Raw genomic sequence first — 57,671 nt, forward strand, 5'->3', positions numbered from 1 at the left:
ATTCCCTCTAAGCTTATCAACAAACAAATAGTGAAGCTCCGGGGCTGTGGCGGTTCCTGTAAACGCAAACTTACCTTCCGCCACGGTAGCGGTATCTACTTCAACAAGGGTATTTTTGCCATCGGTGGTTTTAAGAAAAACCAGGGTCCCATCTTCAAGGTCACCGCTTAGCGTGCCTGCTATGCTAAAACCTTCGGGGGTACTATTACAAGAGGTCAGTGCTATAATTGCCACTAAGACCAACAATATTCTTTTCATTATCATTTAATTTAGAAAACCAAAGGTACTTATATATAAATACAAAAAAAAGCCCTTAACAAATGTTAGTCAGGGGCTTTTAAATTTTATGGTAAATGCGCTTAGAACTGATAACGAATACCCAAGGCAATGTCAAAATCAAAGTTATCCGAAAAATCGTCATAACCCACTAAACCTATTTCCGGTCTAAAATCCAAAGAAAGTAATAATGGAAAATCAAAATTGTATTCTACACCAATGTTTCCGGCTGCAAAGACAAAAAGTCCCCCATCCGGATCATCTCCATTGGGGATTGGTTCAAAGTCTACATTTCCCAGTCCGCCCCCTAGGCCGTAGTACCAGTTAAAATCGCCATCAATAGTATGTACCCATTGGTACAAACCACTCAGTTTAAAGGCGTCAAAATTTCTGTTATCCCTCCAACCAAGGTTCACTTCCAAACGGTTGTATCGAGCAATGGATTTTTGATAGGAGATTTCGGCACCAAAGCCATCGCTATCCCCTAAGCGCAAACCCAGCGCATGGTCCGATATTTCTTGGGCCCCAACTGATACGGTCGCAAAAACCAGGAATGTTGTCAATACTTTTAAAATCTTCATAAGGTTCTGTTTTTTGTATTAAAATTGATTTGATGATAGTAATGTTCAGTTAATAAAAACTTATTTTAGCGGTCAAAATTGTTCAAAGTTGGATAAAATTTTACTAAAAGACCTACAGAATAGCCTTGATGGTACCCTACACTTCGACAAATTAACTACAACATTATACGCTACGGACGCCTCGGTGTACAGAAAAATACCTTTAGGGGTATGCTACCCGAAAACTACGGCGGACATAAAGAAACTTGTGCATTTTGCCGTAGAAAACAAAATTGGCCTTATTCCTAGAACCGCCGGAACTTCACTGGCCGGACAATGCGTGGGTGAGGGAATTGTTGTGGACGTTTCCAAGCATTTCACCAAAATTCTGCATTTGGATGAATCCAAAAAGCAAATTACCGTACAACCTGGGGTGGTAAGAGACGAGCTGAATCAGTATTTGGCACCTTACGGCCTTTTTTTTGGTCCCAATACCTCAACGGCCAACAGGTGTATGATAGGGGGTATGGTGGGTAACAATTCTTCTGGGACCACATCAATACAATACGGAGTTACCCGCGATAAAGTGGTGGCTATGAAGACCATACTTTCAGATGGCAGTGAAGTGCTGTTCAATGCGCTTTCCGATACGGCTTTTCATCAAAAAATAGCTTTGGAAAGTTTTGAAGGAAAACTATATAAAAATATACATAAAGAGCTATCATCCAATGATGTAAAGGAAGAAATAATAAAAGAATTTCCAAGACCGGAGATCCATAGGCGAAATACCGGATATGCCGTAGATGAATTACTTAAGAATTCGGTTTTTGGGTCTTCAAATGAAGAAATAAATTTATGTAAACTACTCAGCGGAAGTGAAGGTACCCTGGCATTTACTACCGAAATAACCCTACAATTAAATACCACACCCCCAAAGTTTTCTGCCATGGTAGCCACGCACTATAAAACCTTGGAGGATTGTTTAAGTGATGTGTATCCGGTTATGCAACATAGTTTACATCTCTGTGAGATGATGGACAAGGTGATCTTGGATTGTACCAAGAATAATCGCACCCAACTTGCCAATAGGTTTTTTGTTGAAGGAGACCCTGCAGCCATTCTTATGTTGGAAGTAAAGGCTGATGATGAAAACTCCTTGGATCAACAAATCGAAAAATTGTTGGATACCATTAAGAATTCCGGAAACAGCTATGCCAGTCCGGTTTTAAAGGGTGACGATATCAATAAGGCCATAGAACTTCGCAAAGCGGGGCTGGGACTTTTGGGAAATATGGTCGGGGACCGTAAAGCAGTGGCCTGTATAGAGGACACCGCAGTAGCGCTTAAAGATTTGAAAGATTTTATTGGGGAATTCTCCCAAATAATGAAGAACTACGGACAACAGGCGGTTTATTACGCGCATGCCGGTGCAGGAGAACTGCATTTACGTCCCATCTTAAACCTAAAGAAGTCCGAAGACGTAAGTCTTTTTAGAAATATTACAACCGATGTGGCCAAGCTTACCAAAAAATACAAAGGCTCCTTTAGCGGTGAACATGGAGATGGTATTGTTAGGGCCGAGTTTATCCCCTTAATGATTGGAAATACCAACTACGAATTACTTAGGCGTATAAAATCTTATTTTGACCCAAATGGTATTTTTAATCCAGGGAAGATTGTAGATGCATATCCTATGGACGAATCTTTGCGCTATGAAATAGACCGTGAAGAGCCAGTGATAAGCACATTGATGGATTTTGATGATAGTGAGGGCATACTTAAAGCGGCGGAAAAGTGCAACGGTAGTGGCGACTGTAGAAAAACGCACCATATGTCCGGGGGGATGTGTCCAAGTTACCATGCCACCAAAAACGAAAGAGACACTACCAGGGGCAGGGCCAATGCGCTTCGGGAGTTTTTAACACATGCGGATACTGCCAATGCCTTTGACCAAAAGGAATTGAAAGAAGTCTTCGATCTATGCCTTAGTTGCAAAGCTTGTGCCAGCGAATGCCCAAGTAATGTGGATATTGCCGCCCTAAAAGCCGAATTCTTATATCAATATCAAGAAACCAACGGATACAGTTTTAGGAGCAAACTCTTTGCGCATAGTACACGGATGAATAAATTGGCAAGCAAAGTATCGGGCATTACCAATGCCGTTTATAAATCCAAAATACTGGGTAATTTGGTTAAAAAAACTTCGGGTGTTGCAGTAGAACGCCAGCTTCCCTTAGTTTCAAGTTTTAATTTTGATGAACACTTACAAAACTTTAAAAATAAACATAATACAACTAATAAAAAGGTTGTATTGTATATTGATGAATTCACCAATTACCTCGATATAGATTTAGGCAAGGATGCCATTGAGCTTTTGGTGCGTTTGGGTTACGATGTACAGCTGTATTATGCCGAAAGCGGACGTACTTTTATTTCCAAAGGGTTTTTAAAAGAGGCAAAAAAAATTGCAACGGATAACATGAAGGCCCTAAAAGAGTATGCCGACTTAGGGCTGCCTGTAGTGGGTCTGGAACCTTCTGCCGTACTTACCTTTAGGGACGAGTACAAGCGTTTTACCAATGATAAGGAAATGGCACATGCCATTGCACAAAATGCTTTTCTTATCGAGGAATTTTTGGTCCATGCCATAGAAACAGGCGAAATAGAAGCAACAAGTTTTACCACTGTCGCCAAAACGGTCAAAATACATAATCACTGCCATCAAAAAGCCTTATCCAATCAGAAGGTAACTTTTGATATACTAAATCTGCCCAAAAATTACCAAGTCTCCATTATTAGTTCTGGATGCTGTGGTATGGCCGGATCCTTCGGTTACGAAAAGGAACATTACGAACTTAGTATGCAGGTGGGTGAGCTAAAACTGTTTCCGGCAGTTCGTAAGGCCGCTGCAGATGTTATTATTGCGGCCAATGGCACAAGTTGTAGGCATCAGATCCATGATGGTACGGGTAGAAAGGCAATGGCGCCAATATCCATTCTAAAACAGGCGCTAATCGATTGATTCTTTGTCTTTGGATGCCTTCATAGCTGTAATGGAGGCAATAAGATCGTTCATATCCATCTGCTTTAAATCCTCATCGGCAAAGAAGGGAGAAAGTTTGTCGTGGTTATAACGATAAATTTTCCAGCGTTTAAACGAGTACTCCAAGGCGGTAAGATTCTCTACCCAATCACCAGAATTTAAATAGGTGCATTTGCCATTTTTATTGGAATAGACCTCTTTTTTTGGTTGATGGATATGTCCGCAGATCACATAGTCGTAACCATTCTCTATGGCAAGGTCCGCAGCGGTCTTTTCAAAGTTATTGATGAATTTTACGGCCCTTTTAACACTGTCCTTTATTTTTTTGGAAAGGGAATAACGTTCCCGGCCCAGTTTGGAAAGTACCCAATTTACCAGCCTGTTTATAAGGATCAGCATATTATACCCATAGCCGCCTAATCTGGCCAACCATTTGGCATTTTGTATGGAGACATCAAAAACATCACCATGAAAAAACCAGGCTTTTCTACCATCCAGGTCTAAGGTTAACTTATCTTCAATGTTAAAATTACCCATGGAGGTATTACTGAATTTGCGTAACATCTCATCGTGGTTTCCGGTAATATAATGCACCTCTGTACCATTGGAGGCCATTCCTATGACCTTCTTTAGCACCTTTAAATGCGATGCAGGAAAGTAACGCTTGCTAAACTGCCAAATATCAATGATATCGCCATTGAGTATCAGTTTTTTTGGTTGTATGCTGTTTAGATATGCAATGAGCTCTTCGGCATGGCAGCCATAGGTTCCCAAATGAACATCCGAAATAACGACTAAGTCAATTTTACGTTTTTTCAATGCAGTACGTTTAGGATACAAAATAAACCCATGGGTATAAATTGATGGTAAAATTGAAATCAAGATTTAATGAGTATAAGGTTAAGATTGCATTAAGGCCGTAGAGCATTTGTTAAGCCACCATTATGGCTTAGGTAATTTTGGTTTTAGCTGATTTAACATTTACCTTTGGACGAAATTTAACGCTATGGCCGGCAACACATTCGGAAACCTTTTTAAACTAACTACTTTTGGAGAATCTCATGGGGTTGCCATCGGCGGTGTTTTAGACGGTTGTCCTTCTGGGATTATCATTGACGAAGAAGCGGTTCAAAAAGAATTGGATCGTAGAAAACCCGGACAATCTGCTATAGTTACCCAGCGTAAAGAACCCGATACCGTGGAATTCTATTCCGGAATTTTTGAAGGAAAGACTACAGGGACGCCCATTGGTTTTGCCATCCATAACACCAACCAAAAATCCAAGGACTATTCACATATCAAGGATTCTTATAGACCATCACATGCCGATTACGTATACGATCAGAAATACGGTTTTCGCGATTACCGTGGTGGTGGCCGCAGTTCTGCAAGGGAGACTGCCAGTAGGGTGGTGGCCGGGGCCATTGCAAAACAGTTTTTAAAAGATGTTCGTATCAATGCCTATGTTTCCCAAGTGGGCACACTAAAATTGCAAAAAAGCTATAAAGACTTGGATCTCTCTTTGGTAGAATCTAACCCCGTTCGTTGCCCAGACCCGGAAATGGCAGCTAAAATGGAGGCTTATATAAAAGATATTCGAAAAGAAGGGGATACGGTTGGGGGTATTATCACATGCGTGGTTCAACATGTACCCGTAGGTTTGGGTGAACCGGTTTTTGATAAGCTGCATGCAGAACTGGGGAAGGCCATGCTATCTATAAACGCCGTAAAGGGTTTTGAATACGGTAGCGGTTTTGACGGCGTTAAAATGAAAGGCAGTGCCCACAACGATAGCTATAATCCGGATGGCAGTACCAAGACAAATAATAGCGGCGGCGTACAGGGCGGTATTAGCAACGGTATGGATATTTACTTCAATGTAGCTTTTAAGCCCGTGGCTACCATAATACAGCCATACGAAACCATAGACCGTGATGGCAATAAGGTAGTTACAATAGGCAAGGGCCGTCACGACCCCTGCGTTGTGCCCAGGGCCGTACCCATCGTAGAGGCCATGACTGCCTTGGTCTTGGCGGATTATAGTCTGCTCAATCGCTCCATCAAATTATAAAATTCCCTTTTTTAGTGGTTTTCCGCGCAAAATAGTATCTTTCTATCCTAAAATAAATTTTATGAGGAAGTTAGAACTGCACTGGCAGATTCTTATAGGAATGGTAGTAGGATTGCTGTTTGGTTATGGCATGCTACAAATTGGTTGGGGCAAGGAATTTGTCATGGATTGGATAAAACCTTTCGGTACCATTTTCGTTAAACTTTTAAAACTGATCGCCATACCCTTAATCCTAGCGTCTTTGATTAAAGGTATATCGGACCTTAAAGACATATCAAAATTCAGGAATATTGGACTGCGAACTATAGGCATATACATCGGCACCACCGTTGTGGCGATTACAATAGGCTTGGTACTTGTGAACATTATGAAACCAGGGGATGGCATCTCCGAAAATACCATAGACAAACTAACGGCAACCTATGCCAATGATAGCGGGGTAACCTCCAAGTTAGAACAGGCTTCCAAACAAATGGATAGCGGCCCATTACAGTTTTTGGAAGATATGGTCCCTGATAACGCCTTTGGCGCACTAAGTGATAACAGTCTTATGCTCCAAGTAATATTCTTTACTATAATCTTCGGCATTTCCATGCTCTTGATTGGAGAGGAGAAAGCCAAGCCCATGAAGAAATTTTTTGATGCACTAAATGATGTAGTGCTGAAAATGGTGGATCTTATTATGCTTACCGCACCGGTAGCCGTATTTGCGCTACTGGCCAATGTGGTGGTTTCCTCTAGCGACCCCGATTTGCTCTTGGCCCTATTAAAATATACAGGGGTAGTGGTGCTGGGATTGTTTTTAATGATCTTCTTTTATACGATGGTGGTATCACTATATACCAAGAAAAACCCTTTTTGGTTCTTAAAAGAAATTAGTCCGGCCCAACTGCTGGCCTTTTCCACCAGCTCCAGTGCAGCAACCCTACCCGTAACCATGGAAAGGGTAGAGGAGCACATAGGGGTAGACAAGGAAGTTACCAGTTTTGTATTACCTGTGGGAGCTACCATAAATATGGATGGCACCAGCCTTTATCAAGGGGTAGCGGCAGTTTTTATCTCTCAGGCCTTGGGATTCGATCTTTCATTTGCGGATCAGCTTACCATTGTGCTAACGGCCTTGTTGGCATCTATAGGCTCAGCGGCGGTACCAGGAGCGGGTATGGTAATGTTGGTCATTGTATTGGAGGCTATCGGTTTTCCGGCAGATAAATTGGCTATTGGCCTTGCGTTGATTTTTGCGGTAGACAGACCATTGGATATGTGCCGTACCGTAGTAAATATTACCGGTGATGCCACGGTGTCCATGGTAGTTGCAAAATCGGTAGGGAAATTGGGGGAACCCAATGTAAAGGAGTGGGACGACCATTTAGACGAAGTAAGATAGAATTAAAAGTCTTTAAAAATGAATATATGTTTTTTAATGTATCCCTGGGAGGAGATAGATCCTGAAAACGATACTAGTTTGGCCTTGATTCACGAATGTGTAAAACGAAATCATGGGGTAGCCCTATGCAGTCCGGCGAACCTTACCATCAGAAATAGCGTTACCAATGCCTTCTGTACGGTAATTGGCAGAATGGAGAAAGTGTCCGGAAATTTAAAAACCTTTTACAAACAGGCCACCCTTAGGGAAGAGATGCTTCCGCTAGCGGGTTTTGATGTAATATTTATGCGGGCCAACCCGCCTTTAGACCCTATAATGTTAAATTTTCTGGACTCTGTTAAGGACGATGTGTTCATTGTAAATTCGATTCAAGGTTTACGAGAGGCCAACAATAAATTGTATACGGCTGCTTTTGGGGATTCGCACAGCAATATTATTCCGGCGACCCATGTATCCAAAAACAAGAATTACCTGGTAAGGCAGATCAAGGAATCTACCGCGGATAAGATGATTTTGAAACCGCTCAATGGTTTTGGGGGCTCTGGTGTGATATTAATTGAAAGGTCTGCGATGTCTAACATAAAATCGTTATTAGATTTTTATGTAACTAATTCAGATGGAAGTTCTAATTACGTTATACTTCAAGAATACATTGAAGGAGCGGATCAGGGAGATGTTCGTATTTTATTGTTGAACGGCGAGGCCATTGGTGCCATGAAAAGGGTACCCGGGTCGGACGATCATAGGTCTAACGTATCTGCAGGTGGTTCCGTAGCCAAACATCAATTGACCAAACAGGAAAAAGCACTTTGCAAGCAAATAGGTCCAAAGTTGGTAAAGGACGGTTTGTTCTTTGTGGGCATAGATGTAATTGGGGGTAAATTGGTTGAGGTAAATGTAATGTCTCCTGGTGGCGTTACTTACATGAATAAAGTTTACAAGACCAAAATACAGTCCAAGGTCATCGATTTTGTTGAAAGTAAGGTGCTAGATCAACTAAAGGCTTTCGATAGACGGTCTAGATTACGTAGCGAGGTAGACAATGCTTAGGCTTTCCATTTCAGATATAATTTCGCGTATACAATCGGAAACATGCTTCGAAGCCGTTTCCCAAGATTACGCGTTTACCATCAAGATAGCAGATTATGCCCCCTATATCTGCGGGGCCGTACACGATGGACATCAATTTAGAAAATCGTTATGGGAAAATTGCTTGCACAGCGAGTACGATCGCTGGTACGAGGAAGACCCTTGTACCAAAGAAATGGTGCAATCACACCCCATAGTAATAGCCGGTTGTGATAGTAGGTTCGAATACGACCTTAACAGGGCTCCGGAAACGGCCATTTATACCGATGCCTGGGGCAAACAACTTTGGAAGACCCCTTTAAAGGAAGAAGAGCGTACCCTAAGCTTAGAAAAGCACAAGGCTTTTTATACCGTGGTACATGCACTGGTATCTCAGATCGAAAACAAATATGGGAAGGCCCTGGTTTTTGATATGCATAGTTATAACTGGAAACGATGGAACAGGGAAGTGCCAACTTGGAATTTGGGTACAGCCAATCTAGACAACCAGCGTTTTGGGGGTTTGGCGCAGGCGTGGAGCAATAAGTTGGGTAGCATGCAGTTGCCAGGGGATGTAAAATCGAGCTCAAAAATCAACGACACCTTTATGGGCAATGGTTACTTTTTGAAGTATATTACAAAGCACTTCGATAATACCTTGGTATTGGCCACGGAGATTGCAAAAGTCTATTGCAATGAAGAGACTGGCATACTATACCCGGAAGTGGTACGTGCCGTAGAAGAACAATTAAAAGACTTAATACCACTACAGGTAAACGAATTTAGATAATGGGTTATGGTTGAGGAAGAGAACACCCTGAGCATTGAGGAGACGTATAAGGATTTGTTTGAAATAGATGCAAACTTAGATCGTTTGGTAAAACGAATAGAGTTGTTGAGCTATGTTAACCCTTTGAACATTGAAAAGGAGAAACATCGGTTTTTTGCCTCTAAATACAGGGAAGCTCCCATATTTAAGTATCCCAAACTAAAATTTGACCCCTATAAACTTCATAGGCTGTTCTTCTCGCAACGGTTGGAACGTATTAAGGACGACCAGATCCGAGCGCTTTATCAGGATATTATTTATTACTATGCCAATATGATACAGTGCATAGAAACCATAGGTGAGGAGAAGAAATTCTACTACAATTCCCTTAGGATCTACGGAACCCCTACCGAAAAGGACGTACATAACGCCAAGTTTATATTGCACTATGAGGATGAACCTGCCACCGGGGATATGGAAAAGATATATACGCCCGATGAGGCAAAAGCGTATTTTGAAGACTTTGCCAAACAATATGATTTTCCCTTGCACATACGTTTTTCTACCAATATTGCTGCCGATGCCATGGTAAGCAATATTTCGCGTACCATGCTAATTAAAAAGAATGTTAAGTTCAGTAAAAACCAACTACTTACTCTGGCGCATCATGAAATTGGCGTCCATTTGGTGACTACCTATAACGGTTTGCAACAACCACTTAAGATATTTTCCAACGGTTTTCCTACCAATGTAGAGACCCAAGAAGGGTTGGCCGTCTTTAGCGAATATATGGGATCGGCTTTAACATTAAAACGACTTAAAGAATTGTCTTATAGGGTTTTAGCCTCAGATAGTTTAATCAAAGGTTATAGCTTTTCCGACACCTTCGATTTAATACATAACCAATACAAATTAAATAGGGAAGAAGCATTCAGTATTACGCTAAGGGCACATAGAGGTGGTGGTTTCACCAAGGACAGATTATATCTCAGTGGACTCCGAAAAATATTTAAACGTTATAAACAAGGTCAAGACATGGATACGATGCTCATGGGTAAAGTTACTTTGGAGTATGAGGATATTATAAAAAAACTCGTTGCCCTTGGATTGGCAAACGATATTACCCATAAAAACTTAAGTTATTCTCAAAACTTGAACCAAAACAGTACTTTGGATTTTATTTTGAACAATTTAAAATAGTTTATTCCCTTCTACCTGAATTGCAGAATAAACCCGTCCGCACCGCTACCGTTAGAGGTTTGGTTTTGGTCTATGGTAAGTGAATTGGTGGTAGATGCTATACCTCCAAATTCTTGATTGTCGATAATCATAAAAAGTTCCCCATCCACATCTAGAATGGAATATTCATAAGTCCCTGAAGGCAGGCCGTCATAAATAGTGTCGGTATTGTTATTGTTTTCCACTTCAAGCGTACCACTATCTGGGGTAAAAGACCAAATAATAGTGCCTTGGACATAATCGTCATTTATTCCGGCAAGCCCACCACTAATATTGCTCACATGCCATTCGGCAGTGAACACTTCTAAGGGTAGATTAATACTATCGTCGCTGTTACACCCAAAGAGGAAGCCTATACAACAGAGTACAAAAGCCAAGAGTTTACTTTTCATAGCACAAAGATTACAGTAAAAGGATGATAAACTTATGTAGAGGTTGCTTCTATGTGGTCTACTTTCGTAATTATCCCAAAAACTTGGCCTTTAGCTCTGGCGTTGGAATCATACAGGCATCTTTTTTACCAAACCAGGCATAGCGGTTTTTTGCAATGATGTCATAAAACCAATCCCTTATAGTATGGGGGATACCCTCAAAAATGCCCAACAACTTCCAGCCTCCGCCAAATTCCTTTCCTATTTTTAAAGCTGCGTCGGATTTGGTGTAGTAGGCCACACCCGGGGCTATTAGGATAATGGAATCTACCTTGGAGGTATCTATTTTGCGATCGTTAACTAATTGTTGGCCAATTTCGCTTTGCAGGGCCGCATACCGAAAGGTATCATGTTTATCTCGCTTAATGATAAACTGTATTGCACCATTGCACAGATTACAGACCCCATCAAAGAGTATTATTTTTTTATCGATTTCCGATTCCATCACTTCTTTTCCGCTACAAGTTCTGCATAGCGTCTACAAAAATACAGCTAGTTTCTTAGATAAACCAGCTTCTAGATACAGCATTTCCATATGAAATTATTTACATAAATTATAAAATAATACTACTAAAACTTAATATTATAAGTATAATAATTATATTTGATGACCCACTTATGCTAACTCAAATCTTAATTTTTACATGAAAAAATCCACATTTAAGGCAGCGTTCCTCGCTTTTCAATTCCTTTTTTTAGCCTGTACGCATGAAGATAATTTGCAATTGGAATCCGTTCCCGAAACCGATGGCATAAATGTGAGGGTAGAGCCAGTGACCTTAAACACCATACCGGAGATAACTACTGCCATTACTATAGCTAGCGGAAAAAAAGCACTGGCATGGTCTAGGGAGGAAAAAGGCGATTCCAAATTCTGGATAAATCCGGAAGATATCCTAAAGGCATTGGATAGTGCAGGGAACGCCAGTTACGCTTTGCAGATTAATGTGGACGACCCTTTGCCCAATGTTTTTTACAACCTTGTGGTAACGCAGCGCGAAGACGGCCAACCCATTGCGCCCTTTGTGGTAGAATACGTTTTTGAAACTGGGGATGTATTTACCTATGCCTTGGATGATGAAAAGGAGTTCGACGGACTTATATCTATTTATTCCTTAAGCGATTTTGCACCTATAGGCGGGTTAAATGCTAGGGCAGGGGATGCCCCACCTTGTTTTAAGGATATAAGTCCAAAGCGCTATACACGTTCCAATAACAGAAATACGGGCGGTAGTCGCGGTGGTAATGGTGGTGGATCCAGTTCTGTAGGCGCCCCTTCCAAGGGGCCTTCCATTAGTTATGGGCGTACCCATATTTCCATAAGTTATAGCCCTAGAAGCAAGGGTAGTGTAAGTGTGGGTGTTGGTCGTTTCCATATGCCCAAGAGAAAACCCACAAAATCTCACCAAAAAAATGGTAATTTAGAGGGGAGGGGAGAACCTAGCAATTGTCCGGAAGGGACGGTGGTTCTTCCGGTGAATCCTAAAAGAGAGATTCCTCCAAGTTGTAAGAGTTTTAATTATAGCCAAGGTATTAATAACACTCAAACAGCGGCAGTCAAAAACATTTCGTTTAAGGTGGCATATTATAACCAAACCACAGGTGATTATCGAACCTCAGAAGTTCTTTTTACCCAACCGATTTATTTTACAATACCCAGATATCATGCAACTGCAGGAAATTTGACCGGAGGTAGAGGTGCTGAATTAAGTGCCAAAGCACTTTTAAGTGCGCATAGTAGGGCAACCGCATATTTTCTAGCTACTCATGGTTCAAGTTCTCAAGTTCGATCTAAACTATGGGAGTATATCAGGGACGAGTTTAGAAATGGTTCTTACATCAACGGAGGAAGTGCCAGTTTTACCCCACCTGTAAGTACGTTTAACGGATCAGTAACCAATTATGTTACAACCACTTTTTTTACGGACAGATGTAATTAAAACTATTTAAATGAAAATATTTAAAAATATTCTTAATTCAGTCGCGTATTATTATTACCCGAAATTTTTGCATGAATCAGATGATTCCTATCAAAAGACGAGGGAATATGGAAATTATATATTGCTACACAATAATTGGAAGAATTTTAAGGGTGAGCTAAAACCTCTTATTGATGAGATAAAGAACGGTAGTATCGGACATTTAAGTTTGATATTTAATGGAACGCCTAACAACACTCCCTGTTATGAAATAGAACTATTATTGCAGTCTAATGCAGAATCAAAAAAGGTAATTGTTCTTTATCTAAGTATGTTTGTTCCATTCTACCATCTAGTTTTGTTGGAAAGGGAGGATTCAACAAATCAAATAGTTAGCTCTACGGATATTCCGAAAGACTTAGAAAAAAAAGTAGCTGAGGCTGTCAAAAAGACTCTTTGTTTCCAAAAATTCCCAGAGGATATATTACATTGCTCAATTCCTGATTTGGAAGTTTCCTCAGAATTTAACTATTTGACCGCATTTTTTACAGATTGGTACCGAATTGCCCATATATAGGTTGATTAATATGAAAACATATATTTTTATAATTGCGCTATTTGGAATATACACTATGAGATGTCAGGATATAAGCGGGAAATGGCTCCAAATAAAGAATGGAGACACACATTCAATACCAAATGTAGTTATTTTGGAATTTCAGGATGATACTATGGTACAATACGATTTTGATAAACCTATGTTCAGCCACCAATTTAGATTAGTGGACGGGGAACTCTTTGTAAATAATCATATTTGGGGTAAAGTTTCATTTATAAATAATCTAAGGTTCAGCTTATCGGCTAAAGCAAATAAAAAAATAAAAGAAACAGTTTTCAATATGGATTATGTGAGATTAATGCCCACCGATTTGCAGTTTAATAAAGATGAAATCGAAAAGCACTCTTATAATTTTAAATGGAATAATGAAGAAAAAATAATTTCTTTTAATAAAGACAAACCAATATATGATATGAACGAACATAGTATTCTGGAATCAGTTGGCTTCACTTTCTTCATTTCCATTTATAGAAATGGGATAAGAGAAATTGTTATTCCAATTAAAACCGCTACTTCCGCTGGTATGGAACTCTATGGGATGCCAGGTAAACCGTATTCTGTGATTGCTCCAATCAACAAATAGGACATTGAAGAAGCCGCTTCTAAAACTCCTCCTTTAGGTTGGAATGGGGAGGTTCAGGATTACGAAAGCAATGTAGGCTTGAGTACGCCAGATTGCTGATTATATTTAAACGTTAATTACGAATGAATAAAATTTATATATCATTTCTTTCAATTATCTTCCATTTCATGAGTTATGCACAAATAGACGAAAAGGTTTTGTTTTCAGATTTTGAAACAATAAGAAATGTTGATTTCAATAAGGTTACAGATTCGGATTACGACAATTGGGATATCGAATATAAAAGTGATTATTATTACCGCCCCAATGTGGCATCTCCGATTACTTTTTTAGATTATCCTGTTTTAGAGGCTTCTTTTTATTTAACAGAGAATAGGAAAGTAAGAAAAGTAAGTTTGTCAGTTTTTCTAAAAGATGCTGATATTTTTTATGGGGAGATGGTCAAAAACTACGGCTTGTATTCAACAGCCAGTATCTCAGAATTTTATATGAACCAATATGGTTTCAGGAAGCCAGGTGCATATAAGGAATTTGATGAGAACATATATAGTTCTATGCCAAATCCTTCACCTCTGGATTATAAGAACGTGAAAAGTATTACATGGAACAATGTTGGACAGGATAGTAACGGGAATGTAATCGTTATACAAATTTATAATTACCCTGAAGATGGTTATGACTTTTTCCACTCAAGTCGAAAATTACGAATCATAATATCAAGCGAAAATAACATAAGAGAGTAAGCTTAAAGTTAATCAAGTATAGATCAAAATATGATTTGAACCTTTATAACTGTACAAATTTTGCAAGAAATTTGGGGAATGTTGCTGGCATGAATATTCCAAGTGCTTGGGCGTCTATCCTGGTGGGGCAATTCCTGGAGGGCAAAACCCCGGAAAATTGGGAGAGGTACTGAGGGATATGACACCTAGAAATGGAATCGTAATTAACAAAAACGGTGGAAATGTGCCGCCGAAATCAAACAGATGTAACTAAGGTTAAAGTATCATGAAAAACATTTTGTTCTTATTGTTTCAAACTAGTTTTCTTTTTGTAAACACAAGTCTTTGGGCTCAAGAAAGCAAACCTTTGTGTCTGAGCCAAAACGAAAAGATCTATTACCAAAATATCAAGGCATTGGCCATGTATGCAGTTGAAACTGAAAAATCAGGAATAAGTAGGGATACCCTTTTTGAAAAATACATAGAATTTGACTATGTTCTTAACGATACGTTGATGACACGGAAACAGCAAAGACTGGCCTATTTTGATAATTTATTCGATATTTTCAGAAGAAAAATAGATTCCATGGGCATCGAAAATCTAGATGCAAAACCCCTTAGATTTTATCAAAATCATGATATATATAAACCTTTTAAAAAAGGATTATCTAAAAGCGAACCGCAAGTGCTTGTTTATTTCAAAAAGGAAAACCCTAAGAATCCTTTAGGGACACTTCTTTTTGATTTAAACATGAAGAAATTATTAGCCTGGATTTTTTTAAGACAAGGTGAAAATGAAGGATTCTATTTAACCTTTGACTTGTTGGGTAATGTTATACAGGAGAATTAGTGAATCATAATTTATCACATATCGTTTCTAGAAACTTTAGAGTACTCTATCTATTTTAGTGCTTTTTGAAGGCACTAAAAGACAGAACTTACATTTCTTAATACGTATTTGAACAAATTCTATGGTTCTTCAATGAGGTAGCTGATTTTAAAATAAATATTAATTATGGTTAACCCTAAAACCGAGTTTGTAAACTTAACCTATGCAACTTAAGAATACCATTGTTTTTGTAATTATGTGCCTAACCTTTACAGCAAACATCCGGGCGCAGCAAACCACCACCATAACAGGTAGGGTAACCGATGGGCAAGAACCCTTGCAAGGAGTAGGCATTTTGATACAAGGTACCTCCATTGGTACTGAGACAGACCATATGGGAAAATATACGATCTCTGCCCACCCCGGTGATGTTTTGGAATACAGACATGTAGGCATGCGATCGGTAGAGATTGTAGTGGAAGATGTTACCCGCATGCTCAATATCACTATGTATCCCCAGCTGCAGGAATTGGATGAAGTTGTGGTGCAACGACGAAAAAGACGTACTCCCGATGAATTGCGAAAAGATTACAACACCAACAAGAAAATAATTAAGACTTCTTTTGGTATTTTAGATAGTGAACGTGCCGGTTATGCCATACGGGTAGTTGATGGGGCCGAACTCAATGGGGCTGCGGTGGATCTTTTGACCGCAATACAAAACAAGTTTTCAGGACTGCAGATCAGAACATGGACCAACCCGCAAACAGGGATTGCGGAACGCACTATATTTACCGCTAGAACGGTATCGTTTAGAAATGCCAGACCTGCACTATTTGAGGTAGATGGTTCTATTTTTACTTCCGCACCTACTTTTTTGACCTTGGACAATATTGACCGTATTGCCGTAATTTCTGGGCTAGCCGGTACAAATAGATATGGTAGTCTGGGAGCGGGCGGCGTTGTAATCATCAATACCAATTTGGGCAATGTGGTTAGGGAACCGGGTACCGATAAACCCTACGACCAGGCAAAATTAAGAAATAACACTTTTAGGGACGGGGATGCCCAAACTTTTAGCCAAAGCGGAGCGCCCAATTATATGGTGACCCTTAAAAATGCAAAATCGGAAAAAGAGGCTTTAGCTGTTTATGAAAAACAACAACCGTTGCGTAGCGATGATCCCTATTACTTATTGGAAACATCCAAATACTTTTTAAAAACTTGGGGCAATAAAAGAAAATCCCACGCCATTGATAGTCTCATCAAAACCAAATTTGCCAAAAATGCGGTTATATTAAAGGCATTGGCGTATAAACAAGAAGAGTCGGGTAACTTAAAAGAGGCGATATCCATCTATAAAAATGTACTTAAACTAAGACCTCGGTATCCGCAGTCTTATAGAGATCTGGGGAATATACTGGTTGCCCATGGCAACTATGCCAAAGCACTTACCTTGTACAATAGATATATTAACTACCGCCAGTTAGATACTGTTTTGACGCTTGAAGTTGGAATAGATTCTATAATCAAAACAGAATTTGATAATCTAATTAATACAAAATCGGAAGCATTGGGTATTAAGAAAGTTGCTAAATCCAATACCGCCAAAAACCTGGGTACTCGTTTGGTATTTGAGTGGAACAACAGCGAAACCGAATTTGCATTGCAGTTTGTTAATCCGACCAATAATTATTTTAATTGGAACCATATGCTTGAGGAAAACAGGGAGCTGATTATGAAGGAAAAGAAGCAGGGATATTCCAGTGCCCAGTTTTGGATCGATGGAAATTTGAAAGGCAAATGGATGGTAAACCTTAACTATTTAGGTAACAAATCATATGACCCTTCTTATCTGAAGGTAACCGTCTACCATAACTACGGAACAAGCAATCAGACCCAAAAGAAGTATTTTTTTAGACTATCTCTCACCCACACAAATTTAAAGCTGTTCGAAATCGTAAATAATTCCGCGGTGGTATCAAATTAAATGGGTCAACTTCACTTCTTGGCCTCTACCAGTTCCAACTGCTCTAGCCCCACATTGGTGGTAAAGATGCCATAGTTTACAATGGCTTTATTTTTTTCCAAGCTGTCAATGCTACCCACGGCCTTACCATCTAGCATGCGCACGCGATCGCCAATTTTAAAAACGGGCCTTGGTTTATTTACAGCAGTTGTTTCGGCCCTTTTTTTAACCGTTTTTTTCTTTTGGCGAATTACTTTCACCTCCTTTAGCACCTCTTGTTCTACCTGGGCCTTTTTTTGCCGTTGTACTTTTACCTCTTTGGCGGTTTTCTTTTTTCGCTTACTGTTCTCGGTCTCCACAATCCGAAGCAGCACCGAGACCAAAGGCCGTTTTTTGTTATCCTGGAAGTATCTTTCCGCGGCGGTATTTACCTTGTTGCCCAAGTAGATCATTCGTTGGTTATGATCGTACAATTCCTGGTAATTTTCCAGCTTGGACTTCATTTTGGTATTTAAGGCTTCTAGTTTCATGGCCTCATCCCGGGCCTTGGATTCTTCTTCTTGCAGTCTATTGCCCGTTTGGGCCATTTTACTGCGTTCTTTTTGCATTTTGGCTATGGTGGCATCAAAACGTACTTTGCCGCCCTCTACCTTCTTCTTAGCCCTGTTTATAAGGCTGTATGGGATGCCATTTTTCTGTGCCACCTCAAAAGTGAAGGAGCTTCCCGCTTGGCCCAACACCAGTTGAAAGGTAGGTTCCAATGTTTTGCCATCAAAAAGCATATTGGCGTTTGTGGCATGGGGCAGTTCATTGGCCAGCAGTTTTAGATTGGCATAATGCGTAGTTATTACTCCGTATGCCTTACGCTCATAGAAAACTTCTAGAAAAATTTCGGCCAAGGCACCACCCAATTCAGGATCACTGCCCGTCCCAAATTCGTCGATCAGAAATAGCGTGTTGGCATTGCATTTTCTTAAAAAGCCGTTCATGTTCTTTAGGCGATAGCTATACGTGCTTAAATGGTTTTCTATAGATTGATTATCACCGATATCTGTTAGGATACGATCAAACAAGCACATTGTGCTGCGCGGATGAACGGGGATCAAAAGGCCGCTTTGTAGCATTACTTGCAGCAGCCCAATCGTTTTTAAGGTAATGCTTTTTCCACCCGCATTGGGTCCGGAAATAACTATAATCCTGTTTTCCGGATGAAGGGCGATCGTTTGTGGAAAAGTTTTTTCGTTGTTCCTTTTGTTATTTAAATAGAGTAGGGGGTGGTAGGCATCTTTTAAATGCATTTCCTTGCCCTCGCTTATAACCGGCATTATTGCATTTATCTCAGAGGCATATTTGGCCTTGGCGGCCGTAATATCCATATGCGCCAAAAAAATTTGGTAATCGGCAAGGAAGGGGGCAAATGGCCTAATTACGGCGGTCAATTCATTAAGAATACGCTGCACTTCCTCTTTCTCCTCAAATTCCAAATTGTTGAGTTCCCTATTGTGCCTTAGGGTGGCCTCGGGTTCTATGTACACAATACTCCCCGTTTTGGAAGCACCCATTACCGAACCCTTTATTTTTTTTCGGTACATGGCTTTTACCGCCAATACCCTGCGGTTATCTACAACGGATTCCCTTATTTCATCTAAAAAATCGGCTCCTTGGTATGTGGCAAGGGCCATCGCAAAACTTTTGTTGATACTGCCCTTTACCACATTCATCTGTTGGCGGATGGTCTTTAAACTGGCAGAGGCATTATCCTTTACTTCACCAAACTTGTCGATTACCGCGTCTATATGTGCCGGAATTTCCGTATTTGTCTCCACGGTTTCACTACTTTCAAAAAGCAAAGGGTAATATTCCTTAAATTTTTTGAAGAACTTTTTGTGAACAATCAGGGTTTTGCAGATATCTCCAATACGTTTAAAACCTGCAATTTCTAAAGTGGTATTTTCAACTTTCAGCAATTGTAACTCACCATCTATACCATCAAAACCGTGGTTCGGAATGCGGTTTTCATTTTCGTAGGACGATAAATACTCTGAGGTTTGGCCAAGATTATTAAGTATATCCTCCTTGGTTTTAAAAGGTGAGATTACGGCAGCCCTGGACTTTCCCATTTCCGTAACACAGCGCAGGGAGATCTGATGTAATACGGCAGGAAATTCTAGATCCTCTAAGGTTTTTTTGTTGATTTGGACCATTTTCTAAATATCGAAAGCAAAGGTAAGGATTGGCATTGAATCTTAAAATGACCAAAAAGGAATTCCATGCACTGTACTTTTGGGCTATTTTCCACCGGTAACATCAATAATGGCTCCAGAGGTGTACGAAGATTTTTCCGAAAGCAACCAAAGTATGGTCTGGGCAATTTCCTCTGGCATGCCAATACGCTGAAGTGGGACCGTGTTTTTAAGTGTTTTCAGTCGCTCCGGTGATTTGTGTATCGTGGTCTGTATATGGCCAGGTCTAATGGCATTGACCCTGATGTTTTCTTTACCCACTTCCTTGGCCAACCCTATTGTAAAGGTATCTATGGCTCCTTTGGTAGCAGCGTAATCCACATATTCCCCCGGGGAGCCGGTTCTGGACGCTATTGAGGAAATATTGACAATGCTTCCTCCCTTGCCGCCATTTTTTATTGACATACGTTTAATGGCTTCCCTGCAGCACAGGAGCGTGCCAAATACATTGATTGCAAAAACGTTTTGTAAGCGTGCTGCCGACATCTCTCGCAGCGTAGCTTTATGACCTAGAATGGCCGCATTATTTACCAAACCGGTTATTTCTCCTAACCGATCATCTATTTCTTGAAACAAATTTACAACATCGGTTTCCTGAGAGATATCTGCCTTAACCGCAATGCTATTACCACCGAGGGCAGCAATTTTTTCTTGGACCTGAAGAGCGGCCACTTTGTTTTCCTTATAATTTATACAGACTTTATATCCTTCCCTTGCCAAGGCAATAGCCGTAGCAGCACCTATTCCTTTGCTGGCACCGGTAACCAATACAATTCCTTTTGACATGTTTAGGTGTGCGTTAGTAGATCTTTATTGACCCAGATTATACCGTTTGGATTTATTCTTAAGCCATTACCAAGGTAGTTTATTTTACGCTATTTTCAATTGGTATGGATTTCATTTATATCGACTTACAAATAGACCGATACGGTAAGCGACACCATGGCCAAGGCACATAACATCAGTACCAAGGGAAGTACAAACTTTAACCACTTATCATAGCCTACATTTACGATGGCCAATGACGCCAATATAATACCGGTTGGATTGATGATCTTAAACAGACCTACGCCATATAGATATGCATTTACAACTAATTCCCTTCCTATACCCACGCCGTCCGCCAAGGGTGACATTACCGGCATGGTAAGTACCGCCATGCCCGAAGAAGAGGGGATAAAAAATGTAAGACCGCTGTAGATATACAACATAACATTTATAAACAGCCCCTTATGCATACCATCGGTAAGCGAACTAGAATAATAAAGCAAGGTATCGCTGATGAGTCCGTCATCCATAAGCACCGTTACCCCCCTTGCTATGCCAATAATAAAGGAAACTCCCAGTAGTGTATTGGCGCCTTCAATAAATTTTTCCACAAATAGGCGTTCGTTCATTCTTGTAATAAGGCCTATCAGAATGGCACCTATTAGGAAAACCGTTGTCATTTCCACAAACCACCAGTCCAATTGAGAGACCCCATAGATCATTACAACAAAGCAGAAGGAAAAAACCAACAAAACCAACCTTAACCTGGTGGTCAGTTTAGGTACGTTACCTTCCTGGGTAGTATTTACAAAAAGTTTTTGAATGTCTTCGAGCTGATCATGGATTACAGATCTCTTAGGGTCTTTCTTTACGCGTTGCGCATATCTAATAATGTACCATATGCAAATAATTAGTCCAACTACAAACATAATAAGCCGATCGTTTAACCCTACGGTCCAATTTATCCCGGCGGCATCGGAAGCAATAATGGTACTAAATGGGTTTGTGGTAGAGGCAAGGGTGCCTAAGGACGACCCAACATAGATGCTGGCAACAGCCACAATAGCATCGTATTTGGCTGCCAAAAAAATGGGGATTAAAATGGGGTAGAAGGCTATGGTTTCCTCCTCCAATCCAAAAGTAGTACCCCCAAGGGCCACCAAGGTGGTGACCATAATGATTAGCGTGTATTCTTTTCCCCTGAGTTTTACTGCCAGCCAGGCTATTCCGGCTTCAAAGGCCCCGGTAAAATTAACGATACCAATAAGTGCCCCTATTATAAGCACCAAAAGAATTATATCGGATGCTGCCAAAATACCTTTAATGGGAGATTCAAAAAGCGCCATCACTCCTTGAGGTCTTGGATCCAAATTTTTATAGGTACCGGGTATACTGATCGGTTTACCAATATCACCATTGGTAAATTTATCCAACCCAATCTTTATATTAAGACCGTCCAAGGTCTCTTGAGTTGCCGCTAAAGAAGTAGCTTCCCCTTCGGATGTTCGGATAAATGTGTTTGCGGTTTGGTCGTAGGAAAGTCGGTCATATTGACCGGCAGGAACAAGCCAGGTCAGTGCAGCTACCAAGCCTGCTATTAGAAAAAGTATGGTATGCGCGGTCGGGAATTTCGGTTTTTTAATTTTGATCATAATACTCAAATTGATACAAAGGTGCTGTAAGATATTATTATTTTTAGCTTTGTGTGATCATTAGCCGAATAAAATGGAAGTAAGCATACACGAAAGTTGGAAAGAGCAATTATCCGAAGAGTTCAACAAGCCATATTTCGCCAAGTTGGTGAATTTTGTGAAGACCGAGTACGGCTCAGGTACTTGTTACCCCAAGGGCAGCGATATTTTTGCGGCCTTTGACCATAGTCCTTTCCAAGAGACCAAAGTGGTCATCATCGGTCAAGATCCATATCATGGTCCCGGCCAAGCCAATGGTTTGTGTTTCTCGGTTAAGGATGGAATTGCCCATCCACCATCCTTAATAAACATTTTTAAGGAATTGGAGACAGATTTAGGGAAACCGTACCCCAAAAGTGGAAATTTGGAGTCGTGGGCAGATCAGGGTGTCCTATTGTTAAACGCTACCCTTACGGTTAGGGCACATCAGGCAGCAAGCCACCAAAACCAGGGTTGGGAATCGTTTACGGACGCAGTGATCAAAAAACTTTCGGATGAAAAAGAGGGACTTGTATTTTTACTCTGGGGAGGTTTCGCCAAAAAGAAAGTGGCCCTTATTGCAGCTAACAGGCATCATGTTCTAACGGCCGGGCACCCTTCACCCCTTAGTGCAAATCGCGGATATTGGTTTGGCAATAAACACTTTAGCAAGTGTAACCTATTGTTGGCACAACAAAATAACAAAACCATCGATTGGTAAAGATTTATTTAACGAAAAAACAGTTTTTAGTGTTAACAAAATAGAATAGCTTTATAAGGACTATTTAATATCTTGATGCACTCATGTTCGAATTGAACTCCATTTTATTGGTAGATGATGATGAAGCTTCGCATTTCATCAATAAAATTTTCATCAAGAAACTCGATTTAAAAGTAAAAGTTTATGAGGTGCTTAACGGAATGGAAGCATTGGATTTCCTGGACAAGGTAAGCACTTCGGTAAAAATGATCAATGCTTTTGCCCCTTGCCTTCTTGTTCTGGATATCTATATGCCCATAATGGATGGATGGCAGTTCTTGGACGCTTACCTGGAGAGATATCCTAAAGCAATACGCGATAAGATCATTATTATTATGATGACCTTGAGCGAGGATGATAGGGATATTATAAAGGCTAAAAACAATACTGTTATAAAGGAGTACATTCCCAAACCTTTAACCGATGAAAAGTTGGTGGAGATTATGGAAAAGTATTTTACGATGAACGATATACCCGAATAATATTTTCCGCCCCGACCTTAAAGTTTAAGAATTTCCGCGTTGGTAGGTCGCCTATCAATTAACTTTAAGTAAATAAGGGTATCTTTCACTTTTTCAATAGTTTGCAAATTTAATTGAGACTGACTCCATTGTGTTTTCGACAACCAATCTTTAATATCGACCAGTTGTTGCCCATAGCTGTTGGCCAAGGTACGATCTATGCTCGGAATACTTTTAAATTCTTCGGTATAACGGTTAATGACCTCTAAGACATGATTCAATACGCCTGTATTTTCCCTAATGAAGTTGTCGGTGGCCGCAACAACAAAACACGGCCATGGGGTAGGACAATCGCCCAATCTTCTAAATGTGCCATCATCAACCAGGGGCTTGGTAGTAAAATGCTCCCACATAAAATAATCTGCGTCACCTTGGGCAAGTGCTTCCACAGCACCTGCGAGGTTGTTGATCACTCTAAATTCCAACGAATCGGTCTTCCACGATTGATTTTCCGCATTTACGTAAGCCATTAAGTGGCTGCCACTTCCAAAACGACTGATAGCCGCCCTGGTTCCTTCCAGATCTGAAATGGTTTTGTACGTACTTTTGGCATCTACATGTATTCCCCACTGTAGCGGAGATGCAATATACTGCTGTACAATTTTACTAGGATTGCCTTCGGTTATGCTCTTCAGGATGCCCTCGGTAAGGATTATGGCCAAGTCCGTATCGTCCGCTGCAAGCATTTGGCACATTTTTCCTGTACCTTCGGGAATATCTGTCCATTGTAATTTAATACCTCGCTCCTCAAAGGCACCTTCCTCAATGGCCATATGCCACGGAAGGTTAAAATGTTCCGGAACTCCTATAATCTTAACGATTTTCATGCTACAGGTCTGTGGTTTGTGGTTGCTGAATGAGGTATTGCAGATTTAATGGGCAGTAAGTTTATCCAAGGTTAGGCCAATGAGTTTATTCACAGCCTTTTTGGGGTCCTTGGAAAATTCCCCATTGCTTCTATTGGCCAAAATGCAGTTTAAGGAAACAGCGCGGTGACCCATTAATTTGGATAGCCCATAAATGGCTGAGGTCTCCATTTCCAAATTGGTAATTTGTAAGTCGCGATACTTAAAACTAGCAAGTTTTGCATTCAGTTCGCTATCGTCCGTATCCAAACGCAATTTTCTTCCTTGTGGGCCATAGAAGCCCACATTGGTGCCGGTAAAGCCTAGGCGCAGGTCTTCGGAAAGCAATCTTTCGGCCAAGGAACCATTATAACTTACCACATAGGGAATAGATTTGTAAATAGACCAATTGGTATGGTCTATAAATGCCAGCTGTACTTCCGGGTGCTGTATATGTTCGCTTTCATAAAAGTGCAACAAGTTGTCGAAACCAATGGCGTATTGGCTCATCAAAAAAGAATCTACTGGGATATCGGCCTGTATAGCACCCGATGTTCCTATCCTAACAATATCCAAAGTGGTGATGTCGTCTTTTATACTCCTTGTTTCAAAATCTATATTAACCAGGGCGTCCAATTCATTAAGTACAATATCTATATTGTCCGTGCCAATTCCTGTAGATACTACGGAAATACGCTTTCCGTTGAGTGTTCCCGTGTGTGTTATAAATTCGCGCTTACCTTTTTTAAGTTCGATGGTATCAAAATGATCTGAAACGCTTACAACCCTATCGGGATCGCCAACGGTAATAATCGTGTTAGCGATATCTTCTGGTAGTAAATTAAGGTGATAAATGCTGTTATCGGCATTCAGAACAAGTTCCGACGGACCTAGCATGTTATAGTTTTAGTATTCTGTCCGATGCCGTATTGTAGAGGTAGTTGTACTTTAAAGAGCCTCCCAAATAGGCTTCATTGTCGCGTAAACTAGAGTAGTAGTTGCTCTTGCCTTCTAGAATCTCTTTTCCTTTTCTTGTTAACCGTACGGGGCTTAATGAGCTAAAGAGTGGTCTTAGCCGTGCTATGGTTCTTTCGTATTGGGTATCGCCATATCCGTATAGGCCTTGGTTTTTAAGAATTATTCCCAAGAACTCCCTTTTGGACGTTGGTTTTTCGTTTATAGCTAGCTGCAAAACATGATTTTCAATATCGTTCAACCCATTTTTAATGGTAGGGAAGCGCTTTAGGTGGGTAGCCATGGCATCGGCAAGATAGCTGAACTGATAATGTCCATAACTCTTTAATTGTTCTAGGCGAATAGGGCTATCACTACAATACAGTTGCCACACATAGTCAGCAAATTCAACATCGTCTTGCGTTAATACCGTTCTGTTTTCATAAAGATGAAGTAGCTGGGCATCGGTTAATTCACTTAAACCGTACAACCTGTCCGTTTCATCTTCGTTTCCACTGCAGACCAAGGAAATTTCAGCATAAGGGCGGTGTGCCATTAACCAACTGATTACGGCAAGCATATTTATTTGACAAAAAAGATCGTACTCAAACCAGAGTACGATCTTATCTTGCTTTTTATGGTTACATAAGGACCGATACTCCTTTAATGTAAGCTCAATAAATCTAGACTTTGAAATCTTGTAGTTTTTGTTCAGAAATTCGAACCTTGTTTTCCAAAAAGATTCACTACCTACGTTGGTAAGTGTTTTTCCCTCGCATAACATCTCTCTCCATGTAATAATATCTCCTTTTAGTTTCAAGGACTTTAGCTTTGTGGTAAAGCTATCTCCATTAGTAATGTGCAAAAGGGAACTCATGTTGGTTGTTGATTAGGTTTTAAAACCATTAAATGTAATGTTTAATCCAAAATAACAAAAATAATTAACAGAAAACTAGCCCCCAACACGCTTTACTTTAAATCCTTTGGTAACTAATATCTGCATAATTTTCTCTCGGTAATCGCCTTGTACGATTATTTTGTTGTCTTTAAAAGTACCGCCTACACTTAATTTTGTTTTAAGTTCCTTGGCTAGTTTTTTAAAATCTTGCTCTGCTCCGGTATACCCTTCCAAGATGGTTATTGGCTTCCCTTTTCTTTTTTCGTACTTGCAAATTATAGGGGCATCTTGTAACCAAATATCGGTTGTTTCCTCATTTTTTTGAGGCTCGTCTTCCGTAATATGGTCCGGGAAAAGGTTTTTTAATTGATCTTGGAGATCCATAATTACCGTGCATTTAGTGTTATATCTTAGAAACTTTTAGTTGTTTCTCATTTACCAAAACGAAAATCTTATCACCGTATTGCAGGCCATTGACTTTTGGAAGCATCAGTTCTAAGGTAGTTGGCATTTGCACATGCTCTTCCTTGGTCTTGGGATCTGGCATATAAATTAGCCCTTCATAAGCTTCATTCTTATAAAACAAGGTGATATCAAAGAAATAAAAATTCTCCGGAGCTATATGATCGGACCAGTTTACCTGTTCAAAAAAATGCTTTGGATTGCCAATTTTATAGGAGTAGGGGGTAATATCCACATTTAAGGTTCCCTTAAAATATGAGGTTAAGTCTAGCCCCCTGGCTTCAAAATGCGGCAATTGTTGGGAAATGGTGCCTTTAGGATACCGTTGGTCTCCATTTTTGCCGGAAGCCACACCAAAACCGGGAATTACTTTAGCCTGTATTTTCATAAGGTTCCTAGATAATTTTTTAATAGGTCTCCATATAAATCAAAAAACATCGATTTTTAACCCTTAACCAGTCCAAGCTCAATTAAACGTTCGTGCAAAAAAGCTCCTGCAGTGGTGTCCTCATATAATTTTGGGTGTTCCGCGTCCACGCAGTCTTCCAAACAATTAAGGGACATTTCGCTAATCGGATGCATAAAAAATGGGATGGAATAGCGCGAGGTCCCCCATAGCTCTTTTGGTGGGTTAACCACCTGGTGTATGGTAGACTTAAGTTTGTTATTGGTAAGCCTAGAAAGCATATCGCCAACGTTGATCATTAATTGGTCTGGCCTTGCAATGGCATCTACCCATTCACCTTTATGGTTTTTTACCTGCAATCCTTTGCCGTGGGCGCCCATTAAAAGAGTAATTAAATTTATATCGCCATGGGCAGCCGCACGAACGGCATTTTTGGGTTCGGATGTAATTGGTGGGTAATGGATGGGCCTTAAAATGGAATTGCCATTTTTTATGTAGGCGTCAAAATAAGTTTCCTCCAGATCTAAATGCAAGGCCAGTGCCCGTAGAACATATTTGGCGGTCTTTTCCAACATTTTATAAGTCTCCTTACCTACGACATTAAATTTGGCAAGTTCATTCACCATTACATTTTCGGGATATTCGGCCTGCAGTTTGGGATCATTTTCCACATACTGTCCAAAATGCCAGAATTCCTTTAAATCCCCTTCCTTTCTACCTTTTGCATGTTCTTTTCCAAAAGAAGTATAGCCCCGTTGCCCTCCAATACCTTCAATCTCATATTTGTCCTTTGTTTCTTGGGGTAGATTAAAAAACTGTTTAATCTCTTCGTACAGGTCGGCTACCAGTTGATCCGATAAAAAATGTCCGCCCAAGGCCACAAAGCCGATATCTTCAAAGGCACTGCCGATTTCCTTAATAAATTTTTCCTTTCTATTTGCATCTCCGGAAATGAAATCCTGAAGATCTACGCTTGGTATACCGCTCATCTTTTTAATTTAAAAGTGATATTCAAATTTAATAAAATAAAAGCTTTCAAAATCTTAAAAATAATACACGGAAGACCATCGTTTTCTTCGCTCCATTTTTGCTATTTTTACGCCCAGTTTTGAACTAAGGGATAATCACCTGTTATGCAATATAAAAGCGAAAATATAGATAAAGATACCCAGCTTGCCCTTTATAAAGCGATGTTGAAACCTCGACTTATTGAGGAAAAAATGTTGATTCTTCTTCGGCAGGGCAAAATATCCAAATGGTTCAGTGGTATTGGCCAAGAAGCTATTTCTGTTGGTGTGGCCAGTGCTTTAAACTCGGAAGAATATATTTTGCCGATGCACCGTAATTTGGGTGTTTTTACTACCCGTAACATTCCTTTGTACCGGCTTTTTAGTCAGTGGCAGGGCAAAGCAAGTGGCTTTACTAACGGTAGGGATAGGAGCTTTCATTTTGGGACGCAGGAGTATAAGATTATAGGCATGATCTCGCATTTGGGACCACAGCTGGGCGTTGCCGATGGTATAGCCCTGGCGGACCTGCTTCAAAAAAAACAACAGGTTACCGCCGTGTTTACCGGGGAGGGCGGAACTAGTGAGGGCGATTTTCATGAGGCCCTTAACGTGGCGGCCGTATGGGACCTGCCAGTGCTTTTTTGTATAGAAAACAATGGATATGGACTTTCCACACCTACCAACGAACAGTACCGCTGCAGGCATTTGGCCGATCGTGGTATTGGGTATGGTATGGAATCTTATATGATAGATGGCAACAACATTTTGGAAGTATACTCCAAGGTAGATGCGTTATGTAAAAGTATACGTAAAAATCCTCGCCCTGTTTTGCTGGAGTTTAAAACGTTTCGCATGCGGGGGCACGAAGAAGCTAGTGGCACCAAATATGTTCCCGAGGAGCTTATGCGCCAATGGGCCCAAAAAGATCCTATCCAAAACTATCAGGAATATTTAGTATCCGAAGATATTTTGACGGAAGAGGCAATAAAAAGTCTAAGACAGGAAATTGAGGAGGAAATTAATGAAAATTTACAAAAGGCCTTTAGTGAGGAGGAAATTGAATTAGTTGAAACTAAAGAATTAAATGATGTTTATAAAGATTTTGATTATCAAGATTTTAAACCAAGCAATGAAGTAGCCAATATCCGCTTAGTGGATGCCATTTCCGAAGGTTTAAAACAGTCTATGGAGCGGCATAACAAGCTAGTGATAATGGGGCAAGACATTGCGGATTATGGAGGGGTCTTTAAAATCACTGAAGGTTTTGTTGCCGCTTTTGGCAAGGAACGTGTTAGAAATACGCCCATATGTGAGTCCGCTATAGTTTCAGCCGCTATGGGACTATCCATAAACGGAATGAAAGCGGTTATGGAAATGCAATTTGCCGATTTTGTGAGCAGTGGATTTAATCCTGTTGTCAACTATTTGGCGAAGGCACACTACCGATGGGGAGAAAACGCCGACGTGGTAGTGCGTATGCCTTGCGGTGGTGGCGTGGGTGCCGGTCCTTTTCATTCCCAGACCAATGAAGCATGGTTTACCAAAACACCGGGTCTTAAAGTCGTTTACCCTGCCTTTCCTTATGACGCAAAAGGTTTATTGGCAACAGCTATCAACGATCCCAACCCAGTGCTGTTCTTTGAGCATAAGCAGTTGTACCGAAGCATATACCAAGATGTTCCTAAAGATTACTATACTTTACCTATGGGTAAGGCCAGTCTATTAAAGACTGGATCGGACATCACCGTAGTTTCTTATGGGGCGGGCGTTCATTGGGCGTTAAAGACGTTGGAAGACAAGCCGCAAGTGGAAGCAGATCTCTTGGATCTACGTACGTTACAGCCGTTGGATATAGAAGCCATTTATACATCGGTAAAGAAAACGGGGAAGCTCATTATTCTGCAAGAAGACAGTCTTTTTGGCGGCATTGCGAGTGATATATCCGCTTTGGTTATGGAGAACTGTTTTGAACACCTGGACGCCCCGGTAAAAAGGGTTGCCAGCCTAGAGACCCCTATTCCTTTTGCCAAAAAACTTGAAAATAACTACCTGCCCAAGGAACGTTTTGAGCAAGAACTTATGGCCTTATTAAACTATTGATCTATATTACACCGCATATATTTTAACAAAATAATAACAAACCCTGCACATTAAATATTTCTTACGAACGTATATAGTTAAAACAAATGAACATTATGATGAAAAAATGGTTTTTGTTGCTTTCGGCAACAGTATTCTTGGCAGCTTCCTGCTCGGTCTCAAAATCTGCCCGTGGGCAGCGAAATTTACTTAGCGGTACCTGGTCGCTGAACGATATTTCGTATGAGAACAATACAGGTAATTTTAAGTCGGTTATCTTTAATGATGCAGAGGACATCTGTTTCGAAGGCAGTGAGTGGTTTTTTAGGGACAACAACAGTACAGGTAGGTATACAATACAGAACAGCACCCTTTGTAGTGGAGGAGATCGCTACATTCGCTGGTCCGTCGTAGAACGTGCCGAAAGCTATAATAGTCAGCTTCAATTTAAATTTATAGATGATAAAAGGAAGGACGTTTCCGGATTGGGTTATCGTCTTACCATTGCCAATCTTACAGAAACGGCCATGACATTAAAATCTAACGTTTCTGTAGACGGCGAGCCCCTTACCATAGTTTATCAATTCACTAAAAAATAATACACTAAATGAAAAATATAATTTTTAAAGGAACATCTATCCTAATGGTATTTGCTATGATTGCCAGTTGCAATACGGTAAAAAATGCCAATAATACGCAAAAAGGTGCTGCAATAGGCGCTGTGGGAGGAGCTGTAATTGGTGGATTACTTAGCAAGAAAACGGCAGTAGGAGCAATAATCGGTGGTGTAGTCGGTGGAGCGGCCGGTGGTTATATAGGTAATAGAATGGACCGACAGGCAGAGCGCATAGAATCTGAAGTTCCGGGTGCAGAAGTTACCCGCGTAGGTGAAGGAATCAACGTTACCTTCGATGAAAACAGCGGCGTTTATTTTGATACCAACAAAGCGGAAATAAAAGGAACTGCAGCAACCACATTGCAGCGTTTGGCCGGTGTTTTTAAAGAGTATCCAAATTCCAATATATTGGTTGAAGGGCATACCGACAGCTCTGGTAGCGATACCTATAACATGACGCTCTCCCAAAAAAGGGCAGAGGCGGTTACCAGCTACCTTGCCAGTCAAGGAGTTTCCATAGGACGTTTCGATACCAAATGGTATGGTGAGAGTCAACCTCGTGAGGACAATGGTACTCCAGAGGGAAGGGCCAAAAACCGAAGGGTAGAATTGGCCATTGTGGCTAATGAAACGCTTAAACAAGAAGCCATTTCCAAGACCAATTAACAGAGAAATAGTTGCTTACACAATACAAAAACCCCCAGCTGTCTGCTGGGGGTTTTTGGTTAAGAATATGTATCTTCCAACAATGAACGGATACGACGTTATAGTAGTTGGAGGAGGGTTGGCCGGACTAACGGCGGCCGTGCACTTGGCAAGCGAAGACTATAACATTTTGGTACTGGAAAAGCAACCCTATCCTCATCATAAGGTCTGTGGAGAATATGTCTCCAATGAAGTAAACGCCTATTTAGACCATCTAGGAATATCGTTGGCCCAAAATAAAGCCATAGCTATAGATACCTTACAACTATCTACAAGAAAAGGCCATATGCTTTATACAAAACTACCACTTGGAGGAAGGGGTATTAGCCGTTTTACTTTCGATAATTTACTCTACCAAAAGGCTTTGGCCAACAAGGTGTCCTTTGTTTTTGAAACGGTTACCGACATCTCTTTTAACGAAGAGATGTTTACCATAACTACTAAAGCAGGAAATAGCTTTAAATCCCCGATCGCTATAGGAGCTTATGGAAAAAGAAGCCAGTTAGACAAGAAAATGGAACGACGGTTTACACAGGTTAAATCGTCTTGGTTGGCGGTAAAAGCACATTATAGATATAACGATTTTCCAGAAAACGTAGTGGCACTGCACAATTTTAGGGGCGGGTATGCCGGACTCAGTAAAACAGAGACGCAAGCAGTTAATTTTTGCTATTTAGCCTCTTATAAAAGTTTTAAACCCAGTGGTAACATAGATCAATTTAATGAGAAAGTAGTTTCTCAAAACCCTTTCTTGGCATCCTTTCTTAAAAATGCCGAACCAATTTTTGCACAACCGTTGAGCATTGCCCAAGTGTCTTTCTATCCTAAGCGTATTATTGAGCATCATGTTTTAATGTGTGGAGATACCGCAGGGCTCATTCACCCTTTATGTGGAAATGGTATGGCCATTGCCATCCATAGTGCCAAAATACTGGCAGAACATATCATTATGTTTCTTAAAACTCCCAGCTATGGCAGAGGGCAACTGGAAAGAGATTATCAACGCGTCTGGAATTCAACATTTAGAGCGCGCCTTCGGACAGGTAGGCAATTGCAAGCCTTGCTTTTGAACAACGGTTTAAGTAGCCTGGCCATGGGTTCTGTTGCCAAATCTCCATGGCTGTTGGACCGATTGATCCGTAAAACACATGGAAAACCCATTATGTTCCAATGAATTTCAAAACCCGCAATACCGAATCGGAATTAATGGACGATCCCAATCTGGACGAACCTTCCTTACTGAAGGTTTTAAAGGATATCAACACCTCCAACAAATTACTGGGGGGGACAAAGATTACCTTACGAGCCATGTTAAAATTAATGGATGAAAACCCCCGTGAGGTCTACACCGTCGTAGATATGGGTTGTGGAGATGGGGAGATGCTTAGGGAGGCGGCCCTACTTTGCAGAGAAAAAAAACATAAGGCAAATTTGGTAGGAATAGATTTAAGCAATGCTGCGATTAAAATAGCAAAAGAGCGATCTTCAGGGTTTCCGGAAATAACATTTTTGCAACAAGACATTTTAACACTTAACACCAGTACTTTTGTATGCGATATTCTGCTGTGCACGCTTACCATGCATCATTTTAGCAACCAACAGATTCCAGTATTCCTTACAAAATTTGGCAAACTCGCAAGAATAGGGACAATAGTGAACGATTTGCAAAGAAGTAGCCTTGCTTATGCTCTTTTTAAGGCGTTTAGTGCTATTTTTATAAAAACAAAAATTGCGAAGCACGATGGATTAGTATCTATCCAAAGTGGTTTTACCAAGAAAGAATTAGTGGTCTTTTCCAAGGGTCTGCAACATTTGCAGCACGCTGTACATTGGAAATGGGCCTTTCGATATCTCTGGGTGATAACACCCCCAGCAACGGACTATGCAAATGAATGAGGTTAGCATAACAACAGTGGCCAAACAATTGCCCCAGTATAGTAGACGAACAAAAGATATTTTACCTTTTGTAGATACTTGGCTTGCTGATATGGAAGATCGATTTAGACGTAAAGTCGTTAAAATTTTTGAAGGTGCCGCAGTTGACACCAGATATGGCATAATGGACATAGAGGAAGTCTTTACGGCTACTTCCTTCGAGGCCAAAAATGCCATATACGTTAGAGAAGTTAAAAAACTAGGAAAGCAAGTCTTGGAAAAGGCGCTCCATCAAAACAATTGGTCCGCGGATTCGTTAGATTATATTATTACCGTAAGCTGTACCGGTATCATGATACCTTCACTAGATGCTTATTTGATAAACGATTTAGGGCTGCGAGAAGATATTGTGCGGCTACCGGTAACTGAAATGGGTTGTGCGGCCGGAGTTTCGGGATTGATATATGCCAATAATTTCCTTAGATCAAATCCCGGCAAAAGAGCCGCAGTGGTAGCGGTAGAGAGCCCTACAGCTACTTTTCAGCTAAATGATTACTCCATGGCCAATATGGTAAGCGCCGCTATTTTTGGCGATGGGGCCGCGTGTGTATTATTATCATCGGAAAAGGAAGCAAAAGGCCCCAAAATACTAGGGGCCCAAATGTACCACTATAAAGACGCTACCCATCTTATGGGTTTTGATCTCACCAATCATGGCCTTAAGATGATATTGGATCCTTCGGTACCAGAAGCGATAGCCGATTCCTTTCCCAAAATTGTTCATCCTTTTTTGGAAAAGCATGGTACGTCCATAAAGCAGGTGAATCATTTAATTTTTCATCCTGGAGGCAAAAAAATAGTACAGACCGTGGAAGAACTCTTCGGTAAAATGGGCAAGGATATAGATGATACAAGGGAAATCTTGCGTCGCTATGGCAATATGAGCAGCGCTACGGTTCTATATGTATTGGAGCGTTTTCTGGAAAAGGATATCAAGAGTGGGGAGCAGGGACTATTGCTCAGTTTTGGCCCTGGGTTTTCCGCACAACGGGTTTTACTGAAATGGTAGTGGTAAAGTGTTTAAATTTGATAGCATTGTTAAATGAATAGTACCAAAAGCATAGCCGTAGCTAAAAATGTCTGGGCCTTAATACTGGGAGGTAGCCATGGCATTGGTCTTGCCACTGCCAAAAAGCTGGCCGCGGAAGGATTTAATATCTGTATTGTTCATAGGGATAGAAGGTCTGATTTAGAAGTAGTTAATAGAAATTTTAAAGAAATTACTTTAAGTGCAATAAAATTTAAGAGCTACAATATAGATGCGGTTAATCCCTTAAAAAGAAAGGAGCTTATTCAAGACATAAAAACGTGCTTGTTGCCAAATGAAAAAATAGGAGTGCTTGTGCATAGTATTGCCAAAGGCAATCTAAAACCAATGCTATCCGATAAGGAAAAGGAATTGGATAATCAGGATTTTCATCTAACCTTGGATGCGATGGCCCTTAGTCTGTATGATTGGACCAAGGCCTTAATAGTCAATGCACTTTTTGCCGAAGACACCCGGATAATCTCATTTACCAGTGAAGGAAATAGTAAGGCGTGGGCCAATTATGGCGCCGTGTCCGTGGCCAAAGCAGCTCTGGAGGCGCTTATGCGCAATATGGCTCTAGAGTTTGCACCCCTAGGTATTAAGGTGAACTGTATACAGGCCGGAATAACGGATACCCGTTCGTTTAAAATGATTCCTGGAAGTAACAAACTAAAGGAAAATGCGCTGATAAGAAACCCCAATCTAAGATTAACCAAACCCAAAGACATTGCCAATGTGGTATATCTGCTATGCCGCAAGGAAGCGCAGTGGATTACCGGTACCGTAATTAAGGTAGATGGGGGCGAGAGCCTTCGATAACCAAAGAGAAGACTTAAGGAACCTATGGACAAAACATTTGATAACATCATAGAGAAACTTCCCTATACAAGTCCCTTTTTGTTTGTAGATAGGCTTGTGCACATAGATGAGGATGGGGTAATGGGCAACTATACTTTTTCTGGAGATTTGGATTTTTATAAAGGCCATTTTAAAGACAATCCCATCACACCCGGGGCAATACTTACAGAATGTTGTGCCCAAATCGGCGTAGTTTGCTTGGGTCTGTTTTTATTGGGTGATAAAACCGATGATGTAAAAATTGCGCTAAGCAGTTCGGAAATGGAGTTTTACAAAGCTGTATACCCCGAAGAAACCGTCTGGGTCCGTTCCACAAAAAAATATTTTAGGTTTAATAAATTGAAATGTGAAGTAAAAATGTTCAATGCCAAAGAAGAATTGGTCTGCAAAGGCATAATTGCCGGCATGCTTAAATCCCATACCGATGCATAAACGAGTGGTAGTAACGGGTCTTGGTGTTTGTGCCCCCAATGGGGTAGGTTTGGAGGATTTTACAAAATCTTTGAAGGAAGGCACAAGTGGAATACGGTTTATACCCCGGTTGAAGGCACTTGGTTTTGGGTGTCAGATCGCAGGAGAACCAAAACCTACCGATGAGCTTATAGATAATTACTTTACACCCTTGCAATTAAAAGGTCTTAATGCCAGCGGTCTTGTGTACGGGGTTATTGCGGGTACCGACGCTTGGAAAGATGCCGGTTTGTCCTTAGACCCAAAAGCCCCACCCCGATGGGATAGTGGAATTGTTTTTGGTACGGGAATCCTTGGTGTGGATAAATTTAGAGAGGCCATTCATTTGGTAGATGATGGTAAGGTGCGGAGGTTGGGAAGCACTGCAGTGATACAGACCATGGCAAGCGGAATAAGCGCTTACTTAGGCGGAATTTTGGGTTGTGGCAATCAGGTTACCACCAACTCATCGGCCTGTACCACGGGAACCGAAGGTATCTTAATGGCTTATGATCGGATAGCATCGGGAAAGGCCAATATAATGTTGACAGGTAGCTGTAGTGATAGCGGGCCCTACGTTTGGGGTGGGTTTGATGCCATGAGGATCTTGCCAAGAAAATATAACGGGCACCCCAAAGATGCAAGTAGACCCATGAGTGCAACAGCATCGGGTTTTGTTCCGGGCAGTGGGGCAGGAGCCTTGGTCTTGGAGTCTTTGGAAAGTGCCGAGAAGCGCGGGGCACGGATATATGCAGAAGTTCTCGGTGGTGCCGTCAACAGTGGTGGACAAAGGGGAGGGGGTAGCATGACCGCCCCAAATAACGAAGCCGTACAGCGCTGCATTACCCAAGCGATTAAAGCATCGGGAATTAAAGCATCGGAAATAGATACCATAAACGGACATTTAACCGCTACTTCTAAAGATCCTATCGAAATAGAAAATTGGAGCAAAGCCTTGGATCGCAAGGGGACAGACTTTCCCTATGTCAATTCCTTTAAAGGTTTGATTGGGCACTGCTTAGCCGCTGCAGGTAGTATTGAATGTGTGGGCGCCATATTACAGTTTAAAACGCATCTGTTATTTGGGAATGTCAACTGCGAAGACCTGCATCCAGAAATTCTTGGTATTGCGGGTAAATCAAAAATTCCCACCAAGACCATAACGTATACCCCAAAAATAATAGCCAAGGCAAGCTTTGGCTTTGGTGATGTTAATGCTTGTGTTATTTTTAAGGGCTATTACGACTGATTTTAAAAACTGCCATGAAGAAAGACCATTATCAAAAATTGAAGGATATTATTAGTACTTACCTACCGGAAGATGTTGATGCCGATCAAATTTCAACAGAGAGCCATTTTATAAATGAGCTCAATATCAATTCGGCCAATTTGGTAGATATTGTCCTTGATGTTGAGGATGCTTTCGATATTTTATTGGAAAATGAAGATATGGACAATATGCTGACTGTAAACGATGCGTTGGTGATCATTGACAACAAACTGGCGGAAAAACCATGACGGCATTTCGGAACTTTTTGAAGTGGGCCAAGGCAAAACTGAAAGTTGACAAGCGTTTGATAGGAATCTACTGCGTTATATATTTTTTATGGGGCAGTGGTATGGATTGGTTTGGGGCTCAGGTAGAGATTGCAAGATTTACCTATTGGTGGCAAGTGATAACGGTTTACGTACTTTATATGGTCCCAATTTCACTATTGCTTCGTAAGCTCCCTTTTCATACGCAATATGCATATGGACTTATTGCCATGTGTTTGTTGGAATTTTCGGGCTATGCCCTTAAAACTTCCTATGCCTATCCCAATAATTTACTCGACATGTTTTTTGGAATCCGGAATTTTAGTCTGGGAATGTCCTTATTTTTTGCGCTTTATTTCCCCTTGGGGAATTGGTTGGTAGGAAAGATCTATGCAGGTTTGTTCAATGGTAAGCATCCCTGATCAATAGGTTATTGCTGTGTAAAAGTTAGACTTACCCTTACCAGATTGTCTTCGCGTTTCTTTTTAATATTGATACCAAAATCCGAGGAGTACAAAGAGGTGGTACCCATCCATTGATTGTTTTCTCTACTAAAGGCAATGTCAATTGTCTTGGTGGTCTTTTTTATGGTAAGCTGCCCGGTTATGATAATTTTATCACCTTGGAGTTTTACCGTGTCGCTTTTAAAATGAATTGTAGGGTACTTGTCCTTATCAAAATATTTCCTTCCCTTAATACTCCAATCCCTAAGAAAAATACCAGTTTTTATGGTTTCTACCCGTACGGACCCTTCAAAATTGGAACCAGAAATATTGTCCAAATCGATAACAGAATTGGATTGAAATCCGCCGATATGCCCATCAACGTCTTTTGAGACAAAAACAAAGCTAACCGAAGCGTCTTTTAATATCGCGGTTTTCTGTGCGATTAAACAAGTAGAAAAAAAGAAAATACTAAAAAAGAAGTACAACGGTTTCATAGCAAATGGAACAGGTTTGTAATGCTTCAAAGTTAGCTGAAATACCAATACCGATGAAACCCTTAAAAAAAACGTTTAAAAACCTGTATTCTCATTTTTTGGTCTATGAACTTGTAATAAAATGGACTACTTTGCACGGGAACATTATATTTACGGGACGCAAATGAAAAATCCAAAATTATTTGTGGTTTGCCTTGGGGTGGTATGGTTTTGTTTTGGAAAACTTCATTCCCAGACAACCGATTATACTTCCACAGCTGAAACACTGACTACCAAACGCACGCTAATGGAGCGCTACGAACCAGATATGGTACTTACGCCTAAAGAACGGGAGCAGCTTAAGAAAAAAAGATTGGCCGCCATTAAAAAAGGGCGAGAAACGTTGGATACCATGGACATATCTCAACGCAAACGCCGTAAGCTCATCAAAGCGCTTTATTTGAAACCATTTTCCAACCGTTTAAACAGGGCTATAGCTGCCACGGGTACAGAAGAGGACGAAGAATATTAAAATGTCTAGCTTATCGTGGTTAATAGGATTTCATTTTCTCCTTGCGCTTTCTCAATTGCCTTTCCAAGTCGCCCAACGATTCCGCAAGAGCTGCTTCAAAACCGGCGCTATTGCCCTCCGCAAAAAGTCTTGGCCCCGGCAGACTAAGTCGTATACTACAAATCATACCCGTTTTTGGGGAGGAGGTATTTTCTGTTTTCCAAAGGACATCCGCACGTATGATAAAGTGATATTTATCAAATAATTTGCCTAGTTTTTTAGCTGCAAGAATTTCCAATCGGTTGCTGGCCGCAACCCCATCATATTCAAAATTAATATTCATAAACCACTATTTTTATTAAGGTAGAAAACGGTGCTTTAATATCCAAATTATAAACCTTAAACTAAATGCTAATTTTAGGAAAACAAAATGTTAAAGTCTGATATTGGGGTGATTAGATTTAGTTTTTATAAAGGATTATTCTTAACTTATAAGTGCGAGAATAAAGTTTCGCCCCCTATAACCCAAAATCTATCTTTAATGAAAACGTCAGACCTAGACCAGCAGTTTGCCCAAGAGGTAGATAGCAATAGCTATATTTTACGTTTGGAACGCAATAGTAAAGATCTTGCGCAAATGCGGAATAAACTGAATTCGTATTTATGCGAACCTAAGACCTACACCTTGTTCGAACGTTTTGAAACCCTCTGCTCACAGGTAGAACGATTAACTCATGCAAATATGGAAATACAGCTGTCCCTAAAAAAACACAAACGCTTAATGAAAAAGCAGGTGCAACGGGTTACAGAACAGTTGTCCGAGTTTCAAAAGTTAGAAAAGAATGTGTCGGACTATATGTCTGGTGCTCGAAACTGTTAAACTCCTTTTAGAATCCTGTTAAGGGTTCGGATGGTTATGCCCAAATAATTGGCCAGGTCTTTTTTGGCTATTACTTCCGTCAATTGTGGAAACTGTTTTTTAAGCCTTTGAAAATTAGCTAAGCCCGTATGCGATTGATGGTAGGCATGCCTTAATGCAGTGTAGTTTATTTTATTGGCCATGGCCATAAGAATCAGTTGATTGAATTTTTTATCGGTATCCAACAAATGTCTAAAACTGTCTAGCGATATTTGATAAACCGACGCATCCGTAATAGTCTCTATACAACAAAAACTTGGTGTGCCATTAATTATTTCTATCTCTCCAAAAATTTCCCCCGGCCCAAAAAACTCTTGGATAAAATCTTTTCCCGTATCTTCAGTTTGATAGCATTTGGCAATACCTTCACTAAGGACGTATGCGGAAAAAATGTTTTTCCCCTGCATAATTATTTGCTGCTCTGGTTTAAAGCTTAACTTGCTAACAAAGCGCGCATCCTTGGCATGTAGCCGGCGCATGTAACCCAACAATTCCTTATTGATTCTTATCATTTTATGCGCTTGGGACAAATGTCCTTTCTAATGGTAAAGGGTAGCGGTTTCTTTGCAATCATAACTTCTATAAAATTGTAACCTTATGGCTATGGTGCGTCTCACAGAGCAGATCCATTTCATAAAAGAAATAGATAAAGTTAAATACATTAAGCGTAAAACAAAACTTTTCCATAGTGATAGGCACGAAAATGACGCGGAGCATAGTTGGCACCTGGCCCTTATGGCCATGGTTTTAGCAGAACATGCAAGTACCTCCATAGACCTGTTAAAAGTGATAAAAATGGTATTGATCCACGATATCGTTGAAATTGATACGGGAGACATCTTCCTTTTCGATTTGGACAAGCAACATTCCAATACGGAAGAAGAATTAAAAGCCGCAAAACGCATATTTGGCAAGCTTCCACAAAAACAAGCGCTAGAATTTATCTACATTTGGCAAGAATTTGAGGCAGGTGTTTCTAACGAAGCCAAATTTGCAAAGGCATTGGATAGATTTCAACCCGTACTACAAAACCTAAGCAACCAAGGAGGCACTTGGACGGAGTACGATGTGGCCTACGAAACAATTTTGGAAAAACTGGCACCTATTTTAACCGGATCCGAAACGCTTTGGGAGTATACCGAAAGAGAAATTGAAACCAGTATAAGGGAAGGCACCTTAAAACAATGAACGTACTTAAGAAACGTATAGCTAAATCCACACACCCAATTTACAATCTACGATTTGGCATGGTGTGTTTGGGATCGCTGCTGTTCTCCACTAGTTTTAATATGCTTATCCCAGAACTGCCAGCTTATCTTAGTAGTCTTGGTGGCGCGGAATACAAAGGACTTATTATTTCTTTATTTACATTAACGGCAGGTATATCGCGGCCTTTCAGCGGTAGGCTTACAGATACAATTGGACGTGTTCCCGTAATGCTTATTGGAGCAGTAGTTTGCCTAATGAGCGGTTTTCTATATCCGGTTTTGGGAACAGTTTCGGGCTTTCTGTTATTGCGCTTGGTCCACGGTTTTTCTACAGGTTTTACACCAACGGCCCTAGCTGCCTATGTTGCGGATATAATACCCAAAGGACGCTGGGGAGAGGCCATGGGGTTGCAAGGTCTTTTTTTTAGTACAGGTTTTGCCATTGGTCCGGCCATTGGAAGTTTCATAACCCTATCCTATTCGTTTAACATCCTGTTTTACGCCTCTTCGCTTTTTGCCTTTATGGGCATGCTTATCTTTTTTCAAATGAAGGAAACCTTGCCTAACAGACAACGATTTACTTTGGCAAGCCTTAAAATTTCAAAAAGGGATATCATTGCTCCAGAGGTGCTTCCGGCCGCTATAGTAATGTTCTTGTCCTACATTGGTTTTGGGGTTATCCTTACGCTGATTCCCGATTGGAGTGGCCATCTAGGAACACCCAACAAGGGTTTGTTTTTTATCGTCTTTACCATAGCCTCCCTTACCATTCGCTTTGTTGCGGGCAGAGCTTCGGACAAGTATGGCAGAGAACTTATAATAAACATAGGGCTTTTTGCACTGGTATTGGGGCTAGCGGGCATCGGCTATGCAACCACACTAACGCATCTCTTATTTGCAGCCGCCGCTTATGGTTTGGCCATGGGCATATTATCACCGGCCATAAATGCATGGACCATTGATCTGAGCCATCCCGATTATAGGGGAAAAGCAATGGCAACCATGTATATTGCCTTAGAAGCAGGGATAGGCCTCGGCGCTTTTATTTCTGGCTGGTACTATCAGGACGATATATTTAAAATGCCCGTCATTATGTATGCTTCGGCCTTTATAGGATTTATGGGGCTAATCTATATGATCTTTCGTAAAAGGCAAACCTAACTTAAACCACCACAGCACAACTTTCTTGTGTTTTTTGATCATTGATGCATGTGTGCCTATATGGTACGCGAATTTTTAACAAATCCCTGTGGTATTTAAAGTTTCTTACGTATTTTTAACAAAGTTGCAGGAGAGCGTTTCATAAGAATTTAGAGATTGAATAGGGATGATTGTTGATTTACGACAACCAAATCTTGTGCTACGTGTATGTGTAGTAATTTCAATAAACGCCTAATTTTTTCAGGACTGATAGTTTCCGATTATGAGCTGAAGGGAACACCTCTTTTAAAGTAATATACCAACCAATGCCCCGGAACATGTTGTACAACATGCCATGGCGTATTAATAAACCGTAGAATGCGTACTAAAAGTTTACTGTTTGTCCTATTTTTGGCATCGTTCTTATTACAGAGCCAAAACACTAAGCGTGTATCTATTGGAGTCCTTATAGACAGTGCTACCACCAAATCTTCTCTATTGTTCGGTCAATTACAGAATGAAATTAGCGCTGTGGTAGGGCAAGACGCCACAATAACTTATAAGGAAGTTTTGGGCAATGGGTTTGATCCGGCCAGGGCCAAAGCCAACTATGAACGCTTTTTAAATGATGATACCGATATCATTTTAGCATTCGGCACCATTAACAACTTAATAATTACGGCTCAGCAATCCTTTAAAAAACCTACTATTTTATTTGGGGCCGTTAATAGTGATATTATTGCATTAGACCCTTCAAAAACCTCATCGGGTATCCACAATTTTACTTTTTTGATTACTTCCCAATCCTATAAAAATGATTTACAGACATTTAAAAAACTTTATGACTTTAAGAAGGTAGGTATTCTGGTAGAGGATTTTTTACCAGATATCATTCCAATAAAAGAAACCTTGGACCGGGAATTGGCAGAATTAGGGGCGTCTTACAAACTAATTCCGTTTGCTAACAGCGCAGATATTAAAAACAATTTGGATGGGGTAGACGCAGTTTATCTCGCGGGTGGTTTTTTTCTAAGTGAAGAAGACATTAAGGATCTGGCTTCCCATTTTATAACACAAGGCTTACCTTCCTTTACCGGTACCAACATAGATGATGTGGTACATGGGATATTGGCGACCAACCAGGCCGAAGAAAACCTAAACCAGTTTTTTAGAAGGGTTGCCTTGGATGTAGAAGCAATAATATCTGGCTCCAATGCGTCAGACTTACCCATATTCATCGACGTCAATTCCAAATTAACGGTCAATTATAATACTGCCGAGCTGGTAGGGGTCCCTATAAAATACAGTCTTATCGCCACTATCGATTTTGTGGGCGACTTCAAGAATGTACTTTCAAAAGAGACCTACACACTGGTGGATGTGATGAAGAAAACTATCGATAGGAACCTCTCATTACAATCCGAAAGAAAAAATATATCATTATCCTCCCAAGACGTAAAATTGGCGGAAAGCAATTATTTTCCCGATGTTTCGGCTTCTGCCAGCGGCACTTACATAGACCCAAAACTGGCGGAAATTTCTGCCGGACAAAATCCGGAGTATCAAACCAGTGGAAATATCACTTTGAGCCAAACCGTGTTTTCCGAAGCCGCCAATGCCAATATTACAATCAATAAAAATTTACAACAGGCCCAACAGGAAAACTACAATGCTGCGGAGCTCGATGCCGTCTTAAACGGGTCTGTCGCCTATTTTAATGCTCTTATCCTAAAGACCAATGTGCAGATACAAGCGCAAAACTTGGAGGTTACCAAGCGAAACCTGCAAATAGCCGAACAGAACTATGAGGCCGGGCAAGCGGCTAAAACCGATGTGCTGAGATTTAGGAGCGAACAAGCACAGAATACCCAAACCCTGGTAGAGGCCGTTAACCAATTGGAACAATCATTTTTTGCCTTAAACCAATTGTTGAATAATCCTATTGACTATGAGATTGATGTGGAGAATGCAGAATTGTCCCAAGAAATTTTTAAGATATATAACTACAAGCAGCTTGGGGGCTTAATAGACGATCCTACCCTTAGAAAGCCCTTTGTTAGGTTTTTGGTGGAAGAAGCAAAAAAGAACGCCCCGGAAATTATGGCCGTAGACTATAATTTGAAAGCCACGGAACGGAGTTTACGACTTAACAGTTCCGGTAGATTTGTGCCAACCGTTGCCCTACAAGGGCAGTACAATAGAAATTTTAATCAATGGGGGGCAGGTGCGATTCCGGAAGCTAGTTTGGATGATAATTATAATGTTGGGGTTAATATTTCTATTCCAATTTTTAGGCAGTACCAACAAAACATAAACCGCCAAACGGCGATCATTCAACAAGATCAGTTAAACATAAACAAGCAAGATATTCAGCTGAACATTGAAAGAAACGTTAACGATGCCGTACTGGCAATGATCAATGAAATTGCCAATATAGAATTATCCCAGGTGTCCGAAGAAACTGCAAAGGAGAGTCTAGAACTTACCCAGACCTCATATTTAAGCGGTGCCGTTCCTATTGTTCAGTTGATAGATGCGCAGCGTAATTATCTGCAAGCACAATTGGCAAAGGCCAATGCATCTTATAATTATTTGTTGAGTTCGCTACAACTGGAACGGATTATAAGTTATTATTTCCTATTGCATACCGAAGACCAAAATCAAGATTTTATACAAAGATTCAACGCCTTTTTGTTGAACGGAAACTAATAGTAAGACTTTTAAATATTGATCGATGAAACATATAAATAGCTTAATTGCACCGCTAATTTTACTTTTTACATTTGTATCATGTGGAGAGAACAATAAGGAGGAGAAAAAAATAGTACGCCCAGTGAGTTATCAAGAAATTGGATATCTGGGGAGCGAAAATACCAGGACCTTTAGTGGAACTTCTAAGACAGACGAGGTGGTAAACCTAACATTTAGAAGCGGAGGTATTATTACTGCGTTCGATATAAAGTTGGGCCAAAAAGTAAAAAAGGGACAACAGCTTTCCAGGCTCGATAATGTTCAGTCTCGTTTAAACTATGAAAATGCCATTTCTAGCCTTAATAGTGCGGCTTCCCAAATGAATACCGCAAAGTTGGCTTTGGATAGGGTAAGATCGCTATATGAAAAGGGGAGTGCGGCACTCAGTGATTACGAGAGTGCAAAAAATTCCTTTCTTACGGCAAAGGCCAGTCATGAGTCCGCTTTGCGAAGCGTTGCCATTCAACAAGACCAGGTAAGCTACGGATATTTACATGCGCCGGCAGATGGCACCATAGCTGCAGTAAATGCAGAGATCAATGAAAATGTAACGGCAGGTCAAATAATTGCAGTCCTTAATGTGAGTGGGGATATGGAAATTAGCCTTGGCCTCCCGGAGAGTATCATTAACAATGTAAATCAGGGTATGCCCGTTGCCCTATCTTTTTCTTCGCTTTCGGGCCAAGAATTTAAAGGCAGGGTATCGGAAGTTGCCCCGTCCGTAGACGGGAACACTTCTACCTATCCTGTTCGGATAATAATTATAGATCCAACGGACGATATAAAATCTGGTATGGCCGCCAATGTCACTTTTAATTTTGGTAATGGTGCAGCCGACAAGAAAGTACTTGTTGCCCCCGCCAAGTCGGTTGGGGAAGACGATAAGGGCAATTTTGTTTTTGTGATTGAATCCGATGACGGAAAAACAGGAACTGCTAAAAAACAGACGGTTACCATTGGAAATTTAACTTCAGAAGGTTTTGAAATTATTGATGGCCTCAATGTAGGGCAAAAAATTGCAACAGCCGGCCTACAGACGTTGTTGAACGGACAAAAAATACGATTGCAATAATACAAATGAGTTTTCCAAAAAGTACATATACCGTTTATAAATAACCCACCGCCACATGAATCTAACCCAATTTTCCATAGAAAAAAATAGAATTACCTATACGGTGCTGGGCGTAATAATCTTGTTGGGGATATCCCTTTATCAATCCCTCTCACGAGACAGCATGCCACCCTATACGATACGTGTGGCCACCGTGGTATCCCAGTTTCCAGGAGCCAGTCCGGAACGTGTGGAACAACTGGTTACGGACAAGATAGAAAAAGTGGTTCAGGAACTTCCCGAATTAAAAGAGGTGAGCAGTACTTCGCGTACCGGGCTCTCCGTAGTTAATGTTACCCTAAAGGATAAGGTAGCCCCTAAAGACCTTCAAAGCGTTTGGGACAGACTTCGTAGAAAACTAAATAGTATGGGGGGCTTACCCAGCGAAGTAACCCCTAATCTAGATGATGATGGCATTGGAGAGGTCTATGGTATTGTGGTGGGGCTAACTGCGGATGGGTTTTCCTATGCGGAAATGAAAGACTACTCGGACGACTTAAAGGACGATCTAATAAAACTACCCAATGCGGCCAAGGTGGAGGTGGGAGGTGTCCAAGCCGAACGGATTTTTGTAGAATTTGATAATGCCCGGTTAAAGGAGTACGGACTTACGGCCAGCAAGCTACAAGGTACCATTACCAGTACCAATATACTTAGTTCCGGAGGGCAGGTAAATGTGGAGAACGAGCGTATTGTACTAGAACCAACCGGTAATTATAATGATCTGGACGATATTAAAAAAACGCTTATTCCTGTCGGCGATGGAAGTCAGGTCGTTTACTTGGAAGATGTCACCACCGTTAGAAAGGGATATATAGATCCGTCCGAACAGATAGTTCAGGTCAACGGGAGAAATGCCATATCCCATCATATTTCTCTAATAGAAGGTGCCAATGTGGTACAGTTGGGCGAGGAGGTAGATGAAGTTATCGCACTTTGGAAAGAACAACTTCCGGTGGGATTAGAAATTAGCAGGCTTTCTTCCCTAGATGTCTTTGTAGACGAAAGCATTGTTAATTTCATAAATAACCTAATGCAATCCATTGGTATTGTGCTGTTGGTTATGCTGGTATTTTTAGGGTTTCGCACAGGTTTCATCATTGCCAGTTTGGTACCTATCGTTACCATTACCACCCTAATGGTAATGGGTATTATAGATGTAGGGCTAAACCAGGTTACCCTGGCAGCGTTAATTATGGCGTTGGGTATGATGGTAGATAATGCCATTGTAGTCTCAGAATCTATCATGGTAAAAATGGAACAGGGCATTGCCGTTAAAAAAGCGGCAATAGACTCGTGCTCAGAACTGTTTACGCCTTTGTTGATTTCTACCCTTACTACCTCCGCGGCCTTTTTGTCGTTTTATTTGGCGGAGTCCATCATGGGGGATATTACAGGGCCAATTTTTGTGGTAATCACCATTGCGCTGGTATCTTCATGGATCATTTCCCTTACGGTAATTACCCTGTTTTGTTTTTTGTTCTTAAAGATCGATGTAAACAAAAAAGCGAGCATCATAGACCGAATGATCGGCAGTCTCAAAAAATACTATAAAGACCTAATTCTTTTTGCACTTTCGCGTAAAGCATTGGTGTTAATTGCAATTTTCGGCCTCTTTATAGTCTCTTTATGGGGCTTTACCAAAATAGAGTTTTTGTTCTTTCCGGATAGCGAAAGAAATATGATTACAGTCGATATTAACCTACCACAAGGCACCAAGATTGAACGTACCCATGAATTGGTAAACGAAATGGAGGTGTATATAAAAGATTCCTTACAGGTTAACGAATCGCGCCTAGATGGTATAGCAGATTGGTCTTCTTATATTGGAGAAGGACCATCGTCTTATGATTTAGGATATAATCCTGATGAACCCAATTCTAGTTATGCACATATTCTTGTAAATACCTCTACAATGTTAGCGAACCAACCGATGATAAACAAGTTGGATGCATTTGCGTTGCGGAACTTTCCGGATGCCGATATCAAAGTAGGGCCTTTGGGTGCTGGAGGAGGAGGAACACCCATCGAAATAAAAGTACAGGGCAAAGACCCGGATCAGCTATCCATACTTGCAGAAACTATAAAACAAAAATTGGTGACCTTGCCCGGTACCAAAAATATAAAGGACGATTGGGGCCCAAAAAGTAAAAAGTTTGTTATCGATATTGACCAGAACAAGGCCCAATTGGCAGGGGTTACCAATCAGGATATCGCTACTTCGTTACAAACTGTGCTAGATGGATTTAATACAGGTTCTTACCGCGAAGACGATAAATCGATACCAATTTTAATGAGGGCCAATGACAGTCAGCAACAGACCTTGGAATCCTTGGAGACTTTAAATATCTATTCCCAGAATTCTGGTAAGAGTGTGCCTTTGTTACAGGTGGCCACCATAGTTCCACAGTGGCAGTATACCAAAATAAAACGTTTAGATTTAGACAGGACCGTCAACGTTTCCAGTGAAATTACAGATACTGGAAATTCTGCGGCAATCATGGCGCAAATGACCCCTTGGCTGCAGGAACAGACAGAAAGCTGGCCTGCCGGATATGGATATCAACTGGGCGGAGATGCCAAAAGTACCAGTGAGAATATGGGCGCGGTGATATCTTATTTACCCTTATCGGGTTTTATTATTCTCATGTTACTGATCATACAGTTTAACTCTTATAGAAAAATGCTGATGGTGACCTTAACCATTCCATTGGCAGTCATAGGGGTCGTTATCGGCTTATTGAGCTTTCAGGAACCTTTTGGTTTTATGCCTTTTCTTGGGGTTATTTCCCTTGCCGGTATTGTTATCAATAACGCCATTGTACTTATAGACCGTATAGAAATAGAGATAAAATCCCGCAATAAGGTTCAGGATGCTGTTATCGCTGCCTGCCTGCAACGATTTAGGCCTATCTTATTGGCAACCTTCACCACGGTACTGGGACTAATCCCGCTGTATTTGAGTGGAGGGGAAATGTGGGAAGGAATGGCGGTCAGCATTATGGTAGGACTGCTGTTCGGTACTGTAATAACACTGGTATTTATTCCGTCCTTTTACAGTGTACTTTATAAGGTAAATTACGAGGGATATATTTTTGACGAAAAACTGTTATCGGAGTAATAACCCCCGATACATTCTAGTTATGAAAAGATTGGAAGAAATACAGGAATGGTTATATGAAAACCGATTTGGTCTTTTCTTTTTTACCCAAATAGCCATACTTTTTGGTTCCTTGGTTTTTCCTGAGACCCTTTTCGAAGAACGGTTAATGCCCATGCTTTTTCTGCTGAACATTGCTGCAGGGATACTACTTATATCCCAGAAGAAAAGGCTGATGTGGATATTTATTATATTATTTATTGGGGCCGCCATTGTCTTTGGCAATAGCATGGTAGATCGTATCCAAACCGATTCTTTCCAGTTTGTAAGAATGGGTATATATTTTATCTTTTATAGCGTGGTAACCCTAGAGATTATCAGACAAGTTTGGCAGGCCAAGTATGTAAACAAGAATGTAATCTTAGGACTTATGAGCGGGTATATATCCCTTGGTCTTATCGCATTTTTTTTGTTCCTCAGCATAGAACTTGCCAGTCCGGGATCTTTTGAAGGTATGTTGATGACCGGTAGCAGTTTTGCAACCCGGATGGATTCATTGTTATACTATAGTTATATCACCCTACTTACCATAGGCTATGGAGAAATTATTCCGGTTACCCAAGTTGCACAGAAAGCGGCTATCCTAACCGGTTTGGCAGGTCAGTTTTACCTCGTGATAATTACGGCCATCGTGGTGGGTAAATTTATAGGTCAAACTAAAAAGAAATAGCGCTTAGAATTATAGGGGAATCTATACTACATCTACCGATAATCTTCCCAAATTAAGGCTGCAGCTCCACTAATCGCGGTTGTCTTCGGTGGTAGCCCAGATCTAAGGAGTTTTACTTTTCCTTTATAAACGTCCAAAAGGTAATGTTCAAATTGCCTTTGTAAGGGTTCCCATATCCATTTACCACTGTTTATTAAACCACCCATAAGGAAAAACGCCTCGGGTTGTGTAAAGGCGGTAAAATTGGCCAATGCCAACCCCAATATATCCGCGGTATATTCAAAGGCTTTTAAAGCAATAGGATCGCCCTCTTCCGCTGCTTGCGTAATGTCTTCCCCGTGTAAATCGTTATATGAAATAGATCTAAACTTACTCTCGTCCATATGCTTGCTCAACATATAAAGAATAGTACGCTTTAGTCCGGTTGCCGAAACATAGGCTTCTAAACCTCCTTTTACCCCTAAACCGGTTACCCGCCCATCTCCCAAGGTCATATCCACATGCCCCAATTCGCCGGCGAAACCATCATACCCGTCTATGAGCTTACCGTTGGCCACTATTCCTGCACCGAACCCCGTTCCCAAGGTAATGGCAATAAAATCCGTCATTTCCTTTGCATTTCCAAAGAGCATCTCGCCCAAGGCAGCCGCACTGGCATCGTTCATAATTCGCATGGGCATGGGCATCTTTTCCTGTAGTCTTGCCAATATGGGAACCGTTCCTTTCCATACCAGATTGGAAGCGTTCTCAATGGTACCATTTCTACTAGAGGCATTAGGCGCTCCAATACCACAGCCCAATAAATGTACGTCTTTCGGTAGCCTTGTGGTGAGCTCATGGACACTCTCCTGTACTTTATTCAGATAAACGGTAAGGTCGGGATATTCGCGTGTTCGGAAATATAAGGACTCCAAACACACGCCTTCTTTGTCTACAAGTCCAATTTTTGTTTTTGTACCCCCAATATCGATGCCCACAACCAAATCCATAACCTATTCTAACTTAAGTCCTTTTAAAGATAATCATATTCGTTGTTTAAAACCGAGTATTTAACGCTTTCGAAAAGTGTTGATCCACACTTAACAATTACTTAAACTAACAGTGATCATAATGACCATGGTACACCAACGACCACATTGTAAATTACGGGAAGTATAAACCCTAGGTACATGATAATTATCATGTTTCCTAAAGTCCATGGATATTAATTTTACTTCAAATTAGTCAGGTAAACAAATTTTATAATTTAAAATGAGCAATTATGGATAAGATATCTCGCGTATTGGTCCCGTTCGATTTTTCGGAAGCAGCAAAGACAGGTTTGGATTATGCCGTAAACTTTGTTGAGAAACACGATGACATGGAAATAGTACTTTGCTATATTGCAGAGGATCCCGATCATCATATTCTGGCCGCAGAATTTGAAACTACACAAATAAACTATCACAACAAGCTTAAGCTACCAATGACCTGGGTATTGGGCCAAGATGGTTTAACCTCGTCCATTCTCGGAATACAAAAAGAGAAGGATATAGATCTTATTATTATGGGAACTTCGGGGATTAAAAGTTTGGACATAGCAAACACCCATACGTCCGAATTGGTTTTGGAGGCAGATTGTCCGGTCATTGTAGTTCCGCAAGATGCTACGACTTTTAATTTAAAACAAATTGGATTGGTATTGGGACCCAATGAGATTGATGACCCAAAGGTACTTGTTGCCCTGCTCGATATATCCAGGAAGTTCAATGCTAAAGTACATATCATTACAATAGAAAAAGAACCCAATTCGTATGGCTATACTGCGGCAGATGAAAAGAACGAGAATATACTTCAATATTATTTGGAAGGGTTTTACCAAGACCATACGCTGATCGTTAATCCGGATGTGCGCGAAGGAATTTTGAATTTTGTAAGCGAAAAGGATTTGGATATGATCGCCATTTTACCTAGAAACCATACCAAAAAGAGTGCTCCATCCAAAGGTTTGTTAACCAAGGAGTTAACATTGCACAGTACAGTACCTATTTTGGCTATTGATTAATCCGTTTAAGGAAAACCCTATGTTGGCCGTACTCATCATTTTGGTGCTTACCATTGCTTTGTTTATTTGGGGGAAATTTCCTCCGGATGTGGTGGCCCTAATATCTATGCTTACTTTATTCCTTGTAGGCGTGTTAGATTTAAATGAAACCCTAAGTGGTTTTAGTAACCCAACCGTAATTATGATTGCTGCATTGTTTATTATTGGCGAGGGTCTTTCCAGAACGGGGTGGACAGCTTTGGCAGGACAAAAATTTGTCTCATGGGCAGGTAACAGCATTCCCAAACTTTTGGTCATTATTACTTTAGGCTCTAGCTTACTTTCCGGTTTTGTTAGTAATACGGGTACTGTAGCGGCTCTACTTCCGGTTACGGTTTCCGCAGCATGGAATGCAGGCACCCTTCCCTCCAAATTGCTAATGCCCATCGCTTTCGGTTCCAATACGGGTGGACTGTTGACACTTACCGGAACGCCTCCCAATATTATTGCCAGCAATACCTTGGTAGACAATGGTATGGCCGGATTTTCGTTTTTTGAATTTGGTTTGATCGGCTTACCCTTATTGATAATTGGTATAGTGTATTTCCGATATGTCGGCTATCGATTATTACCAAAAAATGCTTCTAAAGATCGCCCGTTGAACATCGATACCGAAATGTCTAAATGGATAAAAGATTACAGCATAGGCGATCATGTATATCGTTTCCGGATACGTTCCATGTCTCCCCTAATAAATACGAAGTTGAGCGATTGGAATTTTGAGGAAAATGACAAGGTATCGGTAGTTCGATTAAGAAGACGCCATCCTAATCGTTTTAAGCGGGTAGCTCCGTTTGTAGAATTTCCAACACCGGATACGGAAATGCGCTACCACGATATCCTTACGGTAAAAGGTAAAACTGCCAATATAGACCAGTTTATGGTAAAATTTAAGTTGGGAATGATTCCTTTTCCACATACCAATGGGGAACTAAAAGAAGAGCTTATAAACCAGGAAGTTGGACTGTCCCAAATGATCATCACCCCAAATTCTGCTTTCGTAGGTCGTACCATTCCTATGGGTAAATATTTGGAACAGGCCGGCATACAGCTGCTGGGCGCCTCTAGGAACAATGCGCCTATTTCCGATACCCTTATTACCGTAAAACCGGGAGATGCATTTGTTATTCGGGGATCATGGGAAGCTATTGAAGGGTTGCAAAGTGCTTATAAGCATGTGGTTATCTCCGGTAGCCCCGAGGCCATGTCCAAGAACGTGGATACCCTAACACCTAAATCCTATGTAGCCTTGGGGACCCTTATTTTAATGATTGTTTTGTTGGTGTTTAATATTGTCCCCGGGGCTATTGCTGCCCTAAGTTGTTCCGGAATTCTTATGCTAACAGGTTGTGTACCCGTGGCCAAAGCCTATAAAGGAATAAGCTGGACCAGCGTTATTATGATAGCTGCTATGATTCCTATGGGGGTGGCCTTACAAAAAACAGGAATTGCCAATATGGTCGCCATGGGGTTGGTAGAATATCTCGGCACCATACATCCCGCGGTGCTCATGGGGGGTATTTTTCTATTGACCGCCGCATTCAGCCAAACTATAAACAACTCGGCCACAGCGGTACTTATGGCACCCATAGCACTTATTGCAGCTACCTCCTTGGGTGTTTCTCCCAAGCCTTTTATGATTGCCGTTGCCATAAGTGCCAGTACTGCATTTTTAACGCCTGTTGGTACCACCACGAATGCAATGGTCATGGCCGCTGGCAATTATAAATTTTTAGATTATGTAAAAGTGGGAGCACCGCTGTTACTGTTATTTTTTATTACCTCGGTACTATTGGTGCCGTTGATTTGGCCTTTTTAAATTTTTATTAATCTAATACAGGAATACTATGGAAATTATGTCTAAACCACCCAAAAATACAGATTTGGGGAAATATGGAATTACAGGAGCCACCGCGCATTGGAATTTGGACCCCAAAACCCTACAACACATTACCGTTGAAAAGGGTATGGGTGTTGAAAGTGATAACGGAACCCTCTGCATAAACACGGGGAAATTTACAGGAAGATCACCCAAAGACCGCTTTTTGGTAAAAGATGATTATACAAAAGACAAGGTTTTTTGGAACAGAACCAATAAAGCATTGCATCCGGATAACTTTCAAAAATTATACGATGAGGTGGTAAAGTACCTATCTGGAAAAGAGATATACGTACACGATGCTTACGTAGGCGCTGCTCCGGAATACAGGCTTAACGTGCGCACCGTTACCGAATACCCGTGGTCTAACCTTTTTGTACACAATATGTTTCTTCGACTCGCTGAAGAAGAAATCGAAAATTTTTCGGAAGATTGGCTTGTTCTGTGCGCTCCGGGTTATGAGGCCCCAGACCCCAAGGCAGTAGGGATAAGGCAGGGTAATTTTTCCATCCTCGATTTTACGCGTAAGGTGGCTTTGGTAGGCGGATCTGCGTATACTGGAGAAATGAAAAAAGGAATTTTTTCGGCCTTAAACCTAATACTTCCCATAGAACGCAACGTACTTCCCATGCACTGTTCGGCCAATGTTGGTACGGATGGTGAAACTGCCATTTTCTTTGGCCTTTCCGGAACCGGTAAAACAACATTATCAGCAGACCCTGAACGTAAATTAATAGGGGATGATGAACATGGGTGGACGGCCGAAAACGTTATTTTTAACTTTGAAGGAGGTTGCTATGCCAAGGCAATAGACCTATCGGAAGATAACGAACCCGATATCTATCGGGCTATACGTCCGGGAGCACTTCTAGAGAACGTTGTCTTTAAGGAAGGAAGTAAGGAAGTGGATTTTTCGGATACCTCTATCACTCAAAATACTAGAGTAAGCTATCCAATACATCATATAGACAATATTGCCGAACCTTCCTATGCCGGTAATCCTAAGAATATATTTTTTCTTACCTGTGATGCCTTTGGTGTTTTACCACCCATATCAAAACTAACCCCGGGGCAGGCCGCTTATCATTTTATATCGGGTTATACTGCCAAAGTTGCCGGAACCGAGGCCGGAATTACCGAGCCAGTACCTTCATTTTCCGCTTGTTTCGGCGAACCGTTTATGCCACTCCACCCAACGGTCTACGCAGAAATGTTGAGCAAAAAAATGACCGAGGCCGGGGTAAATGTTTGGCTTATCAATACGGGATGGAGCGGTGGCCCCTACGGCGTAGGTTCGCGTATTAAATTGCGCTATACCCGTGCCATGATTTCCGAAGCCATGAAGGGTAATCTTAATGATGTGGATTATGAAGTACATCCTATTTTTGGGCTGCATATGCCCAAATATTGCCACAACGTACCTACCGAGATGTTAGACCCACTAAATACCTGGCTTCAAAAAGGGGCGTACATTAGTAAGGCAATTCAATTGGCACATTCATTCCATCTAAATTTTGATAAGTTTATCAATCAGGCATCCGATGAAATTATGCACGGCGGACCGCTAATTGATGCCCACCAGATCATAGATCATAATATTTAGTGTACTGCATTAGTCCGGGATGGTTTCTGTATCGGAAACCGTTTCGGGCAATTGTTGTCCCTATGATCATTTGTTTATTTCAAGAAGCTTGTAAGGCGTGGTCGACTAGGGATAATTCAGTATTACCTTTTGGTTAATTGATATGGATAGGGGTTATTTTACCTCACATTCTTTGTACTTTTAATCAATTGGATTTGCCCCAACTTTTTTGGGCAATGGTATAATGTTATCTATATGAAAATTAAGGAAGAAAAAATAAGGGAGCTTATTGCCCAACTCGAAACCATTCTTACGGCATTGCAAGATAAGGAAGAGGAGGCGGAGGAAGTTTTAAGCCATATTAATGATGAATATCAAAAAAGTGCCCTAAACCTAATTCACTACAATACTTTTAGAACTTTCGACTTAAGAAGCACGCAGAAAAAACTACGGAATCTAGGGCTTACCCGTTTGGCCAATGCGGAGGGACATCTGAAGGCGAGCCTTGTAAAGACCAGGTTTATTCTTTACAGTCTGCTGGGAGATAGCCCTATGGTACCCATCAAATCGGGTCTATCCATCAAAAATGGAAAAAAGTTATTGGCAAAGCGCACCAAAGAGCTTTTGGGGTATCGTTCCAAAGGCAGAAGGGTACGCATTATGGTAACCCAACCTGCACAGGCCGCCCAGGACTATGAGATGGTCTATGATATGGTGCGTAATGGTATGAACTGCGCCCGCATAAACTGCGCGCACGACAGTCGCGAAATTTGGGAAAAAATAATTCGAAATATTAAGAAAGCAGCTACGGCACAAGGCAAGAATGTAAAAATAGCAATGGATTTGGGAGGCCCTAAGATAAGGACAGGAGCCATAGCCAAAGGACCAAAAGTGAGGAAATTTACCCCTGTGCGCGATGAATCGGGAAATATTGTTAGTCCGGCCCTGATACTGTTGGTGCCTCAAATTACAGAAGATTCTGAGCCTAATACCATAGCAGTGGCTTCCGAATGGCTAGGGCAATTGAAAGAAGAAGATCAACTGATACTTACCGATACAAGAAATAAACTTCGAAAGCTCAAAGTGGTAAAAGTAACGGGGGCACAGGTTTTGGCACATTGCTACGAAACATCTTACATAGGCACAGGAACAGTGGTATCCAATACACGGAAAGATGTTGAGGAGTGCGCAGTAGGGGAGCTACCGCCGATAGAAAGAGCTATTCTACTAAAGATAAACGATATCTTAACGATTACCAAAGCTGATATTCCAGGACAGCCCTCTGAGTTTGATGAGGACGGAAACCTGTTGAAAGGCGCTCATATTTCCTGCCAGTTGCCTGCTATTTTTAATCGATTAAAAGAGGGGGACCAAATTGTATTCGATGATGGTAAGATAGAAGGTCATATAGAAACTATGCACCCAGATTATTTTGAAGTGCGTATAACAAGGGCCAAGGAAAAAGGTTCCAAGCTTAGGGCAGAGAAGGGAATGAATTTCCCTACCACGGATTTAGGCATCAGCGGGCTTACAGAAAAGGACAAAATTGATTTGGAATTTGTGGCAAAACATGCCGATATCGTTAACTATTCCTTTGTAAACTCCAAAGAAGATGTGGAGCTACTGTTAACCGAACTAAAGAAATGGGACGTGGTGAACAAGCTTAGTATTATTCTTAAAATAGAAACCCGCTTTGCTTTCGATAATTTGGTAGAGATATTGTTAACGGCCATGCAGGTAAAGCAGATAGGGGTAATGATCGCTAGGGGAGACCTTGCCGTTGAAACCGGGTGGGATTCTATTGGCAAGGTACAGGAAGAAATGTTATCGCTTTGTGGTGCGGCCCACATTCCGGTGGTGTGGGCAACACAGGTATTGGAAAGCTTGGCCAAAAAAGGATTACCCTCCAGATCTGAGATTACCGATGCCACCACCTCCCTAAAAGCAGAATGCGTAATGCTCAATAAAGGCCCTTATATAACGGAGGTTTTGCAATTACTGAACAAGATACTATCGGAGATGGAACGTTTTCACGAAAAAAACGAGACCATGTTACCAAAATTGGAGAAGTTGTAGCCAAACAATTGGCTTTGGAAAAATTTAAATATAATAACAAACAAGCGCGTGATGGATGCCGATAAAAAATTTGATATTACTACCCTGGGCCAACCCAGATTAAACTCCCCCTTAAGTTTAAGCACTGAAAAAGGTGATGGGATGTTTAGCTTTGTGCAAGAGGGCGAAAGCGTATTATATGATGTAACCCTGACCGAGTTTAACAGATGCTTACATACCAACACGGAACCTTTATGTTTGGAAAAAGCCGGACCAAGGGAGAAAATCTTCTTTGACCCAAAGAAAACCAAAGCGGCGATAGTTACTTGTGGTGGTCTATGCCCTGGAATCAATAACGTAATCCGTGGTGTGGTGATGGGACTCCATTATTTTTATGGAATAAAACAAGTGGTGGGCGTCCCCTATGGTTTTGAAGGGCTAATACCTTCTTA

At 40.9% G+C, this 57,671-nt stretch carries 56 protein-coding genes (2 of these 56 running past the window's edge); 38 read left to right on the forward strand and 18 right to left on the reverse strand.

Annotated features, from left to right (window positions below; genetic code table 11):
• Together ACEQ81_RS09375 and ACEQ81_RS09380 are read right to left on the reverse strand one after the other, a co-directional pair.
• A protein-coding gene (locus ACEQ81_RS09375) for a redoxin domain-containing protein (RefSeq protein WP_411030621.1) crosses the window boundary here: on the reverse strand, nt 1-258 show its start. It extends 849 nt beyond the left edge of the window; 258 of the gene's 1,107 nt are visible here — the first part of the coding sequence; its start codon is at nt 256-258; its stop codon lies off the left edge, out of view.
• Between the two features lie 101 nt (nt 259-359).
• Nucleotides 360-857, reverse strand: a complete 498-nt coding sequence (locus ACEQ81_RS09380) for a hypothetical protein (protein ID WP_411030622.1) — start codon at nt 855-857, stop codon at nt 360-362.
• An 88-nt stretch (nt 858-945) separates the two neighbouring features.
• Between ACEQ81_RS09380 and ACEQ81_RS09385 the strand changes: the two genes are divergently transcribed.
• On the forward strand, nt 946-3,858 hold the full coding sequence (locus ACEQ81_RS09385; protein ID WP_411030623.1) for an FAD-binding and (Fe-S)-binding domain-containing protein: 2,913 nt from the start codon (nt 946-948) through the stop codon (nt 3,856-3,858).
• Here ACEQ81_RS09385 and ACEQ81_RS09390 read toward each other — a convergent pair.
• Nucleotides 3,847-4,698, reverse strand: coding sequence for a UDP-2,3-diacylglucosamine diphosphatase (locus ACEQ81_RS09390; RefSeq protein ID WP_411030624.1), 852 nt, complete (start codon nt 4,696-4,698; stop codon nt 3,847-3,849). The two genes, ACEQ81_RS09385 and ACEQ81_RS09390, sit on opposite strands and share 12 nt — an antisense overlap.
• Before the next feature lie 187 nt (nt 4,699-4,885).
• Between ACEQ81_RS09390 and aroC the strand changes: the two genes are divergently transcribed.
• The 5 genes from aroC (at nt 4,886) to ACEQ81_RS09415 (ending at nt 10,374) form a co-directional block, all read left to right on the forward strand.
• Complete coding sequence (gene aroC, locus ACEQ81_RS09395) at nt 4,886-5,950, forward strand: chorismate synthase (protein WP_411030625.1); 1,065 nt, start codon at nt 4,886-4,888, stop codon at nt 5,948-5,950.
• 61 nt (nt 5,951-6,011) lie between these two features.
• Nucleotides 6,012-7,337: a dicarboxylate/amino acid:cation symporter gene (locus tag ACEQ81_RS09400; protein ID WP_411030626.1), complete on the forward strand. Its 1,326-nt coding sequence runs from the start codon at nt 6,012-6,014 to the stop codon at nt 7,335-7,337.
• Between the two features lie 18 nt (nt 7,338-7,355).
• Complete coding sequence (gene gshB / locus ACEQ81_RS09405) at nt 7,356-8,387, forward strand: glutathione synthase (protein ID WP_411030627.1); 1,032 nt, start codon at nt 7,356-7,358, stop codon at nt 8,385-8,387.
• Nucleotides 8,380-9,195, forward strand: a complete 816-nt coding sequence (locus ACEQ81_RS09410; protein ID WP_411030628.1) for an N-formylglutamate amidohydrolase — start codon at nt 8,380-8,382, stop codon at nt 9,193-9,195. The genes gshB and ACEQ81_RS09410 overlap by 8 nt, the downstream gene beginning before the upstream one ends.
• A gap of 6 nt (nt 9,196-9,201) precedes the next feature.
• Nucleotides 9,202-10,374: a flavohemoglobin expression-modulating QEGLA motif protein gene (locus ACEQ81_RS09415; protein WP_411030629.1), complete on the forward strand. Its 1,173-nt coding sequence runs from the start codon at nt 9,202-9,204 to the stop codon at nt 10,372-10,374.
• 11 nt (nt 10,375-10,385) lie between these two features.
• On the opposite strand, the gene ACEQ81_RS09420 is transcribed toward ACEQ81_RS09415, so the two are convergent.
• Together ACEQ81_RS09420 and ACEQ81_RS09425 are read right to left on the reverse strand one after the other, a co-directional pair.
• Entirely contained in the window at nt 10,386-10,805 is a 420-nt protein-coding gene (locus ACEQ81_RS09420; RefSeq protein ID WP_411030630.1) for a hypothetical protein, read from the reverse strand.
• Between the two features lie 70 nt (nt 10,806-10,875).
• Entirely contained in the window at nt 10,876-11,289 is a 414-nt protein-coding gene (locus tag ACEQ81_RS09425) for a thiol-disulfide oxidoreductase DCC family protein (protein ID WP_411030631.1), read from the reverse strand.
• Nucleotides 11,290-11,488: 199 nt separating this feature from the next.
• On the opposite strand from ACEQ81_RS09425, the gene ACEQ81_RS09430 reads away from it, so the two are divergent.
• From ACEQ81_RS09430 to ACEQ81_RS09455, 6 genes are all read left to right on the forward strand, one after another.
• Nucleotides 11,489-12,784: a hypothetical protein gene (locus ACEQ81_RS09430; RefSeq protein WP_411030632.1), complete on the forward strand. Its 1,296-nt coding sequence runs from the start codon at nt 11,489-11,491 to the stop codon at nt 12,782-12,784.
• A 10-nt stretch (nt 12,785-12,794) separates the two neighbouring features.
• Nucleotides 12,795-13,340: a hypothetical protein gene (locus tag ACEQ81_RS09435; RefSeq protein WP_411030633.1), complete on the forward strand. Its 546-nt coding sequence runs from the start codon at nt 12,795-12,797 to the stop codon at nt 13,338-13,340.
• 10 nt (nt 13,341-13,350) lie between these two features.
• Nucleotides 13,351-13,965, forward strand: a complete 615-nt coding sequence (locus tag ACEQ81_RS09440) for a hypothetical protein (protein WP_411030634.1) — start codon at nt 13,351-13,353, stop codon at nt 13,963-13,965.
• 122 nt (nt 13,966-14,087) lie between these two features.
• Complete coding sequence (locus ACEQ81_RS09445; protein WP_411030635.1) at nt 14,088-14,708, forward strand: hypothetical protein; 621 nt, start codon at nt 14,088-14,090, stop codon at nt 14,706-14,708.
• Between the two features lie 265 nt (nt 14,709-14,973).
• A complete protein-coding gene (locus tag ACEQ81_RS09450; RefSeq protein ID WP_411030636.1) occupies nt 14,974-15,537 on the forward strand; it encodes a hypothetical protein in 564 nt (187 codons plus the stop codon).
• Between the two features lie 202 nt (nt 15,538-15,739).
• The gene (locus tag ACEQ81_RS09455; protein WP_411030637.1) at nt 15,740-17,506 is read left to right on the forward strand and encodes a carboxypeptidase-like regulatory domain-containing protein; all 1,767 of its coding nucleotides are present in this window, start codon (nt 15,740-15,742) and stop codon (nt 17,504-17,506) included.
• Nucleotides 17,507-17,517: 11 nt separating this feature from the next.
• Here ACEQ81_RS09455 and ACEQ81_RS09460 read toward each other — a convergent pair whose 3' ends face one another.
• The 3 genes from ACEQ81_RS09460 to ACEQ81_RS09470 all read right to left on the reverse strand — a co-directional run bounded on the left by ACEQ81_RS09460 (nt 17,518) and on the right by ACEQ81_RS09470 (nt 22,139).
• Nucleotides 17,518-19,689 carry an endonuclease MutS2 gene (locus ACEQ81_RS09460; RefSeq protein WP_411030638.1) on the reverse strand — a complete coding sequence of 724 codons (2,172 nt, stop codon included), beginning with the start codon at nt 19,687-19,689 and terminating at the stop codon, nt 17,518-17,520.
• Nucleotides 19,690-19,773: 84 nt separating this feature from the next.
• Nucleotides 19,774-20,514: an SDR family oxidoreductase gene (locus tag ACEQ81_RS09465; protein ID WP_411030639.1), complete on the reverse strand. Its 741-nt coding sequence runs from the start codon at nt 20,512-20,514 to the stop codon at nt 19,774-19,776.
• A gap of 125 nt (nt 20,515-20,639) precedes the next feature.
• Entirely contained in the window at nt 20,640-22,139 is a 1,500-nt protein-coding gene (locus ACEQ81_RS09470; protein WP_411031040.1) for a YfcC family protein, read from the reverse strand.
• An 82-nt stretch (nt 22,140-22,221) separates the two neighbouring features.
• Between ACEQ81_RS09470 and ung the strand changes: the two genes are divergently transcribed.
• Both ung and ACEQ81_RS09480 read left to right on the forward strand, forming a co-directional pair.
• Nucleotides 22,222-22,887, forward strand: coding sequence for a uracil-DNA glycosylase (gene ung, locus ACEQ81_RS09475; protein WP_411030640.1), 666 nt, complete (start codon nt 22,222-22,224; stop codon nt 22,885-22,887).
• A gap of 83 nt (nt 22,888-22,970) precedes the next feature.
• Nucleotides 22,971-23,408, forward strand: a complete 438-nt coding sequence (locus tag ACEQ81_RS09480) for a response regulator (RefSeq protein ID WP_411030641.1) — start codon at nt 22,971-22,973, stop codon at nt 23,406-23,408.
• A gap of 17 nt (nt 23,409-23,425) precedes the next feature.
• Here the strand turns inward: ACEQ81_RS09480 and ACEQ81_RS09485 are convergent, their stop codons facing one another.
• The 6 genes from ACEQ81_RS09485 to ACEQ81_RS09510 form a co-directional block, all read right to left on the reverse strand.
• Nucleotides 23,426-24,274 carry a substrate-binding domain-containing protein gene (locus ACEQ81_RS09485; RefSeq protein WP_411030642.1) on the reverse strand — a complete coding sequence of 283 codons (849 nt, stop codon included), beginning with the start codon at nt 24,272-24,274 and terminating at the stop codon, nt 23,426-23,428.
• A gap of 45 nt (nt 24,275-24,319) precedes the next feature.
• Nucleotides 24,320-25,189 carry a nucleoside phosphorylase gene (locus tag ACEQ81_RS09490; RefSeq protein WP_411030643.1) on the reverse strand — a complete coding sequence of 290 codons (870 nt, stop codon included), beginning with the start codon at nt 25,187-25,189 and terminating at the stop codon, nt 24,320-24,322.
• A 1-nt stretch (nt 25,190) separates the two neighbouring features.
• A complete protein-coding gene (locus ACEQ81_RS09495) occupies nt 25,191-26,123 on the reverse strand; it encodes a DUF1835 domain-containing protein (protein ID WP_411030644.1) in 933 nt (310 codons plus the stop codon).
• Between the two features lie 75 nt (nt 26,124-26,198).
• Nucleotides 26,199-26,528 (reverse strand): translation initiation factor, encoded by a 330-nt coding sequence (locus ACEQ81_RS09500; RefSeq protein ID WP_411030645.1) that lies wholly within the window; start codon nt 26,526-26,528, stop codon nt 26,199-26,201.
• Nucleotides 26,529-26,547: 19 nt separating this feature from the next.
• Nucleotides 26,548-26,994, reverse strand: coding sequence for a hypothetical protein (locus ACEQ81_RS09505; RefSeq protein ID WP_411030646.1), 447 nt, complete (start codon nt 26,992-26,994; stop codon nt 26,548-26,550).
• Between the two features lie 56 nt (nt 26,995-27,050).
• Nucleotides 27,051-28,001 (reverse strand): isopenicillin N synthase family dioxygenase, encoded by a 951-nt coding sequence (locus ACEQ81_RS09510; protein ID WP_411030647.1) that lies wholly within the window; start codon nt 27,999-28,001, stop codon nt 27,051-27,053.
• A 144-nt stretch (nt 28,002-28,145) separates the two neighbouring features.
• On the opposite strand from ACEQ81_RS09510, the gene ACEQ81_RS09515 reads away from it, so the two are divergent.
• From ACEQ81_RS09515 to ACEQ81_RS09565, 11 genes are all read left to right on the forward strand, one after another.
• Nucleotides 28,146-30,122, forward strand: coding sequence for a thiamine pyrophosphate-dependent enzyme (locus ACEQ81_RS09515; RefSeq protein ID WP_411030648.1), 1,977 nt, complete (start codon nt 28,146-28,148; stop codon nt 30,120-30,122).
• Nucleotides 30,123-30,217: 95 nt separating this feature from the next.
• Nucleotides 30,218-30,700, forward strand: coding sequence for a lipocalin family protein (locus ACEQ81_RS09520; RefSeq protein WP_411030649.1), 483 nt, complete (start codon nt 30,218-30,220; stop codon nt 30,698-30,700).
• 8 nt (nt 30,701-30,708) lie between these two features.
• Nucleotides 30,709-31,383 carry an OmpA family protein gene (locus ACEQ81_RS09525; RefSeq protein WP_411030650.1) on the forward strand — a complete coding sequence of 225 codons (675 nt, stop codon included), beginning with the start codon at nt 30,709-30,711 and terminating at the stop codon, nt 31,381-31,383.
• Nucleotides 31,384-31,465: 82 nt separating this feature from the next.
• Nucleotides 31,466-32,596 carry an NAD(P)/FAD-dependent oxidoreductase gene (locus tag ACEQ81_RS09530; protein WP_411030651.1) on the forward strand — a complete coding sequence of 377 codons (1,131 nt, stop codon included), beginning with the start codon at nt 31,466-31,468 and terminating at the stop codon, nt 32,594-32,596.
• The gene (locus tag ACEQ81_RS09535) at nt 32,593-33,318 is read left to right on the forward strand and encodes a methyltransferase domain-containing protein (protein ID WP_411030652.1); all 726 of its coding nucleotides are present in this window, start codon (nt 32,593-32,595) and stop codon (nt 33,316-33,318) included. The genes ACEQ81_RS09530 and ACEQ81_RS09535 overlap by 4 nt, the downstream gene beginning before the upstream one ends.
• Complete coding sequence (locus ACEQ81_RS09540) at nt 33,311-34,366, forward strand: type III polyketide synthase (protein WP_411030653.1); 1,056 nt, start codon at nt 33,311-33,313, stop codon at nt 34,364-34,366. Before ACEQ81_RS09535 ends, ACEQ81_RS09540 begins: the two co-directional genes overlap by 8 nt.
• Before the next feature lie 33 nt (nt 34,367-34,399).
• Entirely contained in the window at nt 34,400-35,206 is an 807-nt protein-coding gene (locus ACEQ81_RS09545; protein WP_411030654.1) for an SDR family oxidoreductase, read from the forward strand.
• A 24-nt stretch (nt 35,207-35,230) separates the two neighbouring features.
• Nucleotides 35,231-35,677, forward strand: a complete 447-nt coding sequence (locus tag ACEQ81_RS09550) for a 3-hydroxyacyl-ACP dehydratase FabZ family protein (RefSeq protein ID WP_411030655.1) — start codon at nt 35,231-35,233, stop codon at nt 35,675-35,677.
• The gene (locus ACEQ81_RS09555) at nt 35,670-36,944 is read left to right on the forward strand and encodes a beta-ketoacyl-[acyl-carrier-protein] synthase family protein (RefSeq protein ID WP_411030656.1); all 1,275 of its coding nucleotides are present in this window, start codon (nt 35,670-35,672) and stop codon (nt 36,942-36,944) included. Before ACEQ81_RS09550 ends, ACEQ81_RS09555 begins: the two co-directional genes overlap by 8 nt.
• Before the next feature lie 14 nt (nt 36,945-36,958).
• On the forward strand, nt 36,959-37,213 hold the full coding sequence (locus ACEQ81_RS09560; RefSeq protein WP_411030657.1) for an acyl carrier protein: 255 nt from the start codon (nt 36,959-36,961) through the stop codon (nt 37,211-37,213).
• Nucleotides 37,210-37,653 carry a hypothetical protein gene (locus ACEQ81_RS09565; protein WP_411030658.1) on the forward strand — a complete coding sequence of 148 codons (444 nt, stop codon included), beginning with the start codon at nt 37,210-37,212 and terminating at the stop codon, nt 37,651-37,653. The genes ACEQ81_RS09560 and ACEQ81_RS09565 overlap by 4 nt, the downstream gene beginning before the upstream one ends.
• A gap of 8 nt (nt 37,654-37,661) precedes the next feature.
• On the opposite strand, the gene ACEQ81_RS09570 is transcribed toward ACEQ81_RS09565, so the two are convergent.
• Nucleotides 37,662-38,171 (reverse strand): YceI family protein, encoded by a 510-nt coding sequence (locus tag ACEQ81_RS09570; protein WP_411030659.1) that lies wholly within the window; start codon nt 38,169-38,171, stop codon nt 37,662-37,664.
• Nucleotides 38,172-38,334: 163 nt separating this feature from the next.
• Between ACEQ81_RS09570 and ACEQ81_RS09575 the strand changes: the two genes are divergently transcribed.
• Nucleotides 38,335-38,682, forward strand: coding sequence for a hypothetical protein (locus ACEQ81_RS09575; protein ID WP_411030660.1), 348 nt, complete (start codon nt 38,335-38,337; stop codon nt 38,680-38,682).
• A gap of 19 nt (nt 38,683-38,701) precedes the next feature.
• Here ACEQ81_RS09575 and ACEQ81_RS09580 read toward each other — a convergent pair whose 3' ends face one another.
• Nucleotides 38,702-39,004 (reverse strand): HPF/RaiA family ribosome-associated protein, encoded by a 303-nt coding sequence (locus ACEQ81_RS09580; RefSeq protein WP_411030661.1) that lies wholly within the window; start codon nt 39,002-39,004, stop codon nt 38,702-38,704.
• A gap of 198 nt (nt 39,005-39,202) precedes the next feature.
• Here ACEQ81_RS09580 and ACEQ81_RS09585 point away from each other — a divergent pair, with 198 nt between their 5' ends.
• Nucleotides 39,203-39,541: a hypothetical protein gene (locus ACEQ81_RS09585; RefSeq protein WP_411030662.1), complete on the forward strand. Its 339-nt coding sequence runs from the start codon at nt 39,203-39,205 to the stop codon at nt 39,539-39,541.
• On the opposite strand, the gene ACEQ81_RS09590 is transcribed toward ACEQ81_RS09585, so the two are convergent.
• On the reverse strand, nt 39,538-40,092 hold the full coding sequence (locus ACEQ81_RS09590; RefSeq protein ID WP_411030663.1) for a Crp/Fnr family transcriptional regulator: 555 nt from the start codon (nt 40,090-40,092) through the stop codon (nt 39,538-39,540). The two genes, ACEQ81_RS09585 and ACEQ81_RS09590, sit on opposite strands and share 4 nt — an antisense overlap.
• An 85-nt stretch (nt 40,093-40,177) precedes the next feature.
• Here ACEQ81_RS09590 and ACEQ81_RS09595 point away from each other — a divergent pair, with 85 nt between their 5' ends.
• From ACEQ81_RS09595 to ACEQ81_RS09620, 6 genes are all read left to right on the forward strand, one after another.
• The gene (locus ACEQ81_RS09595) at nt 40,178-40,768 is read left to right on the forward strand and encodes an HD domain-containing protein (RefSeq protein ID WP_411030664.1); all 591 of its coding nucleotides are present in this window, start codon (nt 40,178-40,180) and stop codon (nt 40,766-40,768) included.
• Nucleotides 40,765-41,949 carry an MFS transporter gene (locus ACEQ81_RS09600; RefSeq protein WP_411030665.1) on the forward strand — a complete coding sequence of 395 codons (1,185 nt, stop codon included), beginning with the start codon at nt 40,765-40,767 and terminating at the stop codon, nt 41,947-41,949. The genes ACEQ81_RS09595 and ACEQ81_RS09600 overlap by 4 nt, the downstream gene beginning before the upstream one ends.
• Before the next feature lie 357 nt (nt 41,950-42,306).
• Complete coding sequence (locus tag ACEQ81_RS09605) at nt 42,307-44,637, forward strand: TolC family protein (RefSeq protein WP_411030666.1); 2,331 nt, start codon at nt 42,307-42,309, stop codon at nt 44,635-44,637.
• Nucleotides 44,638-44,662: 25 nt separating this feature from the next.
• Complete coding sequence (locus ACEQ81_RS09610) at nt 44,663-45,751, forward strand: efflux RND transporter periplasmic adaptor subunit (RefSeq protein ID WP_411030667.1); 1,089 nt, start codon at nt 44,663-44,665, stop codon at nt 45,749-45,751.
• A 55-nt stretch (nt 45,752-45,806) separates the two neighbouring features.
• Nucleotides 45,807-48,911, forward strand: coding sequence for an efflux RND transporter permease subunit (locus tag ACEQ81_RS09615; protein WP_411030668.1), 3,105 nt, complete (start codon nt 45,807-45,809; stop codon nt 48,909-48,911).
• A gap of 22 nt (nt 48,912-48,933) precedes the next feature.
• A complete protein-coding gene (locus ACEQ81_RS09620) occupies nt 48,934-49,620 on the forward strand; it encodes an ion channel (RefSeq protein ID WP_411030669.1) in 687 nt (228 codons plus the stop codon).
• Between the two features lie 32 nt (nt 49,621-49,652).
• On the opposite strand, the gene ACEQ81_RS09625 is transcribed toward ACEQ81_RS09620, so the two are convergent.
• Entirely contained in the window at nt 49,653-50,609 is a 957-nt protein-coding gene (locus ACEQ81_RS09625; protein ID WP_411030670.1) for an ROK family protein, read from the reverse strand.
• A 272-nt stretch (nt 50,610-50,881) separates the two neighbouring features.
• Between ACEQ81_RS09625 and ACEQ81_RS09630 the strand changes: the two genes are divergently transcribed.
• The 5 genes from ACEQ81_RS09630 to ACEQ81_RS09650 form a co-directional block, all read left to right on the forward strand.
• Nucleotides 50,882-51,664, forward strand: coding sequence for a universal stress protein (locus ACEQ81_RS09630; protein ID WP_411030671.1), 783 nt, complete (start codon nt 50,882-50,884; stop codon nt 51,662-51,664).
• 19 nt (nt 51,665-51,683) lie between these two features.
• Entirely contained in the window at nt 51,684-53,522 is a 1,839-nt protein-coding gene (locus ACEQ81_RS09635) for an SLC13 family permease (RefSeq protein WP_411030672.1), read from the forward strand.
• 28 nt (nt 53,523-53,550) lie between these two features.
• Nucleotides 53,551-55,185 carry a phosphoenolpyruvate carboxykinase (ATP) gene (gene pckA / locus ACEQ81_RS09640; protein WP_411030673.1) on the forward strand — a complete coding sequence of 545 codons (1,635 nt, stop codon included), beginning with the start codon at nt 53,551-53,553 and terminating at the stop codon, nt 55,183-55,185.
• A 234-nt stretch (nt 55,186-55,419) separates the two neighbouring features.
• Nucleotides 55,420-57,240: a pyruvate kinase gene (locus tag ACEQ81_RS09645; protein WP_411030674.1), complete on the forward strand. Its 1,821-nt coding sequence runs from the start codon at nt 55,420-55,422 to the stop codon at nt 57,238-57,240.
• Between the two features lie 51 nt (nt 57,241-57,291).
• Nucleotides 57,292-57,671 carry the beginning of an ATP-dependent 6-phosphofructokinase gene (locus tag ACEQ81_RS09650; protein WP_411030675.1) on the forward strand. The gene runs 940 nt beyond the window's last position, so only the first 380 of its 1,320 coding nucleotides appear in the window; it begins with the start codon at nt 57,292-57,294; the stop codon falls past the right edge of the window.

The sequence above is a fragment of the Spongiimicrobium sp. 3-5 genome (assembly GCF_046557915.1).
GTDB lineage: Bacteria > Bacteroidota > Bacteroidia > Flavobacteriales > Flavobacteriaceae > JBHEBG01.

Coding starts and splice junctions, on each gene's coding strand:
- ACEQ81_RS09380 (WP_411030622.1), bottom strand. CDS start 857: ATGAAGATTTTAAAAGTATTGACAACATTCCTGGTTTTTGCGACCGTA.
- aroC (WP_411030625.1), top strand. CDS start 4,886: ATGGCCGGCAACACATTCGGAAACCTTTTTAAACTAACTACTTTTGGA.
- ACEQ81_RS09400 (WP_411030626.1), top strand. CDS start 6,012: ATGAGGAAGTTAGAACTGCACTGGCAGATTCTTATAGGAATGGTAGTA.
- gshB (WP_411030627.1), top strand. CDS start 7,356: ATGAATATATGTTTTTTAATGTATCCCTGGGAGGAGATAGATCCTGAA.
- ACEQ81_RS09410 (WP_411030628.1), top strand. CDS start 8,380: ATGCTTAGGCTTTCCATTTCAGATATAATTTCGCGTATACAATCGGAA.
- ACEQ81_RS09415 (WP_411030629.1), top strand. CDS start 9,202: ATGGTTGAGGAAGAGAACACCCTGAGCATTGAGGAGACGTATAAGGAT.
- ACEQ81_RS09420 (WP_411030630.1), bottom strand. CDS start 10,805: ATGAAAAGTAAACTCTTGGCTTTTGTACTCTGTTGTATAGGCTTCCTC.
- ACEQ81_RS09425 (WP_411030631.1), bottom strand. CDS start 11,289: ATGGAATCGGAAATCGATAAAAAAATAATACTCTTTGATGGGGTCTGT.
- ACEQ81_RS09430 (WP_411030632.1), top strand. CDS start 11,489: ATGAAAAAATCCACATTTAAGGCAGCGTTCCTCGCTTTTCAATTCCTT.
- ACEQ81_RS09435 (WP_411030633.1), top strand. CDS start 12,795: ATGAAAATATTTAAAAATATTCTTAATTCAGTCGCGTATTATTATTAC.
- ACEQ81_RS09440 (WP_411030634.1), top strand. CDS start 13,351: ATGAAAACATATATTTTTATAATTGCGCTATTTGGAATATACACTATG.
- ACEQ81_RS09445 (WP_411030635.1), top strand. CDS start 14,088: ATGAATAAAATTTATATATCATTTCTTTCAATTATCTTCCATTTCATG.
- ACEQ81_RS09450 (WP_411030636.1), top strand. CDS start 14,974: ATGAAAAACATTTTGTTCTTATTGTTTCAAACTAGTTTTCTTTTTGTA.
- ACEQ81_RS09455 (WP_411030637.1), top strand. CDS start 15,740: ATGCAACTTAAGAATACCATTGTTTTTGTAATTATGTGCCTAACCTTT.
- ACEQ81_RS09460 (WP_411030638.1), bottom strand. CDS start 19,689: ATGGTCCAAATCAACAAAAAAACCTTAGAGGATCTAGAATTTCCTGCC.
- ACEQ81_RS09465 (WP_411030639.1), bottom strand. CDS start 20,514: ATGTCAAAAGGAATTGTATTGGTTACCGGTGCCAGCAAAGGAATAGGT.
- ung (WP_411030640.1), top strand. CDS start 22,222: ATGGAAGTAAGCATACACGAAAGTTGGAAAGAGCAATTATCCGAAGAG.
- ACEQ81_RS09480 (WP_411030641.1), top strand. CDS start 22,971: ATGTTCGAATTGAACTCCATTTTATTGGTAGATGATGATGAAGCTTCG.
- ACEQ81_RS09485 (WP_411030642.1), bottom strand. CDS start 24,274: ATGAAAATCGTTAAGATTATAGGAGTTCCGGAACATTTTAACCTTCCG.
- ACEQ81_RS09490 (WP_411030643.1), bottom strand. CDS start 25,189: ATGCTAGGTCCGTCGGAACTTGTTCTGAATGCCGATAACAGCATTTAT.
- ACEQ81_RS09495 (WP_411030644.1), bottom strand. CDS start 26,123: ATGAGTTCCCTTTTGCACATTACTAATGGAGATAGCTTTACCACAAAG.
- ACEQ81_RS09500 (WP_411030645.1), bottom strand. CDS start 26,528: ATGGATCTCCAAGATCAATTAAAAAACCTTTTCCCGGACCATATTACG.
- ACEQ81_RS09505 (WP_411030646.1), bottom strand. CDS start 26,994: ATGAAAATACAGGCTAAAGTAATTCCCGGTTTTGGTGTGGCTTCCGGC.
- ACEQ81_RS09510 (WP_411030647.1), bottom strand. CDS start 28,001: ATGAGCGGTATACCAAGCGTAGATCTTCAGGATTTCATTTCCGGAGAT.
- ACEQ81_RS09515 (WP_411030648.1), top strand. CDS start 28,146: ATGCAATATAAAAGCGAAAATATAGATAAAGATACCCAGCTTGCCCTT.
- ACEQ81_RS09520 (WP_411030649.1), top strand. CDS start 30,218: ATGATGAAAAAATGGTTTTTGTTGCTTTCGGCAACAGTATTCTTGGCA.
- ACEQ81_RS09525 (WP_411030650.1), top strand. CDS start 30,709: ATGAAAAATATAATTTTTAAAGGAACATCTATCCTAATGGTATTTGCT.
- ACEQ81_RS09530 (WP_411030651.1), top strand. CDS start 31,466: ATGAACGGATACGACGTTATAGTAGTTGGAGGAGGGTTGGCCGGACTA.
- ACEQ81_RS09535 (WP_411030652.1), top strand. CDS start 32,593: ATGAATTTCAAAACCCGCAATACCGAATCGGAATTAATGGACGATCCC.
- ACEQ81_RS09540 (WP_411030653.1), top strand. CDS start 33,311: ATGAATGAGGTTAGCATAACAACAGTGGCCAAACAATTGCCCCAGTAT.
- ACEQ81_RS09545 (WP_411030654.1), top strand. CDS start 34,400: ATGAATAGTACCAAAAGCATAGCCGTAGCTAAAAATGTCTGGGCCTTA.
- ACEQ81_RS09550 (WP_411030655.1), top strand. CDS start 35,231: ATGGACAAAACATTTGATAACATCATAGAGAAACTTCCCTATACAAGT.
- ACEQ81_RS09555 (WP_411030656.1), top strand. CDS start 35,670: ATGCATAAACGAGTGGTAGTAACGGGTCTTGGTGTTTGTGCCCCCAAT.
- ACEQ81_RS09560 (WP_411030657.1), top strand. CDS start 36,959: ATGAAGAAAGACCATTATCAAAAATTGAAGGATATTATTAGTACTTAC.
- ACEQ81_RS09565 (WP_411030658.1), top strand. CDS start 37,210: ATGACGGCATTTCGGAACTTTTTGAAGTGGGCCAAGGCAAAACTGAAA.
- ACEQ81_RS09570 (WP_411030659.1), bottom strand. CDS start 38,171: ATGAAACCGTTGTACTTCTTTTTTAGTATTTTCTTTTTTTCTACTTGT.
- ACEQ81_RS09575 (WP_411030660.1), top strand. CDS start 38,335: ATGAAAAATCCAAAATTATTTGTGGTTTGCCTTGGGGTGGTATGGTTT.
- ACEQ81_RS09580 (WP_411030661.1), bottom strand. CDS start 39,004: ATGAATATTAATTTTGAATATGATGGGGTTGCGGCCAGCAACCGATTG.
- ACEQ81_RS09585 (WP_411030662.1), top strand. CDS start 39,203: ATGAAAACGTCAGACCTAGACCAGCAGTTTGCCCAAGAGGTAGATAGC.
- ACEQ81_RS09590 (WP_411030663.1), bottom strand. CDS start 40,092: ATGATAAGAATCAATAAGGAATTGTTGGGTTACATGCGCCGGCTACAT.
- ACEQ81_RS09595 (WP_411030664.1), top strand. CDS start 40,178: ATGGCTATGGTGCGTCTCACAGAGCAGATCCATTTCATAAAAGAAATA.
- ACEQ81_RS09600 (WP_411030665.1), top strand. CDS start 40,765: ATGAACGTACTTAAGAAACGTATAGCTAAATCCACACACCCAATTTAC.
- ACEQ81_RS09605 (WP_411030666.1), top strand. CDS start 42,307: ATGCGTACTAAAAGTTTACTGTTTGTCCTATTTTTGGCATCGTTCTTA.
- ACEQ81_RS09610 (WP_411030667.1), top strand. CDS start 44,663: ATGAAACATATAAATAGCTTAATTGCACCGCTAATTTTACTTTTTACA.
- ACEQ81_RS09615 (WP_411030668.1), top strand. CDS start 45,807: ATGAATCTAACCCAATTTTCCATAGAAAAAAATAGAATTACCTATACG.
- ACEQ81_RS09620 (WP_411030669.1), top strand. CDS start 48,934: ATGAAAAGATTGGAAGAAATACAGGAATGGTTATATGAAAACCGATTT.
- ACEQ81_RS09625 (WP_411030670.1), bottom strand. CDS start 50,609: ATGGATTTGGTTGTGGGCATCGATATTGGGGGTACAAAAACAAAAATT.
- ACEQ81_RS09630 (WP_411030671.1), top strand. CDS start 50,882: ATGGATAAGATATCTCGCGTATTGGTCCCGTTCGATTTTTCGGAAGCA.
- ACEQ81_RS09635 (WP_411030672.1), top strand. CDS start 51,684: ATGTTGGCCGTACTCATCATTTTGGTGCTTACCATTGCTTTGTTTATT.
- pckA (WP_411030673.1), top strand. CDS start 53,551: ATGGAAATTATGTCTAAACCACCCAAAAATACAGATTTGGGGAAATAT.
- ACEQ81_RS09645 (WP_411030674.1), top strand. CDS start 55,420: ATGAAAATTAAGGAAGAAAAAATAAGGGAGCTTATTGCCCAACTCGAA.